Origin of the sequence: Frankia sp. AvcI1, from assembly GCF_001420875.1 — a bacterium.
GTDB lineage: Bacteria > Actinomycetota > Actinomycetes > Frankiales > Frankiaceae > Frankia > Frankia alni.
Window position 1 is genome coordinate 1 of record NZ_LJFZ01000046.1, and the last position, 41,754, is coordinate 41,754.

General features: G+C 73.6%; 23 protein-coding genes and 39 pseudogenes. 20 read left to right on the plus strand and 42 right to left on the minus strand.

Translation table 11 applies throughout. From position 1 onward, the window contains the following. Positions 1–447: 447 nt before the first annotated feature. The 9 genes and pseudogenes from UK94_RS29790 to UK94_RS70335 all read right to left on the minus strand — a co-directional run. Positions 448–1,302, minus strand: an 855-nt coding sequence (locus UK94_RS29790; RefSeq protein WP_235490619.1) for an SDR family oxidoreductase, incomplete at its 5' end; no start/stop codon positions are given. A 1-nt stretch (position 1,303) separates the two neighbouring features. After that, positions 1,304–1,348 (minus strand): annotated as a pseudogene (locus UK94_RS75450) (hypothetical protein); the annotation flags it as partial. Positions 1,349–1,427: 79 nt separating this feature from the next. After that, positions 1,428–2,221: LLM class F420-dependent oxidoreductase (locus UK94_RS29795; RefSeq protein ID WP_268761716.1), on the minus strand; the 794-nt coding region annotated here is incomplete at its 5' end. A 1-nt stretch (position 2,222) separates the two neighbouring features. Continuing rightward, positions 2,223–2,309, minus strand: a pseudogene (locus tag UK94_RS75455) (hypothetical protein); the annotation flags it as partial. A gap of 9 nt (positions 2,310–2,318) precedes the next feature. Then, the gene (locus tag UK94_RS29800) at positions 2,319–3,254 is read right to left on the minus strand and encodes an SDR family NAD(P)-dependent oxidoreductase (RefSeq protein WP_235490621.1); all 936 of its coding nucleotides are present in this window, start codon (positions 3,252–3,254) and stop codon (positions 2,319–2,321) included. Further along, on the minus strand, positions 3,238–3,367 hold a 130-nt coding region (locus UK94_RS70325; protein WP_235490636.1), incomplete at its 5' end, for an SDR family oxidoreductase. The genes UK94_RS70325 and UK94_RS29800, both read right to left, overlap by 17 nt. Position 3,368: 1 nt before the next feature. Further along, positions 3,369–3,990 (minus strand): annotated as a pseudogene (locus UK94_RS29805) (SDR family NAD(P)-dependent oxidoreductase); the annotation flags it as partial. 72 nt (positions 3,991–4,062) lie between these two features. Continuing rightward, a pseudogene (locus UK94_RS70330) lies at positions 4,063–4,234 on the minus strand (nuclear transport factor 2 family protein); the annotation flags it as partial. Position 4,235: 1 nt separating this feature from the next. Further along, positions 4,236–4,847: pseudogene (locus UK94_RS70335) on the minus strand (nuclear transport factor 2 family protein); the annotation flags it as partial. 158 nt (positions 4,848–5,005) lie between these two features. Between UK94_RS70335 and UK94_RS76640 the strand changes: the two are divergent. The 4 genes and pseudogenes from UK94_RS76640 to UK94_RS29820 all read left to right on the plus strand — a co-directional run. Beyond that, a partial coding sequence (locus UK94_RS76640; protein WP_313949616.1) for a hypothetical protein occupies positions 5,006–5,073 on the plus strand: 68 nt, incomplete at its 3' end. 1 nt (position 5,074) lies between these two features. Continuing rightward, positions 5,075–5,134: pseudogene (locus tag UK94_RS70340) on the plus strand (hypothetical protein); the annotation flags it as partial. A gap of 1 nt (position 5,135) precedes the next feature. After that, positions 5,136–6,220, plus strand: a pseudogene (locus tag UK94_RS29815) (CaiB/BaiF CoA-transferase family protein); the annotation flags it as partial. Positions 6,221–6,354: 134 nt separating this feature from the next. After that, positions 6,355–8,649, plus strand: a complete 2,295-nt coding sequence (locus UK94_RS29820) for an acyl-CoA dehydrogenase (protein WP_011604677.1) — start codon at positions 6,355–6,357, stop codon at positions 8,647–8,649. 77 nt (positions 8,650–8,726) lie between these two features. Here UK94_RS29820 and UK94_RS70345 read toward each other — a convergent pair. Both UK94_RS70345 and UK94_RS29825 read right to left on the minus strand, forming a co-directional pair. Next, on the minus strand, positions 8,727–8,903 hold a 177-nt coding region (locus UK94_RS70345; protein WP_268761719.1), incomplete at its 5' end, for an RCC1 domain-containing protein. 1 nt (position 8,904) lies between these two features. Then, a pseudogene (locus UK94_RS29825) lies at positions 8,905–9,842 on the minus strand (RCC1 repeat- and reductase domain-containing protein); the annotation flags it as partial. A gap of 773 nt (positions 9,843–10,615) precedes the next feature. Between UK94_RS29825 and UK94_RS70350 the strand changes: the two are divergent. Both UK94_RS70350 and UK94_RS70355 read left to right on the plus strand, forming a co-directional pair. Further along, positions 10,616–11,005, plus strand: a 390-nt coding sequence (locus UK94_RS70350; protein ID WP_235490640.1) for a GntR family transcriptional regulator, incomplete at its 3' end; no start/stop codon positions are given. Between the two features lies 1 nt (position 11,006). Beyond that, positions 11,007–11,326 (plus strand): annotated as a pseudogene (locus UK94_RS70355) (FCD domain-containing protein); the annotation flags it as partial. A gap of 95 nt (positions 11,327–11,421) precedes the next feature. Here UK94_RS70355 and UK94_RS70360 read toward each other — a convergent pair. From UK94_RS70360 to UK94_RS29850, 11 genes and pseudogenes are all read right to left on the minus strand, one after another. After that, on the minus strand, positions 11,422–12,019 hold a 598-nt coding region (locus UK94_RS70360), incomplete at its 5' end, for an ABC transporter substrate-binding protein (RefSeq protein ID WP_235490623.1). Position 12,020: 1 nt separating this feature from the next. Next, positions 12,021–12,113 (minus strand): annotated as a pseudogene (locus tag UK94_RS70365) (hypothetical protein); the annotation flags it as partial. A gap of 1 nt (position 12,114) precedes the next feature. Continuing rightward, positions 12,115–12,302, minus strand: a pseudogene (locus UK94_RS70370) (branched-chain amino acid ABC transporter substrate-binding protein); the annotation flags it as partial. Between the two features lies 1 nt (position 12,303). After that, positions 12,304–12,726: pseudogene (locus UK94_RS76645) on the minus strand (ABC transporter substrate-binding protein); the annotation flags it as partial. 111 nt (positions 12,727–12,837) lie between these two features. After that, complete coding sequence (locus tag UK94_RS76650; RefSeq protein ID WP_313949615.1) at positions 12,838–14,079, minus strand: ATP-binding cassette domain-containing protein; 1,242 nt, start codon at positions 14,077–14,079, stop codon at positions 12,838–12,840. 311 nt (positions 14,080–14,390) lie between these two features. Next, positions 14,391–16,074 (minus strand): annotated as a pseudogene (locus UK94_RS70380) (ATP-binding cassette domain-containing protein); the annotation flags it as partial. A gap of 1 nt (position 16,075) precedes the next feature. After that, positions 16,076–16,134 (minus strand): annotated as a pseudogene (locus UK94_RS70385) (hypothetical protein); the annotation flags it as partial. A gap of 1 nt (position 16,135) precedes the next feature. After that, a pseudogene (locus UK94_RS70390) lies at positions 16,136–16,461 on the minus strand (ABC transporter); the annotation flags it as partial. Positions 16,462–16,490: 29 nt separating this feature from the next. Next, positions 16,491–16,746: pseudogene (locus UK94_RS70400) on the minus strand (hypothetical protein); the annotation flags it as partial. Position 16,747: 1 nt separating this feature from the next. Further along, a pseudogene (locus UK94_RS70405) lies at positions 16,748–16,820 on the minus strand (hypothetical protein); the annotation flags it as partial. Positions 16,821–17,149: 329 nt separating this feature from the next. Then, the gene (locus tag UK94_RS29850; protein WP_041939352.1) at positions 17,150–17,947 is read right to left on the minus strand and encodes an SDR family oxidoreductase; all 798 of its coding nucleotides are present in this window, start codon (positions 17,945–17,947) and stop codon (positions 17,150–17,152) included. 198 nt (positions 17,948–18,145) lie between these two features. On the opposite strand from UK94_RS29850, the pseudogene UK94_RS70410 reads away from it, so the two are divergent. From UK94_RS70410 to UK94_RS70425, 4 pseudogenes are all read left to right on the plus strand, one after another. After that, a pseudogene (locus UK94_RS70410) lies at positions 18,146–18,714 on the plus strand (hypothetical protein); the annotation flags it as partial. Position 18,715: 1 nt separating this feature from the next. Then, positions 18,716–19,282 (plus strand): annotated as a pseudogene (locus tag UK94_RS70415) (ABC transporter substrate-binding protein); the annotation flags it as partial. A 1-nt stretch (position 19,283) separates the two neighbouring features. Further along, positions 19,284–19,382: pseudogene (locus tag UK94_RS70420) on the plus strand (hypothetical protein); the annotation flags it as partial. 1 nt (position 19,383) lies between these two features. Then, positions 19,384–19,524: pseudogene (locus tag UK94_RS70425) on the plus strand (branched-chain amino acid ABC transporter substrate-binding protein); the annotation flags it as partial. Positions 19,525–19,970: 446 nt separating this feature from the next. Here the strand turns inward: UK94_RS70425 and UK94_RS70430 are convergent. Continuing rightward, positions 19,971–20,418 (minus strand): annotated as a pseudogene (locus UK94_RS70430) (TetR family transcriptional regulator); the annotation flags it as partial. Positions 20,419–20,956: 538 nt separating this feature from the next. Here UK94_RS70430 and UK94_RS70435 point away from each other — a divergent pair. The 4 genes and pseudogenes from UK94_RS70435 to UK94_RS70450 form a co-directional block, all read left to right on the plus strand. Next, positions 20,957–21,368: amidohydrolase family protein (locus UK94_RS70435; RefSeq protein ID WP_268761720.1), on the plus strand; the 412-nt coding region annotated here is incomplete at its 3' end. Between the two features lies 1 nt (position 21,369). After that, a pseudogene (locus tag UK94_RS70440) lies at positions 21,370–21,714 on the plus strand (amidohydrolase); the annotation flags it as partial. Between the two features lies 1 nt (position 21,715). Further along, a pseudogene (locus UK94_RS70445) lies at positions 21,716–21,761 on the plus strand (hypothetical protein); the annotation flags it as partial. A 1-nt stretch (position 21,762) separates the two neighbouring features. Further along, positions 21,763–21,892: pseudogene (locus UK94_RS70450) on the plus strand (amidohydrolase); the annotation flags it as partial. Between the two features lie 75 nt (positions 21,893–21,967). Here UK94_RS70450 and UK94_RS29870 read toward each other — a convergent pair. After that, a partial coding sequence (locus UK94_RS29870) for a TetR/AcrR family transcriptional regulator (RefSeq protein ID WP_235490626.1) occupies positions 21,968–22,513 on the minus strand: 546 nt, incomplete at its 5' end. A 1-nt stretch (position 22,514) separates the two neighbouring features. After that, positions 22,515–22,600 (minus strand): annotated as a pseudogene (locus tag UK94_RS75465) (TetR/AcrR family transcriptional regulator); the annotation flags it as partial. Positions 22,601–22,684: 84 nt separating this feature from the next. Here UK94_RS75465 and UK94_RS70455 point away from each other — a divergent pair. Both UK94_RS70455 and UK94_RS70465 read left to right on the plus strand, forming a co-directional pair. After that, a partial coding sequence (locus UK94_RS70455; RefSeq protein WP_235490628.1) for a nuclear transport factor 2 family protein occupies positions 22,685–22,996 on the plus strand: 312 nt, incomplete at its 3' end. A 21-nt stretch (positions 22,997–23,017) separates the two neighbouring features. Then, positions 23,018–23,179 (plus strand): annotated as a pseudogene (locus UK94_RS70465) (ketosteroid isomerase); the annotation flags it as partial. An 85-nt stretch (positions 23,180–23,264) separates the two neighbouring features. On the opposite strand, the gene UK94_RS70470 reads toward UK94_RS70465, so the two are convergent. The 15 genes and pseudogenes from UK94_RS70470 to UK94_RS75470 form a co-directional block, all read right to left on the minus strand. Next, positions 23,265–23,935 (minus strand): CoA transferase (locus UK94_RS70470; protein WP_235490631.1); only part of this gene is annotated, 671 nt, incomplete at its 5' end. Between the two features lies 1 nt (position 23,936). Then, positions 23,937–24,020: pseudogene (locus UK94_RS70475) on the minus strand (hypothetical protein); the annotation flags it as partial. 1 nt (position 24,021) lies between these two features. Continuing rightward, a pseudogene (locus UK94_RS29880) lies at positions 24,022–25,658 on the minus strand (CoA transferase); the annotation flags it as partial. 104 nt (positions 25,659–25,762) lie between these two features. After that, positions 25,763–25,946: pseudogene (locus UK94_RS70480) on the minus strand (cyclohexanecarboxylate-CoA ligase); the annotation flags it as partial. 1 nt (position 25,947) lies between these two features. Continuing rightward, positions 25,948–26,416 (minus strand): annotated as a pseudogene (locus tag UK94_RS70485) (AMP-binding protein); the annotation flags it as partial. A gap of 1 nt (position 26,417) precedes the next feature. Then, positions 26,418–27,328: pseudogene (locus UK94_RS70490) on the minus strand (AMP-binding protein); the annotation flags it as partial. Positions 27,329–28,420: 1,092 nt separating this feature from the next. Continuing rightward, positions 28,421–28,927, minus strand: a complete 507-nt coding sequence (locus tag UK94_RS70495) for a DUF2889 domain-containing protein (protein ID WP_313949617.1) — start codon at positions 28,925–28,927, stop codon at positions 28,421–28,423. Positions 28,928–29,515: 588 nt separating this feature from the next. Then, positions 29,516–30,286: an SDR family NAD(P)-dependent oxidoreductase gene (locus tag UK94_RS29900; protein WP_011604659.1), complete on the minus strand. Its 771-nt coding sequence runs from the start codon at positions 30,284–30,286 to the stop codon at positions 29,516–29,518. 64 nt (positions 30,287–30,350) lie between these two features. Further along, positions 30,351–30,890: pseudogene (locus tag UK94_RS70500) on the minus strand (thiolase family protein); the annotation flags it as partial. A gap of 1 nt (position 30,891) precedes the next feature. Continuing rightward, positions 30,892–31,347: pseudogene (locus tag UK94_RS70505) on the minus strand (thiolase family protein); the annotation flags it as partial. Between the two features lies 1 nt (position 31,348). Then, a pseudogene (locus UK94_RS70510) lies at positions 31,349–31,511 on the minus strand (thiolase family protein); the annotation flags it as partial. Between the two features lie 135 nt (positions 31,512–31,646). Continuing rightward, positions 31,647–32,584: pseudogene (locus UK94_RS76655) on the minus strand (OB-fold domain-containing protein); the annotation flags it as partial. A 252-nt stretch (positions 32,585–32,836) separates the two neighbouring features. Continuing rightward, positions 32,837–33,049 (minus strand): annotated as a pseudogene (locus UK94_RS70520) (short-chain dehydrogenase); the annotation flags it as partial. Between the two features lies 1 nt (position 33,050). After that, positions 33,051–33,672 (minus strand): annotated as a pseudogene (locus tag UK94_RS29915) (SDR family NAD(P)-dependent oxidoreductase); the annotation flags it as partial. A 1-nt stretch (position 33,673) separates the two neighbouring features. Then, a pseudogene (locus tag UK94_RS75470) lies at positions 33,674–33,718 on the minus strand (hypothetical protein); the annotation flags it as partial. 233 nt (positions 33,719–33,951) lie between these two features. Between UK94_RS75470 and UK94_RS29920 the strand changes: the two are divergent. The 3 genes from UK94_RS29920 to UK94_RS29930 all read left to right on the plus strand — a co-directional run. Further along, positions 33,952–35,141, plus strand: a 1,190-nt coding sequence (locus tag UK94_RS29920; RefSeq protein WP_235490646.1) for an acyl-CoA dehydrogenase family protein, incomplete at its 3' end; no start/stop codon positions are given. Between the two features lie 81 nt (positions 35,142–35,222). Further along, positions 35,223–36,398 carry an acyl-CoA dehydrogenase family protein gene (locus UK94_RS29925; RefSeq protein ID WP_011604654.1) on the plus strand — a complete coding sequence of 392 codons (1,176 nt, stop codon included), beginning with the start codon at positions 35,223–35,225 and terminating at the stop codon, positions 36,396–36,398. Next, a complete protein-coding gene (locus UK94_RS29930) occupies positions 36,395–37,987 on the plus strand; it encodes an AMP-binding protein (protein ID WP_055752469.1) in 1,593 nt (530 codons plus the stop codon). Before UK94_RS29925 ends, UK94_RS29930 begins: the two co-directional genes overlap by 4 nt. Before the next feature lie 17 nt (positions 37,988–38,004). Here the strand turns inward: UK94_RS29930 and UK94_RS29935 are convergent, their stop codons facing one another. Further along, positions 38,005–39,060 (minus strand): LLM class flavin-dependent oxidoreductase, encoded by a 1,056-nt coding sequence (locus tag UK94_RS29935; RefSeq protein ID WP_011604652.1) that lies wholly within the window; start codon positions 39,058–39,060, stop codon positions 38,005–38,007. Between the two features lie 60 nt (positions 39,061–39,120). Between UK94_RS29935 and UK94_RS70525 the strand changes: the two genes are divergently transcribed. Then, positions 39,121–39,623 (plus strand): TetR/AcrR family transcriptional regulator (locus UK94_RS70525; protein ID WP_268761717.1); only part of this gene is annotated, 503 nt, incomplete at its 3' end. A gap of 179 nt (positions 39,624–39,802) precedes the next feature. Here UK94_RS70525 and UK94_RS29945 read toward each other — a convergent pair. After that, on the minus strand, positions 39,803–41,431 hold the full coding sequence (locus UK94_RS29945) for an ABC-F family ATP-binding cassette domain-containing protein (RefSeq protein WP_041939350.1): 1,629 nt from the start codon (positions 41,429–41,431) through the stop codon (positions 39,803–39,805). Between the last annotated feature and the right edge of the window lie 323 nt (positions 41,432–41,754).

The following is a 41,754-nucleotide window of genomic DNA, read 5'->3' on the forward strand; positions in this document are numbered from 1 at the left end:
GGTCGTGGCCGTGGAGGCCAGGGGAACGGACCCGCCGTGCGGCCCTGAGCCGAAATCGGTAACGATCTGTAGTCTCGGGCGACTTCCGCTGATAACAGAATGTAGTCGGCGGCAGGGCCAATCTACGGAAGTCAGGGCGTGATCGGCGACGGTGTGTGACTGTGGTCGGTGACGTTATGTCATCGTCGGGTTGTCCCGTGACCTTTGCGGGATTTCCGGAGGTCACTGTGGGTGGTTCTTGTGGNGGGGTGTGTGGGTGTGTTCGGGTGGGTGGGGCGGTGCGGAGGCCGGATCGGGGCCGCTAGTTTTTGCTAGCAATTTGTTAGCTTTTTGTTGGCATGATCCAGGATTCGAGATCGTCACACCCCCCATTAGGCCCCCCGTCACTACGACGAGCGACGTGCGGACACGTGACATCCCGGCCTGTCTCGCGCAGGACGGCGCCGTTCACCTCGACGCGGCTGCGGCGGCGCGTTCGGTGAGGCGGCGGGTCAGGGGGCGGTCGGCGGCGCCGAGGTCGGGGACGGTCACGGCGCCTCCGGTCAGCAGCGCCGCGCCGGCGCGGACGTCCTCGGGGGTCAGCGCACCGTCGACGGTGAGCACGTCGCCGGTGGCCACCGCGATGCGGCCGACCGCGTCGACGCCGGCCTCGAAGGCCAGGCCGGTGACGGTCGTCGACTCGTGCGCGAGCCACAGCGCCACCGCGGCCACCGACGCCGGCGGGGCGACCCGCTCGATCGCGGCGTACATCTCGGGCCGCGACCGGGTCCGGTCGGCGGCCAGCCGTGACGCCGCGAACGGCGCGACCGCGTTGACGGTGATGCCACGCCGGGCGCCTTCGAGGGCGAGCGTCTGGGTCAGGCCGTGCAGGGCGCCCTTCGCGACCGTGTACGGCAGCGCGGCGGCCAGGCCGAAGTAGCCGGCGGCCGAGGTCGTCGTCACGATCCGCCCGTAGCCCTGCTGCGCCAGGTGCGGCCAGGCGGCGGAGCACAACGCCCAGGTGCCCAGCACGTGCACCCGGAAGAACTCGGTCAGCACGTCGGCGGTGACCTCGCGCAGCCGCACGATCCGGTCGATGCCGGCGTTGGCCACGACGACGTCCACGCGGCCGAACTCGGCGAGCGCCCGCTCGACCAGCGCCTCGGCGACCCCCGGCTCGGCGACGTCGCCGAGGTGCGCGACGGCCCTGCCCCCGGCCCGGCGGATCTCGGCGACGACGGCCGCGGCCCCCTCCGCCCCCTCGGCCCCCTCGGCCTGATCGCCGGCGGGATCGGGCAGGTCGTTGACGACGACGGCGGCCCCNCGGGCGGCGAAGGCGAGCGCGTGCGCCCGCCCGACGCCGCGCCCCNCACCCGTGACCAGCACGGTGCGACCCGCGAACGACAACTCCCCCGCCGACGACGACGCCGGATCGGGATCCGCCGCGGTCACAGCTCGACCGTGGGGGCGACGAGTTCGTCGCCGAGGCGGGCGACGTCGTCGAGCATCTCGGCGATGGTGCGCCCGCGCACGGCGACGGTGAGCCGGTGGACGCCGAAGTCGGCGTAGACCTTCGCCTCCTCGACGGTGCGCGCGCCGCCCGCGGTGAACTCCATGGCGTCGGGGTCGCGCCCGACGGCCCTGGTCTCCTCGCGGACCCGGGTGAGCAGCTTCGGCAGCTCGACGAGCGGGTCCTGGCCGGGGAAGACGAACGGGAAGTAGCCGTCGCCGCGGGTCGCCGCGCGGCGGATCGCCGCCTCCGACGCCCCGCCGACGAACAGCGGGATCGCCCGGCGCACCGGCCACGGCCGGCACTCCACCTGGTCGAAGGCGACGTACTCGCCGGCGAAGGTCGCCGTGTCGTCGCGCCACAGCACCCGCATGGCGTCGATGTACTCGTCCATCCGCCGGCCCCGGTTGCGGAACTCCATGCCGACGGCGGCGTACTCCTCGGGCAGCTCGCCGACGCCGATGCCGAGCATCAGCCGGCCGCCGGAGAGATGGTCGAGGGTGGCGGCGGTCTTGGCGAGCACCGTCGGCTGGTGCTCCGGCAGGATCAGCACGCCGGTGCCGAAGCGGATCCGGGTGGTCACCGCGGCGACGTAGGTCAGCCAGATCAGCGGGTCGGGCATGCCGCCGCGCCGCGAGAGCCGGTCCATGCTGCCGTTGGTGACGCCGCGGTACGGGGTCGCGTCGGGGCGGCGCGACTGCACGACGTGCTCCGGCGCCCACAGCGACTCGANCCCGGCCTGCTCGGCCGCGACGGCGAGCGCCACGGCGTCCTCGGGGTCGGGGAACCCGGTGCTGGCGAAGACGATGCCCCACTTCATGGAGACTCCTCAGGAAAGCACGGTCGGCGCGTTCTCGACCGCGGCGTGGCGGCCGAGCAGGTCGGCGAGGTAGGGCTGGGCGGCGCCCATGCCGCCGTCGACGCGCAGCACGACGCCGTTGACGTAACGGGCGGCGTCGGAGGCGAGGAACGCCACGACCTGGGCGACCTCGTCGGGCGTGCCCAGCGGGGACGGGGTGTGCGCGGCGAACACGGCGCGCATCCGGCGCAGCCCGCGGCCGGGCCCGCGGACGGTGTCGGTCAGCACGAGTCCCGGGGCGACGGCGTTGCAGCGCACTCCGACCGGGCCGTAGCGGGCGGCGATGCTGCGGGTCAGGGACTCCAGCGCCGCCTTCGACGCGCCGTAGGCCGGGCGCAGGTGCTCCGCGGCCGCGGCGGCCCCCGACGAGGTGTTGACGATCGACCCGCGGCCGGCGGCGATCATCGCGGGCAGCACGGCGCGCGCCAGCAGCATCGGCCCGCGGACGTTGACGGCCATCGTCGCGTCCCAGAGCTCCGCCGTCATGGTGAGCACCTCGGCGTCACCGCCACCGCCGGACAGTGCGGTCGCGGCGGCGTTGTTGTGCAGCACGCCGATCGGGCCGAGCTCGGCCGCGACCCGCGCGACACAGTCGCGCACGGCGGCCTCGTCGGCGACGTCGAGGGCGAGCGCGACGGCCCGCCCGCCGGCCGCGACGATCTCGTCGCGGACCCGCGCCGCCGACGCGCCGGCAAGGTCGGTGACGGCGACCGCCGCGCCCTCGGCGGCGAGCCGGCGGGCGCTGGCCGCACCGATCCCCGAACCCGCGCCCGTGACCAGCGCGACCTCGCCGGCCAACGAACCACCGGCCGACGAACCACCCGCCGACGAACCGCCGGCCAGCGGACCGCCGGCTAACGGACCCTGGGCGCCGGCGCGGCCGGTCGGCTCACCGGAGGTAGTCATAGCCGCCGTCGACCATCAGCGTCGTGCCGGTGATGTACTGGCTGTCCGGGCCGACGAGGAAGACCACGGCGCGGCCGACGTCGAGCTCGGCGTCGCCGAGTCGGCCCAGCGGCNCCTGGGCGGCGAGGCTCGCCGCGGCGTCGGGCAGGTCGGCCGTCCAACTGTCGAAGCCGGGCGAGCCGGCGAGCGGGCAGACGACGTTGACCCGGATGCCGTAGCGGCCCCACTCGGCGGCGGCGACGCGGCTCATCGTCCGCAGCGCCTCCTTGACCGCGGCGTAGGCGCCCATCGCGGGGCGGGCGGTCAGCCCGCTGCCGGAGCCGAAGTTGACCACGCTGCCCTTGCTGGCCCGCAGGTCGTCGAAGCAGGCCTGCATGAACCGCAGCGACCCGACCGGGCCCGACTGCCAGACGGCGTCCAGGTCGTCCTCGGTGAGCCGGCGGATCGAGCCGTACCGGGTGGTCTGGGCGACGTTGACGAGGCTCGTCACCGGGCCGAGCCCGGCGCGGACCGCGGCGACGGCGGCGTCCACGTCGGCGCGGACCCCGGCGTCGGCCTGCACGGCGATCGCCCGCCCGCCCCGCTCGACGATCTCGGCCGCCACCGCCTCGCACTTCGCCAGCGTGCGCCCGACGACCGCGACGGCCGCGCCCTCGGCGGCCAGCGCCAGCGCCACGCCACGCCCGACGCCCTGCCCGGCGCCGGTCACCAGGGCGACCGTCTCGGCCAGCCTCACGCCGATTCCCGCGCTGCTGTCTTCCCCGCTCCCAGTTCCCGCACTTCGGCCGCCGCCTGCGTGGCGTAGAGNGGGTCGGTGCGGTCGCGGCGCGGCAGGTGCTCGCCGAACTTGGTGATCCGGTCGCGGTCGGCGTCCCAGGGCCGGACCCACTCGATGACGGTGATCCGGTCGGCGATGCGCCACCGCCCGTCCCGGCGTTCGAACCGGTCGACGTACCGGAAGCCCGCGGCGTAGTTCCACCNCACGTCGCCGGCCGGCTCGCCCGCGTGGTAGGCGACGCCGTAGCTCTCGGCGACGGCGACGTGGGCGTCGGCGACGTCGTGACCGGCGGGGATGTCGACGAGGACGTTGCCGAGATGGTGCATGGTCATCGTCTGGCGGCCCAGCAGCGGGCCGACCCAGTCGATGAACTCGTCGCGGGTGCCGGTGAACGGGCCGTGCCGGTCGGTCGCCTCCGGCCAGTAGCAGCCGCGGACCAGTTCGAGGTCGAGCCGGTCGATGCCGCGGCAGTACTCCAGCAGCACCCGGCGGATGGCCGCCTCGTCGCCGGCCGTGGCCGGTCCACCCGTCGGCGTGCTCACCGGCGGGCCGCCCGCGCGCCGACGATGTTGACGGGAGCGACAGATTCGGCCGGAGCCTGACCTGGGAGCTGGTCCCCGGCGGACGAAGGACGGGCTCTTTCCTGGCCTCGGAAGTCCGAAATGTCCGCCGTCACCGCTCGCCCACCTCCTCGGGAGGCCGCCGCTGGCCTCGCCATCGTCATTGGAGCGACGTTTGACGGTCATGTCAACATGCAGGATGCTCGACCGGTGGGGCCGTCGGGCGGGGTGATCAGCATGCGCCCGCAACGGCATCCGGACCAGTCACGCCGCCCCNACGGCCGGCTGATCCGGCTTCGGACCATCAGCGACACACACCGCTCAGAGAACCGTAGAGATCAGTCCGTGACAGCTCAGTCCGCAGAGACACACACATGTTCGAGGAGACCGGAGCCGATGAGGCAGGACATCCGATGAAGCAGGACATCCTGGCCGGCGTGCGGGTCGTCGAGGTGGCGACGTGGACGTTCGTCCCGTCGGCNGGCGCCGTGCTCGCCGACTGGGGCGCCGACGTCGTCAAGATCGAGCACCCGGTCACGGGTNACCCGCAGCGCGGCCTGATCAGCTCCGGCATCGTCGCCGGTGCCGGCAGCATCAACCACTTCATCGAGCAGCCCAACCGCGGCAAGCGCAGCCTCGGTCTGGACATCGGCAGCGAGTCCGGCCGCGAGATCCTGCGCAAGCTGGTCGAGCAGTCGGACGTGTTCGTGACGAACCTGCTGCCCGACTCCCGCGCCCGCGCCGGCATCGACGTCGACGACGTCCGCGCCTGGAACCCGAAGATCATCTACGCGCGCGGCCACGGCTACGGCTCGCGCGGGGAGCAGGCCGGCCGCGGCGGGTACGACATGGCCGCCTACTGGTCGCGCGGCGGCATCGGCGACTCGCTCATCCCGCACGAGGGCGACTGGCCCGCGCCGCAGCGTCCCGCCTTCGGTGACACCTACGGCGGCTTCGCGCTCGCGGGCGGCATCGCCGCGGCACTGTTCCGTCGCGAGCGCAGCGGCGAGCCGTCCGTCGTCGACGTGTCCCTGCTGGCCGCCGCGATCTGGCAGCTCGCCCCGGACATCGTCGGGGCGGGCGTCACCGGCGCCCCGATCCCGAAGTTCCAGCTCGAGGAGATGCCCAACCCGGTCGCGAACCTCTACCGCACCGGCGACGGCCGTTTCCTCGCGGTCGTGCTGCTGCAGGCCGACCGCTTCTGGGCGGACTTCTGCACCCGGCTCGGCCGCACCGACCTCATCGACGACCCCCGGTACAGCGACGCGAAGGTCCGCTTCGCCAACCGGCGCGAGTGCATCGCCGAGCTGCGGGCAACCTTCGAGTCGGCGCCGCTGTCGCACTGGGAGAAGGCCCTCGCCGACTTCGACGGCGTCTGGGACGCCGTGCGCACCGCCCCCGAGCTGCATCAGGACCCGCAGGTCCAGGCCAACGGCTACCTGCCGAAGATCACCGACGGCAACGGCAACACGTTCTCCGTCGCGGCGAGCCCGGTGCAGTTCGACGAGAAGCACCTCGACCTCACCGCCGCCCCCGAGCACGGCCAGCACACCGAGGAGATCCTCCTCGAGCTCGGCTACGACTGGGACAAGATCATCGAGTTCAAGGAAAACGGCGCCACCAGCTGACCGAGCACGGCGGGCCGGGCCGCGGTGACGCACGCCCGGCCCGCCGTCGCACGTGCCGCTTCGTTCACGTACTGCTCTCACCCCCGCGGGGCGCCCACGGCGCCTCCCGCCGAGCCCCACGAGGTATCCCAGCAGTGATCGACCAGGTCGGGGTCGCCGACACCGAGGATCAGGCCGCGCTCACCGAGGCGGTGGTCGGCCAGCTCGCCCGCCACTGGCCCGCGGACTCCCGGCACAAGCAGATCGCCGACCCCGCCCAGGTCTCGGAGCTGCCGGTGTGGGCGGCGCTGGCCGAGGTGGGGCTGGCGGGCCTGCCGCTGGCCGAGGAGCAGGGCGGCGCCGGCGGTCGCTGGGTCGACCTTGCCGTCGCCCTGGAGGCGGTCGGGGCGGTGCTCGCGCCGGTGCCGAGCATCGGCGCCGCGGCGGTGCTCGGAACCCTCCAGGCGCTGCCCGGTGCGCCGGCGTCGGCGCTGCTCGGCGCCGTCGCCGAGGGGACCGTGGCGACCTTCGCCTGGACCGCGCACGAGGATCTGTGGGGCGCGCCCGGCTCGGTGCGCGCGACCGCGCCGTCGCCGACCGACGCGCAGGTGACCCTCACCGGGGAGGTCTCCGCCGTGCTGTCCCCCGAGGCGGCCCACGTGCTGGTGCTCGCCGAAGCAGCCGGCGGTCCGCAGGCACCGGACGGTCCGCTGCTGGTCGCGGTCGACGCCGGCGCGGCCGGGTTCGACCTGACCCGCGTCGACGGCGTCGACGCCACCCGGCCACTGGGCACGCTGACCCTGCACGACACCCCGGGCACCGTGCTGGCCGCGGGCGCCGAGGCGACCGCGGCGGTGCGCCGGGGTCAGGCCACCGCGGCGCTCGCGCTGGCCGCCGAGTGCACCGGTCTCGCCGGGCACTGCCTGACCGGCGCGGTCGCCTACGCGGCCGACCGCCACCAGTTCGGCCGGCCGATCGGCTCCTTCCAGGCCATCAAGCACCGCTGCGCCGAGATGCTCGCCGAGGTCGAGCAGGCCCGCGCGGCCACCCGCCACCTCGCCGCCCGCCTCGACGACGCCGCCGCCGACCCGGCCGAGCTCGACGACGCCCTGGCGCTGGCCCTGCTCGCCGCCGGGCGCGCCGCCGGCGTCGTCTCCAACGAGTACCTGCAGATCCTCGGCGGGATCGGCTTCACCTGGGAGCACGAGGTCCACCTGTACCTGCGCCGCGCCGCGGCCGGCGCGCCGCTGCTCGGCGGCGCCGGCGCGCACCGCGCCCGGCTCGACCCGACGCGGCGCGGCACCGGCGCCCGCCCGACGCTGAGCGTGCCCGACTCCGGGCCCGCCGCGGAGCTCGCCGGGCACGTCGCCGCCCTGCTGCCCGCCTGGCGCGAGCGCTGGGGTGACGAGGTGTCGTTCGCCTCCCGGATGGCCTGGCAGCAGGCGCTGCACTCGGTCGGCTGGGTCGCCCCGCAGTGGCCGGTGGAGTACGGCGGGCGCGGGCTCGGCATCGTCGACCAGGTCGCCTGCGACCGGGTGATGGCGACGCACCGGGCGCCGCAGCCGCTCGGCGGCGTCCTCGGCCTGAACAACGTCGCCCCGACGCTCATGCGCTACGGCACCCCGGAGCAGAAGGCACATCTGCCGGCGATCCAGGCCGGCACCGAGATCTGGTGCCAGGGCTTCTCCGAGCCGGGCTCCGGCAGCGACCTCGCCTCGCTGCGCACCCGCGCGGAGCTCGTCGGCGACGGCGACGACGCCGCGTTCGTCATCACCGGGCAGAAGGTGTGGACGTCGGAGGGCATGGAGGCGACCCACTGCCTGCTGCTCGCCCGCACCGACCCCGACGCGCCGGCGCACCGCGGGATCTCCGCGCTGCTCGTGCCGCTCGACCTGCCCGGCATCACCCGCCGCCCGATCACGATGATCACCGGCGAGAGCGGCTTCGCCGAGGTGTTCTACGACGAGGTTCGCGTCCCGCGCAGCGCGCTGCTCGGCCCGTTGCACGCCGGCTGGACGGTCACGATGACCACCCTCGGCTTCGAGCGGGCGGGGGTCATCGAGCTCGCCGCCGGGCTGGAGCAGTCCGTCGACGACCTGGTGACGGCGCTGTCCGGGCACGGCCTGGACGAGCAGACCCGCCTGGAGCTCACCGACCGGCTCGTCGAGGCCCGCCTCGTCGGCCTGCTCGGCAGCCGCGCGCTCGGGCGCATCGCCGAGGGCGGCGCGCCCGGCGCCGAGCACTCGGTCATCAAGCTGCTGTGGTCGCGGGCCATGCAGCACCAGGGCGAGACGCACCTCGCCGCGCTCGGCCTCGCCGGCGTCGCCGAGACGACCGGGCGCCGCGCGCAGCGGGAGTACCTGATGTCGCGGTCGGCGACGATCGCCGGCGGCACCACCGAGATCATGCGCAACATCCTCGCCGAACGCGTCCTCGGCATGCCCCGCTGACCTGGAACGTCCCGAACCCGGGGCGGCCCGCTCAAGACGGAGCCACCCCGGGTTCGATGTGACAGTCGGTAGTACTGTCAGGAGGCTTCTGCGTGGCGCCTGCGGGCGGGCCCGCCGAGCGCGTATCCGCTGTAGCCACCGCCAGCGATGGCGGTGACGCGAGCGGGGATGGCGATCCGGACCGGGCTGAAGCTGTCGGTGTTGGTACCGTCGCCGAGCTGCCCGAACCAGTTCACGCCCCAGGACCAGGCTGTNCCGTCCTCGCGCACCGCATAGCCGGTGTTGCCGCCGGCCCCGATCGTGTTCACGTCGTCCAGTCCGTCGACCTGGACGGGGGTGGTGCTGCTGGTGGTGGTGCCGTCGCCCAGCTGGCCTTCCGAGTTGTTGCCCCAGGCCCGGACGGTGCCGTCGCGGCGCAGCGCGTACGCCGATCCGGCGCCCGCGGCGATGGCGGTGGCCTCGTCCAACCCACCGACCTGGACAGCAACGTTGCTTTCCGTGGTGGTTCCGTTGCCCAGCTGACCCACCCCGTTCGCTCCCCAGGCCCAGACGGTGCCGTCGCGGCGCAGCGCGTATCCCGTGCCGTCGCCCGCGGCGACAGCGGTGGCGTCGTCAAGACCGGCGACCTGGACGGGTGTGCCGCTGTCGGTGTCGGTGCCGTTGCCAAGCTGACCGGTCCAGCCCGCGCCCCAGGCCCAGACCGTGCCGTCCCGGCGCAACGCGTACCCCGCGTTCTGGCCTGCGGCGATGGCGGTGACGTCGGCCAGCCCGCCGACCTGGACAGGAAAGTCTCTGTCGGTGGTGGTGCCGTCGCCGAGCTGCCCGGCCGAGTTGGCGCCCCAGGCCCAGACGGTGCCGTCGCGGCGCAGCGCGTACCCGGTGACGCCACCACCCGCCACCGCGGTGACGCTGTCGATACCGGTGACCGGGAGGGGGCGGTTGCTGTCGGTCTGCGTGCCGTCGCCGAGCTGCCCCTCCACGTTCCACCCCCAGGACCAGGCGACCCCGGTGGCCGGCGGCGCGCCGTGCCGGCCTGCTGCCGCCGGCTTCGCGGCGGACCAGTCGGCCGTTCCCGTCGCGAATGCCGCGGCGGGCGTCAGGGATATCAGGGAGAACGCGGCTGCGAACACAGCCGCGCCCGGCACAGATTTCCGCTTTCCTGATTGCCATCTTATTTTCCGTATGTCGGACATCGTTGTCCTCCCGCTGAAAGGGTAGTCAACTTTTCCGGCACAGGGTAATGGCTAGACCGTCTTTCAGCGCGGTTTCCGGGCGTGTTGCGATGAGGCCGGACGCTTCGCTTTCGACCGCGGGAGCGGCGTATGGCCCTACCGCCGCCGCCGCGCCGCTCCTCGTTGACCGAAGATCAGGAGAACGGCCGGCGGTCCCGCCGCCAGACGGCCCCACAAGCCGTCGCCACCTGCACAAAGACACTCTCGATGGCATCACGCGACACTCTCCGCCAGCCCACGAACGGGCTTTTCGACCGTCCTCACGACAGGCATCGAAGGAACTTGGCACCGATGAACTCCAGCCCCGACCAGCACGGTCGGAAGGCGGCTTCACCCCAGCAGTTCCGCAAACGGCCCGAGCGAGGCGGCCGCCATCNCCGTCATCGAAGCCCTCGGCGCCTTGCCGAAAAACTCCCGAGAGTTTGCGGCGGTCGACGGGTCCTGCACACGACCATGGACGGGAGAGCGGCCTCCGCGGTTGTTCTGCAGGGTTCGGCGTCCCTTCTACTCCTCCCGGACGGGCAGATGGCGCCGTTCCCCTGCACACCGGCTCGCAGAGGGTGGGCGGCCTGGGCGTGCCTGGCCGGTAGCGTGGAGATCCACCCATGAAGGAGACACGCATGCCGACAGCGGAGCCCGCCGTGGGCGGGGGCGTCACCGGCGACGCGGGCAGCACCGGCGGTACCGGCGCGGGCGGGGTCGGCGTCGTGGGGCAGCGGATGCGGGTGCCGAAGATGGCCGAGCTGGTCTCGGCCGACCTGCGCCAGCGCATCGTGCGCGGCGAACTGGTCGAGGGGCAGGCGCTGCCGACGGAGGCGCTGCTCGTCGCGCAGTACGGGGTGTCCCGGCCGACGCTGCGGGAGGCGCTGCGCATTCTGGAGGCGGAGTCGCTGATCACCGTGCGCCGCGGCGCGGGCGGCGGGGCGCGGGTGCAGACGCCGAGCCCCCAGGTCGCGGCCCGCTACGCGGGGCTGGTGCTGGAGCATGGCGGCACGACGGTCGCCGACGTGTGGGAGGCGCGGCTGTATCTGGAGCCGCCGGTCGCGGGGCTGCTGGCCCGCCGGCGTACCCGCGCCGACCTGGGCCTGCTGCGCGCGGCGGTGGAGCGCCACGGCGCCGATCCGNCCGAGACGGTCCGGCTGCACAACGACTTCCACGCCCTCGTCGTCCGGCTGGCCGGCAACGAAACCCTCGAGCTGCTCATCGGCATGCTCAGGGAGATCGTCGACCGCGCCACCCTGGCCGCGGTCGAGAGCGACCTCGGGACGTCGGTGCAGGCCGAGACCGAGCGGGCGACCGTCCGGGCGCATCACGCCCTGGTCGATCTGGTCGAGCAACGGGACGCCGCCGGTGCGCAGGCACTGTGGCGGCGTCATCTGCGGGCCGGTGCCGCCTACCTCGACGGGGGCGGACGCAACGCCGCCACTCTGGACCTGCTCGCCTGAGGGCGTGAACCGCGGGTCACGCGGCCCACGCCCTCGGCGAGGCGATCAGCTCACGAGCGATCAGCTCACGAGCGGGTCAGTTCGTCGCGAACGGGTTAGTTCGCGCCGAGCTTGTAGATTCCGGTCGCGTCGATGGTGCGGAAGTTCGACAGCGTGCCGGTCTTGGACGCGTCGGCGACGAATCCGGTGGTCGAGCAGATGTTCGCCGACACCGGGCTCGCCTTGCCGTTGCACTGGAAGGTCGCCCCGCCACCGATCGGGTAGGGGGTGGCCGGCGCCGTCTTGATCGCCGTCGTGACCGCGGCCGGCGTCACGTCGGTGCCCGGGACGGCGTTGACCGCGCGGATCAGGCCGAGCATGCCCTGGTAGCCGCTGACGGTGTAGGCGTCGACGGTCTTCAGGCCCTTGCCGTAGGCGTCGATCACGGCCGAGTACAGCTTGTACTCGGCGGTGGTCGGGTCCTGGTTGGCCTGACCCATGATCTTCACACCTTCGAAGCCGCCGGGGATCGAGGCGCCCTTGTCGGTGCCGACGCAGCGGTCCAGCGCGGTGATCGTGGCCTTGATGCCGAGGGCCTTGATCGCCTTGATCGCGCTGGCGCAGAAGGTCGGGTCACCCGTGATGTGGTACAGCGCGGGCTTGTCCTTCTGCGCGGTCTGGATCTGCGGGGTCATGTCGGCGGTACCCGGCGGGNTCGCGATGACCGTGGCCTTGCTTCCCGCGTTGTTGAAGAAGATCGGCGAGAGCGCCTTGGCCGGACCGCTGGCCGCGGGCACGTCGATGACGANCACGACGGCCGGGGACAGCTTGGCCTCACGCGCGTACGCCGCCGCCGTGCCGAACGGCCCGAGCGGGTTGCCCAGCAGGAACACGTTCTTGGTCGTCAGGGCGGTCTGCGTCGCGACCAGGTTCAGCACCGACGGGATCCCGGCCGGAGAAACGATCTTGATCCAGGGGTCGGCCTGCCCCGGGCTGCNGCCGGCCACCGCGGCGACCTTTTCGCGGACGAACGTGTTGCCACACGCCTGCGCGTCCGCGGGGACGGATTTGTCCTCACAGCTGACGATCTGGATCGGGTGCCCGCGCAGCCCACCGAGGTGGGCGTTGGCGTAGTCGGCGGCGGCCTGCGCCGACTTCTCCTCCGCCGAGGCGTCCACGGCCTGGGTGTGGCCGGTGCCGATCCAGCCGATCTTCACCGGGGTGCCGGTGGCGGCCTTCGCCGGGCCGAGCAGCGCCGAGTCGGCCTTCGCCGTCCCGCCGCTGCTGCCACCGCCGCTGCTGCCACCACAGGCGGCGGCCACCAGCGAGGTGGCGAGCAGGACGCCGGTCAGCGCGGTGCGGGTACGCGGCCGCGCGGCCAGCCGGCCGGCCGTCGTGAAACGAAGCGGTAACAAGCGCACGGTGGTGCTCCTTAGTCATCTCATCACCTACATGGACGCGCGGTCCGTGGACCGGACAGCCCATGGACCGCGCGCGGATGGTGCGTGGTGCGGGCCAGAAAGAATGTGGGATCAGGCGGAGGCGCCCGCCTCGGCTCCCAGGTAGGCGGCCTCGAGACCGGCCCGGTCATGGGCCAGGTCGGCGGCCGGGCCGCTGCGGACGACCTCGCCGTGCACGAGCACGACCGCCTGGTCGGCGACCTCCAGCGCGAGCTGGACGTGCTGCTCGACGAGGATGACGACGGCCCCGGTCTCGTCGGCGATCCGGCGGACCACGGGCAGCAGGCCCTCGACGATCACCGGCGCGAGACCCATGCTCATCTCGTCGATGAGCAGCACCCGCGGCTTCTGCACGAGCGCGCGGGCGACGGCGAGCATCTGCTGCTCCCCGCCGGAGAGCGCACCCGCCGCCACATTGAGCCGCTTGCCCAGGCTCGGGAACAGCTCGACGACGTCGTCGAGACTGTATCCCCCGGAACGCCGGGCGACGACGAGGTTCTCCCGGACGTCGAGATCGGGGAACAGCGCCCGATCGTCGGGGACGAGCACGATGCCGGCCCGGTTCGCCGCCGCCGGCCGTCCCCCCGGCACCGGCGAGCCGTCCACCAGCACCTCGCCGCCCAGCCGCGGCAGCAGCCCGGCGAGGGTCATCATCATCGTGGTCTTGCCGGAGCCGTTCGGGCCGAGAACGCCGAGCACCGTGCCGCTGTCCGCGGTCAGGTCCAACGACCGGACGACCCGCACGGCACCGTAGCCGGCCTCCAGCCCGCGCACGGCCAGCAGCGGCGTGGCGGCGCCCGTCCCGGCCCCGCCGACCGCCGGCGCGGCGGTACCCACGGCCGGCTCCTTCACGACCGCCGGCTCGCTCACCGCAGCCGGCTCCTTCACCGCAGCCGGCTCGCTCACCGCAGCCGGCTCCTTCACTGCGGCGGGCTCCTTCACTGCGGCGGGCTCGCTGGCCGCGGCCGGCTCGGCAGCCGCCGTCGGCACGGCAGTCGGCTCCTCCGCCGGAGTTGGTTCGGCCGTGTCGGCCGGCTTCGCAGTATCGGCCGGCTTCGCAGTATCGGCCGGCTTCGCAGTATCGGCCGGCTTCGCAGTATCGGCCGGCTTCGCCGCCACCGTGTCCGTCGTCCCGGACGGCTTTTCGGCGGTCGCTTCACTGGTCGCGGTCGGCTCGCTGATCGCGGTCGGCTCGCTGGTCGCGGTGGGCTCGTTCGTCACGGTCGGCTCGCTGGTCGCGGTGGGCTCGTTCGTCACGGTCGGCTCGCTGGTCGCGGTGGGCTCGTTCGCGGTCGGCTCGTTCGTCGCGGTCATGCCAACACCTCCTCCGCGTGGGTGCTACCGAGGTAGGCCTCGGCGACGGCGGGATGACTACGGATCTCCGCCGGGGTGCCGTGCGCGATCACCTTGCCGAAGTTGAGCACGTGGATCTCGTCNCAGAGGCTGAGCACGAGGCTCATGTCGTGTTCGACCATGAGGATCGTGACGCCGGCGGCGCGGATGTCGCGCAGCCGCTGGCCGAGCCAGTGGCTCTCGACCGTGTCGAGCCCACCCGCGGGTTCGTCGAGCAGCAGCACCCGTGGCCGCCCGACCAGGGCCCGGGCGATGGAGACGAGCTGGCGCTNGCCCTGGGAGAGCTCACCGGCGGGACGGTCGGCCACCGCGGTGAGTCGCAGCAGGGTGAGGGTCGCCGCAACCTCCTCGGAACGGGAACTGCCGGCCTGGCGCCGCGAGGCGCCCGCGGTCAGCCCGACGCTGACGTTCTCCCGGACGCTGAGGTCCTCGTAGAGCTCGATCGCCTGGAAGGTCCGGCCGAGCCCGGCGCGGACCCGCTCGTGCGGGCGCAGCGTCGACACGTCCTGGTCGCCGAGCGCCACGCTGCCGGTGGCCCGCGCGAATCCGCTGATCGCGTCGATCGCCGTCGTCTTGCCGGCTCCGTTCGGGCCGATGAGGCCGACGATCCGCCCCGGCGGCACGGCCAGGGACAGGCTGTCGACGGCGAGCACACCGCCGTAGCGGACGGTGAGGTCGCGCACGGTCAACAGGGGCCCGCCGTCGTCGTCGAAGGTGACCGCCGACGCGGCGGTCGCCGCCTCGGCGTCGGCGACGATCTCGCCGGCCTGGGCGACCACGGCGTCCTCGGGTGCGACGAGCGCGTCCGAGCGGGTGGTCGCGGACCGCGAGCGGCGACGTTCGATCAGCTGGTGGGCCGGGCCGACGACGCCCTCGGGGTTGAACACGACGGTGAGGATCAGCAGCAGCGCCGCCACCGCCTCGTACCAGACGCCGGTGGAGACGACCTTGTCGACGAGCGCGTAGAGCAGCCCGTTGACGACGGTGACCCCGGCGAGCAGGCCGCCGGAGACCGAGGTCGTGCCCGCCAGGTAGACCGTGCCGAAGAAGGTCAGCCCGACGATGGCGGTGAACGGGTCGTTGGTGACGTTGCCGAACTTGTAGGCCAGCAGCGCCCCGCCGATACCGGCGATGAACGCCCCCAGCGCGAACGCGGCGAGCTTGACCCGCACCACGTTGACGCCGGCCGCCGCGGCGGAACGCTCGTTGGCGCGCACGGCGAGCATCTGTGAACCCAGCGTGCTGGTGCGCAGCCAGGCCACGCCGAGCCCGACGACCACGAGCACGAGCAGGCAGACCACCCCGAACGTCACCCGAGGGAAGTCCGAGCCGCTGCCGACGCCGAGGTTCCACCCGAAGATCTCCGGGTTGGGCACCGCCGCGCCGGACGAGCCGACGAAGTCGAGGTTGCGGAACCACAGCGCCTCCAGCGCGAACGCCAGCGCGAAGGTCACCACGGCGACCGTCAGCCCGCGGATGCGCAGCGCGGGCAGGCCGATCACCACGCCGACGACGGTGGCGCCGAGCGCGGCGACGATCGGCGCGAAGGGGAAGGCGATGTGCAGGTGCTCGGAGATCGGCCCGACCAGGAACGCCGCGACCCCGGCGAGGGGGAGCTGGGCGAACGACACCTGCCCGGCGTAGCCGGTGACGACCACGACCGACAGCGCGATGACGGCGTAGACGAACGTGGAGATCAGTCCGTCCCGCAGGTCGCCGGTGAACGCGATGAGGCCCACGACACCGAGAACGGTCGGAACCACGGTCGGCAGCACGACGTTGTGCGGTCGAGGGGCACGGCCGAGGTTGCGGGTGATGACCGCTCCGCGGCCGGGCAGCGGCTGGGCGCGCACGACGAGGACGATGAGGATCAGAACGAGCGGGACGAGCTCCGGCAGGCCGGACGACGGCAGCCAGTCGTAGTTGTTCTGCAGGTACTGCGCCTCGGACTGCAGGNCACCGATGACAATGCCGGCGACCGCCGCCCACAGGACGTACTGGAACCGGCCCATGATCNCCGCCGCCAGGGCGGGGACTATGAACAGCGTGTAGGAGACGGGGATGAGCGGGACGATCGGCGCGATGAGGATGCCGACCAGCCCGGCCGCCGCCGAGGAGATCATCCAGTTGCCGGCGGCGATCCGGTCCGGGGAGATGCCGCTGACGTACGCGCCCTTCTCGCTCGACGCCGTCGCGCGGGTGGCGAGGCCGAAGCGGGTGCGGGCGAACACGAGCGAGATCGCGGCGGCGAGCGCCAGCACGGTGATCGCCAGGTAGACCCGGTCGCTCGGGACGTTGATCGAGCCGGCCTTCCACAGGTCGGTCGGGAAGATCGGGTCGACCNCGACGGCGGTCGTGCCCATCCGCGCGGNGATCAGTGCGGTGATCGCCAGCGAGACGCCGAGCGAGGCGACCGCCTTCGCGACCGGCGGGGCGTTGCGCAGCGGCCGGAAGATCACCAGATGCAGCCCGAGGCCGAGCAGCGCGGAGAGCACCACCGCGATCGGCAACGCCGCACCCATCGGTAGATCGCCACCGATGTCGATGGTCGTGGGCGTGCCGGGGATCAGGTTGATCAGTTCACCGGAGCGCAGGTAGGCATAGACGTAGGCGGCGAGCAGCGCGATGNTGCCCGTCGCGAAGTTGATGATCCCCGAGCTTCGGTAGGTGATGGTGAGCGCGAGCGCGAGCGCACCGAACACCGCACCGTTGCCGAGGCCGAGGAGCAGGAAAACAATATGTTGACTCAAAAGTCACTCCGCAGGATCGTCCCAGAGCGGGAGGGGCGCNCAGGCCTGCGCAGGTCGCGGAGCACCGCGCCTCGACAGGACCTCGGGGCGCGTGACGGATCTCGCCGGCCCCCCGATTGAGTTAAACTCATTGGATTCTTGTGTCTTACTTCACAGCCTGTCAAGCGATGCCGTGACCTGCGGCGGAACGGGCGGCAAACGGCCGGTTCGCGGCCCGCCGGGGGACCCTCTCCGCACCCGGCGTCACGCTGCGTTCACGGGCCGGCGGGCCGGCGGGCCGATCAGAAGGCCGAGCGGTGGTGGCCCCCGTCGACGGCGATGTAGTGCCCGGTCAGGTAGCCGGCCTGGCGCGAGCACAGGTAGACGATCGACGAGGCGATCTCCTCGGGCTCACCGAGCCGGGCCGCCGGCACCCCCGCGGTCTCGATCATCCACTCGCGCCGCGCGTCCGGCTCGGTCAGGCCCTCGTGGGTCGACAGGTACCAGTTCGTCGTCTTCGTCGCGATCCAGCCCGGGGCGATCGTGTTGATGGTGATGCCGTGGCGGGCGTACTCGTCGGCGACGCTCTTGAGCAGGCCGACGGTGGACGGCCGGGTGGCGTTGGCCACCGTGTGCGGAGGCTTGCTCTGCGGCTCCTTGGCGGTCGCCGAGCCGATGTGGACGTAGCGCCCGAACCCGGCCTCCTGCATCCCCGGCAGGACCGCGTGCAGCATGTGCACCTGGCTGAGGGTGTAGGTCCGGTAGGAGTCGACGTAGTCCTCCGCCCGGGTGATCTCGGCGAAGAAGCCGCGCACGTGGAAGTCGGCCTGGGTGACCACGATGAGCGGCGGCCCGAGCCGGTCGGTGACCTCGGCGACGGCCGAGGTGATGCCCTCGGCGGTGCTCATGTCCGCCGACACCCCGACCGCCTCGCCGCCGGCCTGCGCGATGGAGGCGACGGCGGAGTCGATGTGACGCTGCGTGCGGGCGACGACGGCGACGCGGCTGCCCTCGGCCGCGAGCATCCTCGCCACCTCGAGCCCGATCCCCTTGCTGCCGCCGACGACGAGCGCCACCCGGTCACGAATGCCAAGGTCCACTGTTCTGCCTCTCCCACCGGGACGGATCCACCCTGCTGCCATGCCCCCGCGCACCGGCCGGGAACGGCGTTCCCATCCTGGCACGTGCGCCGACGGGACGCCCNCATCGGTGATCACAACCGCTCATTGACAACCCAACGTGACCTAAGCCACAATCGCGGCCGGACGTCAGCCGACCGCCGGCCGGACGACGTCCGGATGCCGCACACGATCCCGCGGAGGAGGCCGTCCTCCCGCGGGTCTGACGATCTCGACCGAGCGGCCGACGGACTCGACGGCTCGTCGCCCGTCGCGGGGCTCCGCTCTCGCACCACCCGGGTCGACCCCGGGCACTTCCCGAACACCACGAGGAGTTCCAGCGTGCATATCTCCAGCTCGCGATTACCGCTTCGGCGCGCGTGTCCGACCCGCTCCCGCGGGCACCTGTCCCGATCCGGCGGGCGCGCCCGCGCCGGCCTGTCGGCCGTGGCGCTCGCCGTGGCGGTCGCCACCGGCGTGGCCGCCTGCGGCGGCAGCAGCGGCGGTGGCGGCGGCAGCACGGGCGGGGCCGCGAAGTCGGACAGCAGCCTGCTCGGTCCCGCCAAGGCCGCCACCGGCACGCCGGTGAAGGTCGGCTGGGTCAGCACCGGCCGCACGCAGGCCGTCGACACCTCCGGCGAGATCCGGGCCGCCCAGGCCGTCGTCGACTACGCCAACGCCCACCTCGGCGGCCTGCACGGTCACAAGATCGAGCTCGTCCCCTGCGAGGACAAGTCCATCCCGGCCAGNGCGCAGGCCTGCGGAAACCAGTTCCTGCGGGAGAAGGTCTCCGTGGTCGCGGCCGGCAGCCCCGGGCAGACCGACCCCTGGCTGAAGATCGTCGCGCCGGCAGGCATCCCGGTGGCCCTCAACCTCGTCGCGACCCAGGCCAGCCTGTCGACGAAGGACACGTTCATCTGGGGCAACCCCCTGGGCTCCTTCGGTACGCCCGCGGCCTTCGCCCGGGACAAGAAGCTGACCAGCGCCGCGGTGTTCGTCATCGACGTGCCCGCGGCCAGCGAGCCGGCCAAGCAGCTCATCCCGCCGTTCTTCGCCAACGCCGGGACCAAGGCCGAGGTCATCGCGATCCCGCCGGGCACCGCCGACATGACCCCGCAGGTCCAGACCGCGCAGAAGAACAAGCCGGCGATGTACCACGTCATCGGTGACCCGACGTTCTGCGCCAGCGCCATCAAGGCGATCAAGGCCCTCGGCATCACCGCCCCGATCACCGCGCTGGACCGCTGCATCGGCGCCGACCACGGCGCGTCGATCCCCGGCGGCTTCTCCGGCGTCAACATCATCGCGCAGGCCAACNTCGACCCGTCCACGCCCGAGTTCAAGCTGTTCGACGCCGTGCTCAAGGCCTACGGCAAGGGCCTGAAGTTCGACGCGATCAGCATGAGCGGTTACCAGGNCATGCTCGGCCTGGTGCGCGGCGTGAACTCCGTGCCCGGCACGGACGCCAGCCCCGCCGCCATCGCCACGGCGCTGCACACCATGCCGCCCACCACGTACCCGCTCGGCGGCGGCGCGACCTTCCAGTGCAACGGCAAGGCNAACTCGGTCTCGCCGAACATCTGCTCCACCACCGGGTTCATCGCGGACTCCGACAAGGAGGGCACGCTGACGAACTTCCGTTCCCTCGACACCACCGGGATCTTCAAGCTCGGCGCGAGCTGACGGTTCCGCCTGCCCTCGCGGGCGGCACACGCAGACGGGCGCCCCGGGGCCACTGGCTCCGGGGCGCCCCTGCGTGCGCCCGGCTACCGCGAGGCGGCGGGCTGGGCCAGTCCGACGAGGTCCAGGACCAGCTCCGCGTAGGCGGCGACCTCGTCGGCGTCGGGCTGGTGATCAAGGGCGATCCAGGCTGCCTGGCGGCTCATGACCAGTTCGAACGCGGCGTCGGCGAGCAGTTCCGCCCGCGGCAGNGCGGCGCGGCGCAACGTGNGGGTCAGGGGCTGGCGCAGCGGGAGAGTGAGCGTCGCCTCGGCCTGCGGGAAGNGGTGCAGCAGACGGTAGCGGTCCAGGGCGAGGGCGCGGATCGCCCGCGCCGCCTCGCCCCGGGCCAGCGACAGCAGCGCCACCGCCCAGGTGCGTACCGCCTCGACGGGCGCTTCGGCGGCGGCGACACGGCGCTCCACCACCACGGCCGTGCGCCGCGTCGCCTCCTCGACCACGGCGAGGGTCAGCCCGTCCTTCGACCCGAACACCCGGTAGAAGGCGGCGTTGTGCCGCCCGGCGCGCGCCACGATCCGGCTCACCTGCAGGTCCACCGTGTCCGTCGCGGCGAGCAGGTCCAGCGCCGCGGCGATGAACGCCGCGCGCTCGCGCGCCAGGGCGGCGGGATCGTCGAGGTAGCGCAGCGGACTCGCCATCGGCGCTCCCTTCGTCGGCGCACAGCAGATCCCTGGGCGCGCGCCGGCGGCCGGCCACGGCCCGTGGAACATCATTCTACGGTGGGTGGACGGCGGCGCGGTGACGTGCCCGTGAGGCGGACGGGCGGAGAGACATCACGGTAGTTGACGCCACCGCCAACGGAGGGCCCCGGCGGACCGCCGGAACGCCCGGCGGACCGCGATGGCGCGCAGCTCCCTCGCGTGCGCGAGGCATCTGCCCAGTCTGCACGGCACGTCGACACTCGGCTGCACTACGCAGTCGCCTGACCGGCGGACAGCGATCAGGTGACGAATGCGTCAACATTGGGTACGCTGCCTCGCGCCCAACCGCAACACCGACGAGGGAGCGCGTCTCATGCCGCTGCAGGATCATCATCAGATCGTCTCGGTGGACGACCACCTCATCGAACATCCCCGCGTCTGGCAGGATCGGCTACCGGCGGCGCTGCGCGAGCAGGGCCCGCGCATCGTCGAGCTGAACGGCAAGCACGTCTGGCACTACGACGGTTCGGTCTTCCCGACCGTCGGCCTCAACGCGGTCGCCGGCCGCCCGCCGCAGGAGTGGGGCATCGACCCGGTCCGCTACGAGGAGATGATCCCCGGCTGTTACGACCCGGTCGCCCGGGTCAAGGACATGGACCTCGACGGCATCCAGGCCGCCCTGTGCTTCCCGTCCTTCCCCGGCTTCGGCGGCGGCGTGTTCCAGCGCGCGCCCGACAAGGACCTCGCGCTGCTGTGCGTGCAGGCGTGGAACGACTTCCACATCGACGAGTGGTGCGCGGCCGCGCCGGACCGCTTCATCCCGCTCGCCCTGATCCCCACCTGGGACCCGCAGCTCGCCGCGGCGGAGATCCGTCGCACCGCCGCCAAGGGCGCCCGGACCATCTCCTTCCCCGACAGCCCCGTGCCGCTGGGGCTGCCCTCGTTCCACAACGCCGCCTGGGAGCCCGTGTGGGAGGCCTGCGAGGAGACCGACATGGTCATCTCGCTGCACTTCGGTTCGGNCAGCTACGTGCCCGGCTTCTCCTTCGCCGCCACCCGCGCCATTCCCGGTGAGGTCGTCCTCCCCGACGCCCCGTTCGCCGTGGCGATCACCATCTTCTCGACCAACCTCATGTGGTCGGCCACCGACCTGCTGTTCTCCGGGATCCTCCAGAAGCACCCGAAGCTGCAGTTCTCCCTGGCCGAGGGCGGCATCGGCTGGATTCCCTACATCCTCGAGCGCGCCGACTTCGTCTGGGAGCGCCACCGCTACTACCAGCCGATCGACTTCGACGCCCGCCCCTCCGACCTGTTCCGCAAGCACTTCTGGGGCTGCTTCATCGACGACGAGTTCGGCCTGGAGAACCGNCACAAGGTCGGCATCGACCGGATCATGCTGGAGATCGACTACCCGCNCTCCGACTCGAACTGGCCGAACAGCCGCAAGCGCGCCGCCGAGGTCCTCGCGAACGTCCCCGACGACGAGGTCGTGAAGATCACCGAGACCAACGCCCGCACGATGCTCCACTTCCCCCGCACCTCCTGAACCGGCCCAGCACCTGAACCGACCCAGCACCNGAACCGGCTCAGCACCTGAACCGGCCGCGCCCTGGCCGGCCGGTCAGGGCGCGTCGGTGGTCGCGGCGCCGGGGTAGAGCGCGGAGGTCAGCAGCTCGGACTCGGCGTCGCGCCACCGCGTCCAGGACCGCTCGTCGTCGAAGTCGAGGCCCAGGGCGTGTTCCAGCATCGGGCCGAGCAGGACCGGGGCGAAGCCGAGGATGAACAGCATCGCCGCCTCGGCACGCAGGTCCGTCGACGGTCGGGCCTTGCCCATGCGTTCGCGGTGGGCGAGTTCCTCCGCGGAGAGGTCCACCGCGCGGCGGAACCAGTCCAGGCCGTCGGGCTGGCCGTCGAGCAGCATCCGGCGGACGTAGGCGCCGAGCAGCGGCACCTCGGCGACCATGCGCTCGAAGCGGACGAGCCGGCGCTGCAGCGCCTGCGCCGGGTCGCCGCCGCGGTCGGGCTCGCGGGTGTTGCGGTGCAGGTACTCCACGATCCACGTCGAGATCGCGTCGATGACCCCCTGCTTCGACCCGAAGTGGTGGATCACCAGGGCCGGTGAGACGCCCGCGCGCTGGGCGATCCCGCGCACGGTCGTCGAGTGCACNCCCCGCTCGGCGACCAGGGCGAAGGCGGCCGCCCGGATGCGCGCCTTCGCGGTGAGATCCTCCGGCCCGGTCAGCTGCGTCGACATGTACCCATCCCCCTCGCTGCCTGCGCCCGCCCCACTGAACAGATGTTCAGCATAGGAGCCGCGCCGACGAAAGGAACCCCCGAGGTGACCGACACCGGTGCGGCGGCACAGAACACGGCGGCACAGAACACGGTGGCACGGAACGCGGTGGCACGGAACGCGGTGGCACGGAACAAGGCGGCGGTGCGGGCGTTCTTCGACCGGATGAACGCCGGCGACGTGGCCGGCGCCTTCGACCTGCTCACCGACGACGCCGCCTGGTTCAGCCTGTCGACGCGACGGTTCTCCGACCGTGACCAGATGCGCGCGTCGATCGACTGGGTCAACACCGAGCTGCTGCGGGCGCCGATCCAGCAGACCATCACGACGCTCACCGCCGAGGACGACCGCGTCGCCNCCCTCACGGAGGGCCACGCNGTCACCGTCGCCGGCAGGCACTACGACCAGGCGTACCACTTCCTGTTCGAGTTCTCGGGCGAGCGCATCAGCCGGCTGTGGGAGTTCAACGACACCTACCACTCCCGGACCGTCTTCGCGCTGAGCGAGGCCGGCGACCTGCCGCGGACCGATCCCGCCTGACGCCGCCCAGCTCAACGATCATGGTGTTCCGCGGAACCGCGCCACGGCCGTCACGCCAGCGCCGCCGGGCCTCCCCAGGGCTGGATCACGGCGCGGCGTGCTCCCGGACGGCCCCCGCGGCGAGGAGCTCGGCGATGCGGTCGTCGGAGTAGCCCAGACCCGCGAGGATGCGGCGGGTGTCCGCCCCCGGGGGCGGCGCCGCCGCGGTGATCTCGACCGGGTTGCCGGACCAGTCGGCGTAGCGGCGCACGACCGTGCACGGCCCGAGGTCCGGCTCGTCGATGCGGGTGAGGATGCCCGCCGCGGCGAACCAGGGATCGGTCAGGAACCCGCCGCGGTCGAGGACGGGCGCGGCCGGCACGCCCGCGGCGGCAAGCAGGTCGGCGGCCTCGGCGCCGGTCAGGCCGGCGAGCGCCGCGGTGATCCGCTCGGCCGCCGGGCCCCGCGCCGGCGCCCGCAGCAGCGCCACGGCGTCGACCTCCGATCCCCCGCCGAGCCCCGATCCCCCGCCAGGCTCCGAACCCTCGCCGAACGCGGCCACGAGGGCGGCGGCGTGCTCGGGGGTCGTGGCGGCGACGGCGACCCAGCCCTCCTTGCACGGGTACAGCCGGTGCACCGCGGTGTCGCCGACGTACTCGTGGCCGCCCACCGCCGGCGCGGGCCGCCCGGCGTGGCGGACGAACTCCCCGGCCTGCATCATCACCGAGGAGTTCACCATCGTGGTGACGACCTCCTGGCCGAGCCCGTCGCGCCGGCNGGCGTACAGCGCGGCGAGGATGCCGAAGGCGACGAGCGACCCGGTGCCGATGTCGTGCACGAGCATGGCGCTCTGGCAGGGTGCNCCGGCGCCGCCCTGGGCGGTGATGAGCCCGGAGCGGGCCTGCAGCAGCGGGTCGAACGCGGGGGTGGCGCTCAGCGGGTTGCCGGTGCCCCAGGCGGTGACCGTGCCGCGCACGAGCCGCGGGTTGATCGCGGCGAGGGTGGCGTAGTCGGTGCCGATGCGCTCGCGCACGCCGGGGCGGACGTTGTCGAGCAGGACGTCGGCGCTGCGCACCAGGTCGTGGAACGTCTCCCGACCCTCGGGGGTCTTCAGGTCGACCACGATGTCGGCCTGGCCCTTGTGGAAGGCGAGGAAGGAGACGGTGTAGATCCGGTAGGGATCGCCGCCGGGCCCCTCCACCTTGATGACCTCGGCGCCGTAGTCGGCGAGCAGCGTCGAGCCGAACGGCCCGGCGACGAAGCTGCCCAGGTCGAGCACCCGCAGCCCGGCCAGCGGCGCCGCCGGCTCCCCCGTTGGCTCCCCCGCCGGCTCCCCCGCCGCCGCGGCGGGGCGCGGATCGGTCCAGACCGCTGCGGCGTCGACGAACGCCTGCGTGCTCGGCAGGTGGAAGAACGTCCCCGGGGTGCGGCTCAGCCGGACCGGATCACCGGGGATCTCCACCGGGCCGAGCTCGGGATGGACGTGCACCCGGCGCATCCCGTTCGACGCGACAACCTCGCCCGCCCACCACTCGTCGCGGGTCTGCGCCGGGGCGTTGGGCACCCCGGCGTCGGTCAGCAGCCGCTCCCAGTGGGCCAGCGGCCGCTCGGCGAAGCGCGCCGCCAGCCGTGCGACGACCGGGGCGCCGACGCCGGGACGCAGCATGTTCAGCATCGAGCCGTCCACGCCCGGCATGGTCAGCACCTCGAACAGGTCGAGCACGTCGAGCGCGGTGAGAAACAGCGGCTCGGTGAGGGCGCCGAGGTAGAGCCAGCGGTCGTCGGAGCAGCGGTAGAGCCGGTAGTTCGGCGACGAGCCGCCGCCCCCCGGCTGGCTCGCGCGGATGATCCCCTCGGCGTCGGTGAGGCTCGCGGCCTGCATCGCCGCCGTCGCGTGCAGCCCGCTGACCAGCACCGCCCGCCCACGGCCGGCACTCCCGCGACCGGCACCCCCGCCGCCGGCACCGTCGCGGCCCAGCAGGGCGGCCGCGACCGCGGTCGCGCCGAGGATGGCCTGGCCGTAGGCGGCGATCGGGGTGACCAGCGCGAGCGGGTGACCGTCGTAGGAGCCGTGCTCGCCCGAGGCGCTGGACACCGCGTCGGCGAGCAGCGGGTCGGCCGGCAGCCGGCCCCACGGCGCCGCCGGGGCGAGCAGCGGCAGCCACAGGTGGATCAGGTCCGGATGCGCGGCGCGCACACCGTCCGGGTCGAGGCCGTCGCGGTCGAGTTCGTCGGGGGTGTCGTCGACGACGAGCACGTCGGCGGCGGCGAGCAGGCGGCGAAGCTGCGCCGCCCCGGCGGGCGCCGCCCGGTCGAGGGCGCACAGCCGCTTGTTGCGGTCCCAGCACAGCGCACCCGGGCCGCCGTCGAGCGGGCCGCGCCCCGGCGGGAGTAATCGCACGACGTCGGCGCCCTGGTCGGCCAGGTACATCGCGGCCATCGCGCCCGCGATCGCCCCACTCGCGTCGAGGACCCGCACGCCGTCATACGCGCCACTCATCCCATGCCCTCCTGCCCAAGTCCCCGCCGACGTCGCCCCACCCTCTCACCCTAATTCGACTATTCCTGCAGCTCAGTCAGTTCCGGTGGAGTCCAGCTTCGGCATCAGAGGGCGAGCTGGAGCTGGCGCTTGAGGACCTTGCCCATGGAGTTGCGGGGGAGCTCGGCGACGAGTTCGAGCTGCTCGGGGATCTTGTAGGGGGCGAGGCCCTCGGCGCGGCAGAACGCCACGAGCGCCGCGAGCGTCGGCGTCGGCTGGTCGGGGTCGGGCACGACGACGGCGACGGCGNGTTCCCCCGTGCGGGCGTCGGGCAGCCCGACGACGGCGACCTCGGCGACCGCCGGATGGCGCAGCACGACCGCCTCGACCTCCAGCGCCGAGATGTTCTCCGCGTTGCGGATGATGATGTCCTTCAGCCGCCCGGTCAGGTGCAGCCAGCCCTCGGCGTCGACGTAGCCGAGGTCGCCGCTGCGCAGGTAGCCTGCCTCGTCGAAGGCGTCCGCGTCGAGGGCGGGATCGGTGTAGCCGGCGAACAGCTGCGGGCCGCGCAGGCGCAGCTCGCCCTCCTCCCCGGGGGCGGCGGGCGTGTCGTCGGCGCGCACGACCCGCACGCTGACGCCCGGCGCCGGGCGGCCGGCGGTACGTTCCATCCGGTCGTCCGGGGACCCGGGCGCGGCGTAGCCGACGACGGGATGCTCGGTGAGGCCCCAGCCGTTGCAGATCCCGGCGCCGCCGAGCTCGGCGCGGATCCGCGTGTGNAGGCCCGGCTCGTTCGGCGCCCCGCCGGAGACGCACAGCCGCAGCCGGGGAAACAGCGGCTCGTCGCCGTGGCGGCGCTGCGCGTCGAGGTAGGCGTGGAAGAACGGGGCGGCGCTGCCGAGCATCGTCACGCCGTGGCGGGCGAGCATCGCCGGGGTGGCCTCCCGGTCGAAGGTCTCCACGAGCACGCCGGAGCACCCGACCCGCGTCATGAGGCCCAGCATCCCCGGGCCGCCGATGTGCGCCAGCGGGAACGGGATGGAGGCGACGTCGGCGTCGGTGAACCCGAGCTGGTAGACCATCCCGTTGGAGCTGGCGAGCACCGACCGGTCGGTGTGCCGCACGCCCTTGGGCACGCCCGTGGTGCCCGAGGTGTAGAACACCCAGCGCACCGCGTCCCCGGCACCGTCCCCGGCCCCGGCTTCGGACAGGGGCGGGAGCACGGCCGGATCGCCCAGCGGCAGTCCGATCGCGACCCCCGCGTGCCTCGCGACCCCCGCGTGCCCTCCCCCGGCCGGCGCGGCGGGATCGCAGACGAGGACGCGGGCGTCGTGGCGGGCGGCGACCTTCTCCGCCATCGTCCGGTGGTCGAACCGGCGGAAGACCTCGGGGACGACGATCCAGCGGGCCCCGAGCTGGCCGACGATGAAGTCGACCTCGGCCTCGCGCAGGACCGGGATGAGCGGGTTCTGCACCGCGCCGAGGCGGGCCAGCGCCGACATGAGCACGGCGGCCTCGATCGTCGTCGGCAGCTGCCAGCTCACCGTCTCCCCCGGGCGCACCCCCAGCTCCCACAGCCCGGCGGCGGCCCGCTCGGCGACATCGCGGAACTGGCGGAAGGTCAGCCGCCGCCCGGCGGCGTCGACGAGCATCGCCAGCTCCGGGGTCGCCCGCGCCCGGCGCTCGATCAGCTCCCACCAGGTGACGGCGTCNTTGATGACCGGAACCGGAACCGGNACGCGAAGCACCCCTCGGACTCGATGCGGCTCGGCCGGCGGAACCGACGCAAACGAGATCCCGAATGACAGAGGAATCCCGGCGCAGGATACGGAGGACACCTATTCGCCGCACGTAGAACGCTATTCTATGAACCCGCCGCAAGTATCGTCAATGACGGGACGCCCCGAAGCGGCCCGCTCACCCGACGTGCGTCACACCCGGCGGAAGACGGCGCGGGCGACGCTGACGATGCGGTCCTCTCGTCCCTCGTCGCGCAGCGTCAACTGCGTCGCGATCCGCTCGGAGCGCCCGCTGACCACCTCGGCCTCGGCCCGGAACGGCCCGGCGACGCCGGGGCGGACGAACATGACGGTCCAGCTGTCGACCTGCAGCGCGTCGGTGCCGGCGTGCGCGGCGGCGGCGTCCGTCGCCGCGGCCTCGAGGACGATGTTGATCGGCCCGAGGTGCAGCGCGGCGTGCGGCGAGGACAGCTCCGGGGTGACCTCGGGCAGCCGCCAGAACCCGTCCTGCCCGCGGCGCGCCCCGAAGACCTGGTGCAGTGGCGGCAGCGACGGGGAGTCCACGACCGGGACCGGGGGGTTCGAGACCTTCTGGTAGTCCTCGGGGACGTCGCCGAGGCTCACCCCGGTCCCGCACGACACGGCGATCACCCGGCTCGGGTCGTCGGCGTCGACCGTCAGCGACCGGCTGAAGNCCATGGAGCGGCCGAGGTGGATGACGTCGCGGTGCACGACCACACCGCGGACGTCGCGGGCGCTGTCGAGGATGTCGTAGGACATCACCACCGGTGCCGGCACGCACTGGCTGTCCAGCCAGTAGGGCTCGGGCGAGGCGATGCACAGCGGCGCCGCCATGATGNCGCCGGTGGAGTTGCGCATGTCGTGGCGCAGCGGCATCGTCTCCCGCTCGACCTCACTGTCGAGATCGGGGCTCAGCTTTCCCAGATAGCGGTAGCTGAGCAGCGCCGTCCAGGCCTCCTCGAACTGCTTCCAGTGTTCTTCCGGGGTGACTTCACGAATATCCCTGACCATTCCTGGACGGTACTACAGGGATACCGGGCGGACCGCCCCGACATTCTTTCCGAGCGCGGCGGCCAACGCCTCGACGTCACCGAGGGAACGCAGCAGGTCGTTAAGGTGCGTGCAGGTGGAGATGCCGCGGAAGGCGCCGCCGACCAGTCCGCGCACGGCGCGGACGTCGGTGCCGACGAGGCGCTCCGCGCTCGCGCCGGCCAGCGGGCACTCGACCCAGGGCAGGACCCGCGGCTGCGCGGCGACCGTGACGACGGTGAACGTCGCCGCGTCGATCCCGGCGGTCAGGCCGTACTCGTGGACGACGGTCTCGTCGCCGTCGGAGTCGACGTAGGTGTCGCGGAACATCGCGTCGACGTCGAGCAGCCCGTCGTGGGCCGTCAGGTCGAGCCGCCGGCGGCGGCGCACCCCGTGCACGGCCAGCGGCGCCAGCTCGTGCCAGGCGGCCGGGTCGTCGGGGTCGGCGAGGTCGGGGGCGACGGGGCCGGCCATGGGCGGCAGCCCGCCCTCGGTGCGCATGGAGATCANCATGGTGCCGTCGGAGCGCCAGCCCGAGCAGATGTCGGCCTGCGCCATGCCGCCGGGATGCGGCCCGTTCTCACCGGGTTCCACCGCCCAGGCGTACCCGGAGATGATGACCGCGCCGGGCACGTCGTCGAGCAGCAGGTGCCCCAGCGACGACGTCTCGGCCGGCAGGGCCGCGGCGACGGCCCGGCGGAACCCGCCGGGGACGCCGGCACCGACGAGCGCCTCGGCGCCGGGCAGGGGCGGGTCGGCGGTGACGCGGGCGACGGCGGGACGCCCCGCGCGGTCGATCTCGACCTCGACGGCCGCACGGGCCAGCTCGAGCCCGGCCCCGGTGGGGTCGGTGACCAGGTCGCGGCCCCGCCCGCGCAGCACCAGCGGCCCGGTGAGCTCGCGGCCGCCGGCGATGTCGACGGTGCTGGTGCGCCGGATCGAATCCGGCCGGCGCCGGGGGGTCGCCGCCGCCGGGATGCGCGGTCCATGGCCGGGATGACCTGCTCGGATCATCGCCACTCCCCCTGTCTGTTCGACAACGTGCTTCGGCCGCGGGGGTCGCCACCGCGCCCCCCGCGGCCGCGGGACCTACCGCGGCTGGAAGCGCTGCGCGCCGTCCAGGCGGATCGTCTCGCCGTTGAGGTACGGGTTGGTCAGGATGTGGGTGACCAGCGCGCCGTACTCCGACGGGTGGCCGAGCCGCTTCGGGAACGGCACCGCCGCGCCGAACTTCGCCAGCGCCTCCGGCCCGACCGACTCCATGATCGGCGTGCGCATGGTGCCCGGGGCGACGCAGACCACCCGGATGCCGAGCGAGCCGAGGTCACGGGCCGCGGCGAGGGTGAGGCCGACGACGCCGCCCTTGGCCGCCGCGTACGACGACTGGCCGATCTGGCCCTCGAAGGCGGCGATGCTGGCCGTGGTCACGACCGCGCCGCGCTCGCCGTCCTCGCCGGGCTCGGCGCGCGCGATCGCCGCGGCGGTCAGGCGCAGCACGTTGTACGTGCCGGTGAGGTACAGGTCGACGGTCTTGCGGAAGCCGTCCAGCGACGCGGGCGAACCGTCGCGCTGCACGACCTTCTCGGCGACACCGAAGCCGCCGTGCGCCGCCACCGCGTAGCGCAGCGTGCCGAGCTGTCCGGCCGCCTCGATCGTCGCGAGCACCGAGTCGTCGTCGAGCACGTTGGTGCGCGAGTACTTCACCGCGTCGCCGAGCTCGGCGGCGAGCTTCTCGCCGCGCTCGTCGTTGAGGTCGGCGATGATCGCCGACCCGCCCGCGGCGACGATCGCCCGCACCGTGGCCTCGCCGAGGCCGCCCGCTCCGCCGGTCACGAGGGCGACGTTGCCTGCCAGTGTCATCCGGTCCCTTTCTCGTCTGTGTCGTTCCGGCCGCCGGTCGTCCGGCTTCTGGCCTTGGGGCCGGTCAGCCCCGCTGGGACGACAGAATTGTCACCGCGGACACCGCCGTGGGGCCACCGATGTTGTGCGCGAGCGCGGTGCGGACGCCGTCGACCTGGTTGGCCGCCTCGCCGCGGAGCTGCTCGAACAGCTCCACGCACTGCGCGACGCCGGTGGCGCCCGGCGGGTGCCCCTTCGCCTTCAGACCGCCGCTGGGGTTCACCGGCTTCGCGCCGCCGACGGAGGTCACGCCGTTCTCGATGAGCTTGTAGGCGCCGAACTTCTCGGCGAACCCGAGGTCCTCGTAGCTGATCAGCTCGACGCCGGTGAAGCAGTCGTGCACCTCGGCGACGTCGATGTCCTCGGGGCCGAGCCCCGCCATCGCGTAGGCGGCCTTCGACGCCTTCACGGTCGGCGGGAACGTCGTCATGTCCTTCTTGTGCTGGTGCATGACCCGGTCGAGGCCGAGCCCGACGCCGCGCACCCAGACGGGACGGTCGGTGTAACGCTCGACGACGTCCTCGGAGACGAGCAGCAGCGCCGCGGCGCCGTCGCTCTGCGGCGTNCAGTCGTACAGGTTGAACGGGGCGACCACGACGGGGGCGTTCAACGCCTGCTCGACGGTGATCTCGTAGCGCAGCTGCGCCTTCGGGTTCGGCACGGCGTGCTTGTGGTTCTTCACGGCCACCATCGCGAGGTGTTCCTTCGTCGCGGGCGACTCGTGCAGGTAGCGGGCGACGTGCAGGGCGAAGTTCGCCGGGGCGACCAGGCCGAGCGGGTAGTCCCAGGCCATGTCGCGGGTCAGGCCCGCCCACTCCCAGAACGTGCTGCGCGCCGAGGACTCGCGCACCTTGTCCGCGCCGACGACGAGCACGACGTCGAACGCGCCGGAGGCCACCGCGAAGGTGGCGTTGCGGACCGCGTCGTTACCCGTCGCGCAGGCGTTCTCCACCCGGGTGACGGGAATGTCGAGCAGCCCGCAGGTGTCCGCGAGGATGCCCGTCGGGAAACCGTCCGAGGTCNTCAGCTCACCGAACCAGGCCGCCTGGATGTCGTCACGGTTGAGGCCCTTGTCGACGTGCGCGGCCATCTCGGAGACCGCCATCGGCAGCAGTTCCTTGATGCCCAGGCCGAAATGCTCGCCGAACGCCGTCATCCCGGCGCCGACCACCGCCACTCGCCTCATCGCACCGCTCCCTCGCCTGCATCCGCGGCCGTGGCCGCATCCGGGTACAGCGCATATCCGTAGTCCGGAATTCCTGAGCGCACCGCGACCCGGCNCAGCACCAGCCGGCCGCGGTCGCCGATCTGCACGGTGCCNGCCGGGGCGCCGGTCACCTTCACCAGCGCCCGCACGTCCACCCCGTCGAGCTGGACGATCGCCAGGGAGTACGGCGTCGGCAATCCCGGCACGGGAACATGCACGGTGACGACCGTGTACACCTCGCCGGTGCGCGGCAGCGGGGTCAGCGACCAGCCGTCCTCCGAGCCGCAGTTGAGGCACCGCCGCCGCGGCGGCAGCGCCAGCGTGCCGCAGGCGTCGCACTTCCCCGCGTCCCAGCGCAGCTTCGCGTCGAAGGCCCGCTCGTAGGCGGCCAGCGAGATCGCGATGTCCGGGCCGGGGGTGCGGGTCAGCTTCTCCGGCGCCAGCAGCGCCGGGGAGTCACGGCGCACCGCGGGCACCCCGTCGACGCGCAGCGCCGTCGCCGACCCCTGCTCGACGGCGAGGACCAGGCCGCCGGCGCCGACCTCGGCGAGCGCCGCCAGCGCGAACAGCGCCGCGCTCGCGCCCGTCGTCGGCAGCGTCGGCGGCACCCCGGCGCACAGCGCCCGGGCCTGCTTGGCGGGCAGCCCGGCCACGACGACCGGCTTGTCGGTGAGCTCGAGACGCTCGATGGCGACCCCGACGCCGCGCTCGCGCTCCAGCCGGGCGTCGGAGTAGTCGCGAGGGCCGCCGCCGTTCTCCCGGCTGTGCACCGGCAGGCTGCGCACGATCCGGCCGATCGGCTCCACGCCGACCCCGGCCCCGTCGGACAGCAGCGCCGCGGCGGCGCCGACCGGGCCGGACTCGGCCGCGTCGACGCCGATGACCAGCGTGCCGGCCTCGGCGCCGCCGAGAGTGTCGAACACCGCCGGCCCGCCGCCGACCTGCTCGACCACGGGCACGTCGTCGGGCAGCCCGATGCCGGCCAGCAGCGCCGCGGCGTTGCCGCCGACGAGCAGCGGCAGCTCGCGGGTCACGAAAACCACCCGGCGCACGTCCGGCGCCGTCGCCGAGCCGGCCGGGGTGGCCTGCTCCAGCGCCGCGCGGGNGGCGGCGACGGCCAGGGTCACCGCGTCCTCGTCGGGTCCCAGGACCCGTCCCCGCGCGCTGCCCCAGGGGGGCAGGTACGTACCGACAGCGGCTACCGTCGTCATCGCGTCGTCTCCTCTCGCCGCCAGCAGATCACGGACTCCCCGATCACAGGCACACCGCTCACAGAAACACCGGAATTCACGGAAACACCGCGGTCACGAAACGATGGTCAGGCCGGCCAGGCCCGCCGGGGCCGTGCCCAGCACCACGCGCAGCCCGGCGTCGAGCTCGGCGGCGTCGAGGCGCCCGCCGCGGGCGGCGCTGTAGCCGCGGCGCACGCTCCACGGGTCCACCGGATGCACGGTGTTGCCGTCGATGCGCAGCACCCGCCCGGTCAGCCAGCCGGAGCGCTCCGAGGCCAGCCAGGCNACGACCGGGGAGGAGTTCGCCGGGTCGAACCGGTCGAAGCCCTCGTCGGCGCCCGGCTGGGCGAGGCCCGTGCCGGCGGTCATCCGGGTCGCGGCGACCGGGGAGATGCAGTTGGCGGTGACGCCGTAGCGGCTGCCCTCGAGCGCCGTGGTCAGCGTCAGGTTCGCGATGCCGGCCTTGGCGGCGCCGTAGGCGGCCTGACCGACGTTGCCCGCCAACCCCGTGCCGGAGGTGGTGTTGACGATCCGCCCGGCGACCGGGCGGCCCGCCTTGGACTCGGCCCGCCAGTAGTCGCAGGCGTGCTTGGTCAGGGCGAAGGTGCCCTTGAGGTGGACGCCGATGACGGCGTCCCAGTCCTGCTCGGTGAGCGAGGTGATCGTCGCGTCCCGCAGGATGCCGGCGTTGTTGACGACGGCGTCGAGTCGACCGAACCGCTCGACCGTGTTCGCCACGAGGGAGCGCACCGCCGCCCAGTCGGTGACGTTGCCGGTGTCGCGCACCGCGACCCCGCCCTTGGCCTCGATCTCGGCGACGACGGCGTCGGCGGGCTCCTCCTGCGACGACTCCCCGCGGACTCCGACGCCCAGGTCGTTGACCACGACAGTTGCCCCGTGGGCGGCCANCTCGAGGCTGTGGCTGCGGCCGATTCCCCGGCCTCCGCCGGTCACGATGACGACGCGTCCCTCCAGGAGACNCTCACCCTGTTGCGACACCCGTCAGCTCCTCTGCCCGGTCAGTCCGCACGGCGACGNTGGCGACTCTAGGGTCTACTTGACATATTCGTCAAACCTTAGTGTCATGAGGCCATATCCCTTGCTCATGCCGCCCCGGTGTGCGCCTGCAGGCCGGGATTTTCCGCCATACTTGACACCCCAGTCGGAGATCGCCCATGCCGAGCGAGATGGACCAGTTCGTCGCCGAGGTCACCGCGTTCCTCGACGCCCACGCCACCCGCCGCGCCCGGGCGGCCGAGGATGTCGCCTGGGGCGAGGGCGAGGACCGGATCACCTACTTCAGCACCGACCCGCCCGAGATCGAGAACGCCAAGGTCGCCGCGGCCAAGGCCTGGCAGCGCACCCGCTACGACAACGGCTTCGGCTGGATCACCGGGCCGACCGAGTTCGGCGGGCGCGGCCTGACCACCCTGCACGACCTCGTCTATGACGGCCTGGAGGCCGCCTACGACGTGCCCGAGACCGGGGTGCTCTCCCTCATCGGCCTCGGCATGATCGGCCCGACGATCCTCGCCCACGGCACCGACGAGCTCAAGCAGCGCTACCTGCCCCGGCTCTACAGCGGCGAGATCATCGCCTGCCAGCTGTTCAGCGAGCCGGCCGCGGGCAGCGACCTGGCGAGCCTGGAGACGAAGGCCGTGCGCGAGGGCGACGGCTGGGTGCTGGGCGGGCAGAAGGTCTGGACGTCGGTGGCGCACCACGCCGCGATCGGGCTGGCGCTGTGCCGCACCAACCCCGACAACCCCAAGCACAAGGGCATCACCGCGTTCGTCGTCGACATGACCGCCCCCGGGGTGGACGTGCGCCCGCTGCGCCAGATGAGCGGCGGCTCCGAGTTCAACGAGGTCTTCCTCACCGACGTCCACGTCGGTGACGACCACCGCCTCGGCCCCGTCGACGGCGGCTGGGGCGTCGCCCTGACGACCCTGATGAACGAGCGGGCCAGCGTCGGCGGCGAGGGCGCCGGCCCCGTCGGCCGCGTGGTCGCCCTGCCCTTCCTCACCGAGCTGCTGCGCGCCAACGGCCGCCTCGACGACGGCGCCGCCCGCCGCCGCCTCGCCGAGCTGCACGCCGACACGCTCGCCACCGAGTACCTCAACCACCAGATGGTCCGCAGGTTCCGCGCGGGCGAGCAGCCCGGCCCCGAGGCGTCGGTGTCCAAGCTGATGTACGCCCAGAACCTCACCCGGGGCGCCCACTTCGCCGCCGAGATCATCGGCCCGCGCCTGATCGCGGACACCGGCGCGTGGGGCACCTACTCCTGGACCGAGCTGTTGCTGTCCACCCCGGCGCTGCGGATCCTCGGCGGCACCGAGGAGATCATGAAGAACATCCTGGCGGAGCGGGTGCTCGGCCTNCCCAAGGAGCCCGGTATCGACACCAGGTCGCCGTTCCGGGAGCTCCGCCGTTCGGCCGGCGCCACGGAATCGAGGTCCGCATGAGCACCGAGGTCACCACCAGCAGCGAGAACACCACCAGCACCGAGCTGGACGAGCTGCGCTCGGCGGTACGCGACTTCATGTCCGCCAAGGCCGACGAGCGCGCGGTGCGCGCGGCGATCGACTCCGAGCGCGGCTACGACGACAAGGTCTGGGCGCAGATGGCCGAGCAGCTCGGCCTGCAGTCGCTCGCCCTGCCCACCGAGCACGGCGGCGACGGCTACGGCCTGGTCGAGCTCACCGTCGTGCTCGAGGAGATGGGCCGGGCGCTGCTGCCCTCGCCGTTCCTGTCCTCGGTGGTGCTCGCCGGCACCGCGCTGGTCGCCGCGGGCGGCGACGAGGCCGCGCGGATCCTGCCCGGCATCGCCGCCGGCACCACCACCGCCACCCTCGCCCCGCCGTCCGTCGACGGCGGCTGGTCGCTCGGCGGGCGCGGCGCGGGCGACGCTCTCGCCGTCACGGCGAGCGCCGGCACGGCAAGTGCCGACAGCGGTGCCGTCACCCTCGACGGCACCGCGCCGCTCGTGCTCGACGGCGCCGGCGCCGACGTGCTCCTCGTCGTCGCGGGCGGCCCGGCCGGCCCCGGCCTGTACGCCGTCGACGCCGACGCGGCCGGGCTCACCCGCACCCCGCTGCCCGTGCTGGACCTGACCCGCCGCATCGCGAAGGTCACCTTCGCCGCCACTCCCGCCCGCCTGGTCGGCGCGGCCGGCGGCGCCGCGGCGGTCCTCGACCGGGTCCTCGACGTGGCGACGACGGCGCTGGCCGCCGAGCAGGTCGGCGCCGCCCGCGCCTGCCTGGAGGCGTCCACCACCTACGCCAAGGACCGCGTCCAGTTCGGCCGGCAGATCGGCAGCTTCCAGGCCGTCAAGCACAAGGCCGCGGACATGCTCACCCGCGTCCAGGTCGCCGACGCCGCCGCCCGCGAGGCCGCCCGCGCCGTCGACGGCCTCGCCGACGCCCCCGACGCCGGCGTCGCCGCCGCCGTCGCGCACGCCGTCTGCTCCGAGGCGTTCCTCGCGGTGGCCACCGAGAACATCCAGGTCCACGGCGGCATCGGCTTCACCTGGGAGCACGCGGCGCACCTGTACTACCGCCGGGCGAAGGCCTCCCAGCTGCTGTTCGGCGGCCCCGCGGTCTACTACGAGCGACTGCTGGCCAAGGCCGGCGTGTGAGCGCCGCCCCGGACCCGGCCACCGCGCCCGGCGGCGCGGGCACGGCCACCGTCCCAGCCGCCTCGCCGTCGCCGGGTCCGGGGCTTGCCGCACCGGGCCCCGGCCCGGACACTGCGGGCACGGTGCGCACCGCGGCAGGGCTGCGCTTCACCGGCCTGGCGACCACCGTCGGCGACGGCACGCGCGCCACCGTCGAGCGGGTGCCCGACGCCGAGGCCCTCGTCGACCTCGCCACCGGCCAGCGCCTGACCTACCGCGCACTGTGGGACGCGGCCAGCCGGGTCGCCGGCGGCCTCGTCGCCGCGGGCGTCGACCCGGGTGAGCGGGTGGCCGTGCGGCTGCCCAACGGCGCGCCCTGGTGCGCGGCGGTGCTCGGCGCGATTCTCGCCGGCGCCGTGCCCGTCCCCGTCAACACCCGGCTGACCCCGGCCGAGGTCGCCCACATCGTCACCGACTCCGCCGCCACGCTCGTCGTCGACGACCCGGCCGCGCTGCCCGACGGCCCGCCCACCGTCCGGCTCGCCGACGACCCGGAGGCGCTGGCGGCGCTGTTCTACACCTCCGGCACCACCGGCGTGCCCAAGGGCGCGATGCTGTCGCACCGGGCGCTGCTGTCCGCGGCCGAGCAGTGCCGCCGCGCCCTGCACCTCGGCCCGACCGAGGTGACCCGGACGCTGATCGCCGCGCCGCTGTTCCACGTCCTCGCCTTCGGCATGCAGTGGCTGCCCGCCCTGCTCGCCGGCGGCACGGTCGTCATCGCCACCCACTTCGAGACCGGCGCCTGGCTGCGGGCGATCCGCGACGAGCGCATCGACGTGCTCAACGGCGTGCCGGCGATGTACTGGCAGGCGCTGCGCCACCCCGACTTCCCCCGCACCGACGTCTCCCGCGTCCGGCTGGTCAGCTACGGCGCCGCGCCGACCCCGCCGAGCCAGGTCGCGGAGCTGCTCGCCGCCTTCCCCGCGGCCCGCTTCGGCCCCGGTTACGGGCTGACCGAGGCCGCCTGCGTCAGCGGCCTCGACCACGACGACGTCCTCGCCCACGCCGACACGGTCGGCAGCGCGGTCGCCGCCACCGAACTGCGCCTCGACGGCCCCGAGGCCGCCGCCGGCATCGGCCAGCTCCTCGTACGCGGCCCGCAGCTCATGAGCGGCTACTGGCGCCGCCCCGAGGCCACCGCCGAGGCTCTCGTCGACGGTTGGCTGCGCACCGGCGACCTCGCCCGCATCGACGACGCCGGGCGCATCCACCTGCTCGACCGCATCAAGGACATGATCAACCGTGGCGGCGAGAACGTCTACAGCATCGAGGTCGAACGGGTGCTGGCGGCGTTCGGCGGCGTCGGCGAGGTCGCCGTCGTCGGCGTGCCCGACCCGCGCCTGGGCCAGCGGGTCGCCGCGGCGATCGTCCCCCGCCCCGGCGCCGCCGTCGACATCCCCGCTCTGCTCACCCATGCCGCCGGCCGCCTCGCCGACTTCAAGATCCCCCAGTACGTGGCGATCCTGACCGAGCCGCTGCCCCGCAACGCCGCCGGCAAGGTCGACAAGGCCCGCCTGCGCACCGACACCCCCTGGGGCCCCCGCCGCTGAGCGGTGGGCGAGGCTGATCAGCGGGTGGCGACGCTGGGCTGGCTGTCGGTGTGGGTGCGCACGACCGGGGCGACGGCCTCGGCGAAGCGGTGGATGGACTCGGCGACCTGCTCGCGGGGTAGGCCGCCCCAGTCGATCTGGCCGTAGAACCGGTCCAGGCCGAGGGTCTGGTGGGCGTCGAGGATCTTCTCGACGAGCTGGGCCGGTGTACCGATCATGATGGCGTTGCCGCGGCGCATCCCGTCGGCGAACGCCTCCGCGGAGACGACGAAGCCGCGCCCGCCGGGGGTCTTGGGACGCAGGTACTCGTAGTAGTACGGGTGGACGTCGCGGGCGTCCTGCTCGGAGGCCGCCGCGTAGAAGTGGGTCGAGATGCCGACCTTGAGCCGCTCGGCGGGATGGCCCGCCCGCTCGCCGGCCTCCCGGTACAGGTCGACGGCCCGGCGAGCGTGGCTGAGCGGGCCGCCGATGTAGCCGAGCACCATCGGCAGGCCGAGCCGGCCGGCCCGCTCGGCGCTGGTGGGTGACCCGCCGACCCCGACCCACACCGGCAGCGAGCCGGGCTCGGCCCGGGGCGTGATCGGCGCGTCGGTCAGCGGGGGGCGGAAGCGGCCGCGCCACGTCACCCGCTCCCGCTCGCGCAGGGCCAGCAGCAGGCGGAGCTTCTCGTCGAACAACGCGTCGGCGTCGGCGAGGTGCTCGCCGAACATCTCGAACGGCTCGGCGTACGCGCTGCGCCCGGCGATGATCTCGGCGCGGCCGTGGCTGAGCAGGTCGAGGGTGGCGAAGTCCTGGTAGAGCCGCACCGGGTCGAGGATCGGCAGCACGGTCACCGCGCTGGTGAGCCGGATCCGACTGGTCCGGGCGGCGACGGCGGCGAGCACGACCGCCGGCGAGGAGACGGCGAAGTCGAGGGTGTGGTGCTCCCCCAGGGCGAACAGGTCGAGCCCGACCCGCTCGGCGAGCGTCGCGTGACCCACGATCTCGTCCAGCCGCTCACCGTGACCGACCCGCTCCCCCGTCCCGAGCCGGACCTGGCGGTCGCTGAGCGATAGCACCCCGAGTTCGAGCATGTGCGCAGCCTACGGGACAACCGGATAAGGCGCTCCAGATGGTGCGGTACGGTCGGAGCCGTGACGGATGACGGCCAGCGGATCCGCCTCGACGCGCGGCGCAACCGCGACCGGATCGTCGAGGCCGCCCGGGAGTTGTTCACCCGACAGGGGCTGTCGGTGTCGACCAACGAGGTCGCCCGCCACGCCGGCGTCGGCATCGCCACCGTGCTGCGCCGCTTCCCGACCCGCGACGACCTCGTCGGCGCCGTGTTCGGGCCCAAGATGGCCGGCTACCGCGACGCCATGTCCGCCGCCCTGGCCGACCCCGACCCCTGGCACGGGTTCAGCCGGTTCCTCGAGACCGTCTGCGGCATGCAGGTCGCCGACCTCGGCTTCACCGAGGTCCTGACCCGGACCTTCCCCACCGCGCGGGCGCTGGAGTCGCAGCGCGACGAGGTCGCCGCCGACTTCGGCCGGCTCATCGCCAGGGCCCAGGCCGCCGGCCGGCTGCGACCCGACTTCGCCCACCAGGACCTCGTCGTGATCCTCATGGCCAACGCCGGCGTCGTCGCCGCCAGCGGNCCCGCCGCCGAGGCCGCCTCCCGACGCCTGGTCGGCCACCTGCTGCGCTCCTTCGCCGCCGACCCCGACTCCCAGACTCACCTCGCACTGCCCCCGCCACCGAGCCGCACCGCCATGTACCGCGCGATGCTGCGCCTGCGTTCGGCGCCGCCGAAGCCGGACACCCGCCGCTGACCGGTCAGGCCGGGGCGGGCAGGCGCAGTTCGCGGCCGGGCCAGCGGGAGCGCAGCCAGCGGTCGTGGGAGGCGACGACGATCGCGCCGGGGCCGGGACCCAGCGCGTCCTGCAGCTCGTCGGCGAGGCGCGGCGAGAGGTGGTTGGTGGGCTCGTCGAGCAGCAGCAGGTCGGGCGGGTCCGCGACGAGGATCGCCAGGGCGAGGCGGCGGCGCTGCCCGACAGACAGCTCCCCCACCGGCCGGCCCAGCTCCCGCGGGGCGAGCAGGCCGAGACCGCCCAGCGGCACGGTCTCGGCCCGGCGCTGCCCCACGGCGCGCGCGTAGGTGTCGGCGGCGGTGCGCTCCGGCCGGTCGAACACGCTGTCCTGGGCCAGCAGCCCGACCCGCAGGTGGGCGCGGCGGCGCACCTCACCACCGCCGGCGGCGGCTCCGAGCTGCCCGGCCAGCACGGCGAGCAGCGTCGACTTGCCGGCACCGTTCGGGCCGGTGACGAGAACCCGGTCGGTGGCGGTCAGGTCGAGCCGGTCCAGCGCGAGGCGGCCGGGCACGCGGATGTCGCGCAGCGCCAGCAGCGTCCCGTCCGGCGAGGGGTTCGCCAGCGCCGGGGCGGCGAAGCGCAGCGGCGGCGGGGGGCGGCGGACCTGGTGGCGCTCCAGATCGTCGAGGCGGCGCGCGGCGTTGCGCACCCGCCGGGAGATCTGCTGCTCCACCCGGTTCGTCAGCAGGCCGAAGCTCATCTTGTTGTTGTCCCGCGGCCCGCGGTTCGCGGCGATGGTGCGCGAGGTGGTCGCGACCGCGTGGCGCAGCGCGGCGAGTTCGGACTGCTCGTCGGCGAAGCGCCGCTCCCAGCGGTCCCGCTCGGCCTGCTTCGCCGCCTGGTAGGCGGTGTAGCCGCCGCCGTAGCGGGTCGGGCCGTCGACAGCCGGGTCGAGGTCGATCAGGTCGGTGCAGACGGCGTCGAGGAACGCCCGGTCGTGGCTGGCCGCGACGACGACCCCGGGCAGCGCGCGCACCTGCTCCTCCAGAAAGGCCGCGGCGTCGTCGTCGAGATGGTTCGTCGGCTCGTCGAGCAGCAGCGCGGTGGGCCGGCGCACCAGCAACGCGGCGAGAGCGAGACGGGCCCGCTGCCCGCCGGACAGCGTCGCCAGCGCCCGGCTCGGATCGATCCCACCAAGCCCGAGACCGGCCAGGGTGATCTCGGCGCGCCGGTCGGCGTCCCAGGCCGCATGGTCCTGCGCCCGTTCGAGCCGCACGCCGTACGCGGCGAGCAACGCCGCATGGTCGGGGCCCTCCGGCGGGGTCGCGGCGAGCGCGGTCGTGAGCCGGTCAAGCTCGCCGAGGTCCTCGCGGGCCTCGCGCAGCGCCTCGTCGAGCACGTCGGCGATCGTCGCGGCCGGATCGAACGGCATCTCCTGATGGAGGAAGCCGACGTCCGCCGGCCGCGTGACGGCGCCGCCGTCGGGTTCGTCGACGCCGGCGAGCAGCCGCAGCAGCGTGCTCTTGCCGGCTCCGTTCTCACCGATCAGCCCGACGCGATGCCCCGGCGCCGCGGTGAGCGACACCCCGTCGAGAACACGGCGCCCACCCAGCGAGCGGACGAGGTCGGATGCGGAAAGAGCGGACTGAGCCACGCGAACACCACCGAGAGGATCGCATCTCTCGCCCGCCGGGACGCTGCCTNGGCCGCGGACGCGGGTGGTGTCAGAGCTCCATGATGCGTCCATGGTAACCCTGGCCGGTTCCGCGGAACCGTCGGCGTCGGGGTCTGTCCCGAATCAGGGGTTGAGGAGGGCGTGGATCGAGTCGATGAGGCTGAGTCGGCCGCCGTCGGGGGTGTGGATGGCGGTGGGGGTGATGTGGCGGGTGGCGTGGGCGAGTCTGCTGGCGGGTTCGGGTCCGGGCAGCAGGGGTGGGGCGGCGGTGAGGACCCGGCCGTCGGCGGTGCGGGCGGTGA

Excerpts from the sequence above, each read along its gene's own strand:
- UK94_RS29900 (WP_011604659.1), bottom strand. The coding sequence starts at position 30,286 with ATGACACTGGCAGGCAACGTCGCCCTCGTGACCGGCGGAGCGGGCGGC.
- UK94_RS70495 (WP_313949617.1), bottom strand. The coding sequence starts at position 28,927 with ATGCGCACCGAGGGCGGGCTGCCGCCCATGGCCGGCCCCGTCGCCCCC.
- UK94_RS29935 (WP_011604652.1), bottom strand. The coding sequence starts at position 39,060 with ATGCTCGAACTCGGGGTGCTATCGCTCAGCGACCGCCAGGTCCGGCTC.
- UK94_RS76650 (WP_313949615.1), bottom strand. The coding sequence starts at position 14,079 with ATGACCGCGACGAACGAGCCGACCGCGAACGAGCCCACCGCGACCAGC.
- UK94_RS29800 (WP_235490621.1), bottom strand. The coding sequence starts at position 3,254 with ATGACTACCTCCGGTGAGCCGACCGGCCGCGCCGGCGCCCAGGGTCCG.
- UK94_RS29925 (WP_011604654.1), top strand. The coding sequence starts at position 35,223 with ATGAGCACCGAGGTCACCACCAGCAGCGAGAACACCACCAGCACCGAG.